43 protein-coding genes and 1 riboswitch are annotated in these 57,671 nt (G+C 60.6%); of the genes, 24 read left to right on the top strand and 19 right to left on the bottom strand.

Annotated elements, in window-relative coordinates:
- Positions 1-38: 38 nt before the first annotated feature.
- The 4 genes from VVD49_RS15505 to VVD49_RS15490 form a co-directional block, all read right to left on the bottom strand.
- Positions 39-509, bottom strand: a complete 471-nt coding sequence (locus tag VVD49_RS15505; RefSeq protein WP_327600112.1) for a hypothetical protein — start codon at positions 507-509, stop codon at positions 39-41.
- Positions 510-923: 414 nt separating this feature from the next.
- Positions 924-2,015: a sensor histidine kinase gene (locus tag VVD49_RS15500; RefSeq protein WP_327600111.1), complete on the bottom strand. Its 1,092-nt coding sequence runs from the start codon at positions 2,013-2,015 to the stop codon at positions 924-926.
- A 22-nt stretch (positions 2,016-2,037) separates the two neighbouring features.
- Complete coding sequence (locus VVD49_RS15495) at positions 2,038-2,811, bottom strand: LytR/AlgR family response regulator transcription factor (protein WP_327600110.1); 774 nt, start codon at positions 2,809-2,811, stop codon at positions 2,038-2,040.
- Positions 2,804-4,093 (bottom strand): sensor histidine kinase, encoded by a 1,290-nt coding sequence (locus VVD49_RS15490; protein ID WP_327600109.1) that lies wholly within the window; start codon positions 4,091-4,093, stop codon positions 2,804-2,806. Before VVD49_RS15490 ends, VVD49_RS15495 begins: the two co-directional genes overlap by 8 nt.
- Before the next feature lie 221 nt (positions 4,094-4,314).
- Here VVD49_RS15490 and VVD49_RS15485 point away from each other — a divergent pair, with 221 nt between their 5' ends.
- Complete coding sequence (locus VVD49_RS15485) at positions 4,315-5,949, top strand: phospholipid carrier-dependent glycosyltransferase (protein ID WP_327600108.1); 1,635 nt, start codon at positions 4,315-4,317, stop codon at positions 5,947-5,949.
- A 1-nt stretch (position 5,950) separates the two neighbouring features.
- Here VVD49_RS15485 and uca read toward each other — a convergent pair whose 3' ends face one another.
- The 6 genes from uca to VVD49_RS15455 form a co-directional block, all read right to left on the bottom strand.
- Entirely contained in the window at positions 5,951-9,631 is a 3,681-nt protein-coding gene (uca, locus tag VVD49_RS15480) for an urea carboxylase (protein WP_327600107.1), read from the bottom strand.
- Positions 9,632-9,863: 232 nt separating this feature from the next.
- The gene (locus VVD49_RS15475) at positions 9,864-10,523 is read right to left on the bottom strand and encodes an urea amidolyase associated protein UAAP2 (protein ID WP_327600106.1); all 660 of its coding nucleotides are present in this window, start codon (positions 10,521-10,523) and stop codon (positions 9,864-9,866) included.
- Positions 10,524-10,532: 9 nt separating this feature from the next.
- Positions 10,533-11,348: an urea amidolyase associated protein UAAP1 gene (locus tag VVD49_RS15470; protein ID WP_327600105.1), complete on the bottom strand. Its 816-nt coding sequence runs from the start codon at positions 11,346-11,348 to the stop codon at positions 10,533-10,535.
- 115 nt (positions 11,349-11,463) lie between these two features.
- Positions 11,464-12,300 (bottom strand): ABC transporter ATP-binding protein, encoded by an 837-nt coding sequence (locus tag VVD49_RS15465; RefSeq protein WP_327600104.1) that lies wholly within the window; start codon positions 12,298-12,300, stop codon positions 11,464-11,466.
- A complete protein-coding gene (locus VVD49_RS15460; protein WP_327600103.1) occupies positions 12,300-13,139 on the bottom strand; it encodes an ABC transporter permease in 840 nt (279 codons plus the stop codon). The genes VVD49_RS15465 and VVD49_RS15460 overlap by 1 nt, the downstream gene beginning before the upstream one ends.
- A 75-nt stretch (positions 13,140-13,214) precedes the next feature.
- On the bottom strand, positions 13,215-14,207 hold the full coding sequence (locus VVD49_RS15455; RefSeq protein WP_327600102.1) for an ABC transporter substrate-binding protein: 993 nt from the start codon (positions 14,205-14,207) through the stop codon (positions 13,215-13,217).
- Between the two features lie 55 nt (positions 14,208-14,262).
- A riboswitch (guanidine-I (ykkC/yxkD leader) is annotated at positions 14,263-14,409 on the bottom strand.
- A 424-nt stretch (positions 14,410-14,833) separates the two neighbouring features.
- Between VVD49_RS15455 and VVD49_RS15450 the strand changes: the two genes are divergently transcribed.
- Together VVD49_RS15450 and VVD49_RS15445 are read left to right on the top strand one after the other, a co-directional pair.
- Positions 14,834-15,769 carry a TorF family putative porin gene (locus tag VVD49_RS15450; RefSeq protein ID WP_327600101.1) on the top strand — a complete coding sequence of 312 codons (936 nt, stop codon included), beginning with the start codon at positions 14,834-14,836 and terminating at the stop codon, positions 15,767-15,769.
- A gap of 108 nt (positions 15,770-15,877) precedes the next feature.
- Positions 15,878-16,828, top strand: coding sequence for an alpha/beta hydrolase (locus tag VVD49_RS15445; protein WP_327600100.1), 951 nt, complete (start codon positions 15,878-15,880; stop codon positions 16,826-16,828).
- Here VVD49_RS15445 and VVD49_RS15440 read toward each other — a convergent pair.
- Positions 16,820-18,226, bottom strand: a complete 1,407-nt coding sequence (locus VVD49_RS15440; protein WP_327600099.1) for an MATE family efflux transporter — start codon at positions 18,224-18,226, stop codon at positions 16,820-16,822. The genes VVD49_RS15445 and VVD49_RS15440 overlap by 9 nt on opposite strands.
- 73 nt (positions 18,227-18,299) lie before the next feature.
- Complete coding sequence (gene cobA / locus VVD49_RS15435) at positions 18,300-19,064, bottom strand: uroporphyrinogen-III C-methyltransferase (RefSeq protein ID WP_327600098.1); 765 nt, start codon at positions 19,062-19,064, stop codon at positions 18,300-18,302.
- A gap of 655 nt (positions 19,065-19,719) precedes the next feature.
- Here cobA and VVD49_RS15430 point away from each other — a divergent pair.
- From VVD49_RS15430 to VVD49_RS15385, 10 genes are all read left to right on the top strand, one after another.
- Positions 19,720-21,105 carry a TIGR03013 family XrtA/PEP-CTERM system glycosyltransferase gene (locus tag VVD49_RS15430; RefSeq protein WP_327600097.1) on the top strand — a complete coding sequence of 462 codons (1,386 nt, stop codon included), beginning with the start codon at positions 19,720-19,722 and terminating at the stop codon, positions 21,103-21,105.
- Positions 21,106-21,258: 153 nt separating this feature from the next.
- A complete protein-coding gene (gene prsK, locus VVD49_RS15425; RefSeq protein WP_327600096.1) occupies positions 21,259-23,331 on the top strand; it encodes an XrtA/PEP-CTERM system histidine kinase PrsK in 2,073 nt (690 codons plus the stop codon).
- 40 nt (positions 23,332-23,371) lie between these two features.
- Positions 23,372-24,760, top strand: a complete 1,389-nt coding sequence (gene prsR, locus VVD49_RS15420) for a PEP-CTERM-box response regulator transcription factor (protein ID WP_327600095.1) — start codon at positions 23,372-23,374, stop codon at positions 24,758-24,760.
- Between the two features lie 111 nt (positions 24,761-24,871).
- Complete coding sequence (gene prsT / locus VVD49_RS15415) at positions 24,872-27,649, top strand: XrtA/PEP-CTERM system TPR-repeat protein PrsT (RefSeq protein ID WP_327600094.1); 2,778 nt, start codon at positions 24,872-24,874, stop codon at positions 27,647-27,649.
- Positions 27,650-27,684: 35 nt separating this feature from the next.
- Positions 27,685-28,695: a transglycosylase SLT domain-containing protein gene (locus VVD49_RS15410; RefSeq protein ID WP_327600093.1), complete on the top strand. Its 1,011-nt coding sequence runs from the start codon at positions 27,685-27,687 to the stop codon at positions 28,693-28,695.
- A 19-nt stretch (positions 28,696-28,714) separates the two neighbouring features.
- Positions 28,715-29,494 carry a S1 family peptidase gene (locus VVD49_RS15405; protein WP_327600092.1) on the top strand — a complete coding sequence of 260 codons (780 nt, stop codon included), beginning with the start codon at positions 28,715-28,717 and terminating at the stop codon, positions 29,492-29,494.
- Positions 29,491-31,017 (top strand): NAD(P)H-hydrate dehydratase, encoded by a 1,527-nt coding sequence (locus tag VVD49_RS15400; RefSeq protein ID WP_327600091.1) that lies wholly within the window; start codon positions 29,491-29,493, stop codon positions 31,015-31,017. The genes VVD49_RS15405 and VVD49_RS15400 overlap by 4 nt, the downstream gene beginning before the upstream one ends.
- Positions 31,018-31,029: 12 nt before the next feature.
- The gene (ampD, locus tag VVD49_RS15395) at positions 31,030-31,608 is read left to right on the top strand and encodes a 1,6-anhydro-N-acetylmuramyl-L-alanine amidase AmpD (RefSeq protein WP_327600090.1); all 579 of its coding nucleotides are present in this window, start codon (positions 31,030-31,032) and stop codon (positions 31,606-31,608) included.
- Positions 31,609-32,133: 525 nt separating this feature from the next.
- Complete coding sequence (locus tag VVD49_RS15390; protein ID WP_327600089.1) at positions 32,134-35,031, top strand: ribonucleoside-diphosphate reductase subunit alpha; 2,898 nt, start codon at positions 32,134-32,136, stop codon at positions 35,029-35,031.
- Positions 35,032-35,475: 444 nt separating this feature from the next.
- Entirely contained in the window at positions 35,476-36,651 is a 1,176-nt protein-coding gene (locus VVD49_RS15385) for a ribonucleotide-diphosphate reductase subunit beta (protein WP_465189062.1), read from the top strand.
- Between the two features lie 254 nt (positions 36,652-36,905).
- Here VVD49_RS15385 and VVD49_RS15380 read toward each other — a convergent pair whose 3' ends face one another.
- Entirely contained in the window at positions 36,906-37,589 is a 684-nt protein-coding gene (locus tag VVD49_RS15380; protein ID WP_327600088.1) for a hypothetical protein, read from the bottom strand.
- A 637-nt stretch (positions 37,590-38,226) separates the two neighbouring features.
- On the opposite strand from VVD49_RS15380, the gene VVD49_RS15375 reads away from it, so the two are divergent.
- The 4 genes from VVD49_RS15375 (at position 38,227) to pbpG (ending at position 44,217) form a co-directional block, all read left to right on the top strand.
- Positions 38,227-39,096, top strand: a complete 870-nt coding sequence (locus tag VVD49_RS15375; RefSeq protein ID WP_327600087.1) for a lytic transglycosylase domain-containing protein — start codon at positions 38,227-38,229, stop codon at positions 39,094-39,096.
- A 336-nt stretch (positions 39,097-39,432) separates the two neighbouring features.
- Complete coding sequence (locus tag VVD49_RS15370; protein ID WP_327600086.1) at positions 39,433-41,727, top strand: NADP-dependent malic enzyme; 2,295 nt, start codon at positions 39,433-39,435, stop codon at positions 41,725-41,727.
- 90 nt (positions 41,728-41,817) lie between these two features.
- Positions 41,818-43,083 (top strand): patatin-like phospholipase family protein, encoded by a 1,266-nt coding sequence (locus tag VVD49_RS15365; RefSeq protein ID WP_327600085.1) that lies wholly within the window; start codon positions 41,818-41,820, stop codon positions 43,081-43,083.
- A gap of 198 nt (positions 43,084-43,281) precedes the next feature.
- Positions 43,282-44,217 carry a D-alanyl-D-alanine endopeptidase gene (pbpG, locus tag VVD49_RS15360; protein WP_327600084.1) on the top strand — a complete coding sequence of 312 codons (936 nt, stop codon included), beginning with the start codon at positions 43,282-43,284 and terminating at the stop codon, positions 44,215-44,217.
- Positions 44,218-44,275: 58 nt separating this feature from the next.
- Here pbpG and VVD49_RS15355 read toward each other — a convergent pair whose 3' ends face one another.
- The 3 genes from VVD49_RS15355 to VVD49_RS15345 form a co-directional block, all read right to left on the bottom strand.
- Entirely contained in the window at positions 44,276-45,019 is a 744-nt protein-coding gene (locus VVD49_RS15355; protein ID WP_327600591.1) for an IclR family transcriptional regulator, read from the bottom strand.
- A 273-nt stretch (positions 45,020-45,292) separates the two neighbouring features.
- Entirely contained in the window at positions 45,293-45,796 is a 504-nt protein-coding gene (locus tag VVD49_RS15350; RefSeq protein ID WP_327600083.1) for a disulfide bond formation protein B, read from the bottom strand.
- 193 nt (positions 45,797-45,989) lie between these two features.
- Positions 45,990-46,502 carry an EF-hand domain-containing protein gene (locus VVD49_RS15345; protein WP_327600082.1) on the bottom strand — a complete coding sequence of 171 codons (513 nt, stop codon included), beginning with the start codon at positions 46,500-46,502 and terminating at the stop codon, positions 45,990-45,992.
- A gap of 259 nt (positions 46,503-46,761) precedes the next feature.
- Here VVD49_RS15345 and VVD49_RS15340 point away from each other — a divergent pair, with 259 nt between their 5' ends.
- From VVD49_RS15340 to VVD49_RS15325, 4 genes are read left to right on the top strand one after another with little or no spacing between them, the layout of a single operon-like run.
- The gene (locus tag VVD49_RS15340) at positions 46,762-47,517 is read left to right on the top strand and encodes an electron transfer flavoprotein subunit beta/FixA family protein (RefSeq protein ID WP_327600081.1); all 756 of its coding nucleotides are present in this window, start codon (positions 46,762-46,764) and stop codon (positions 47,515-47,517) included.
- Between the two features lie 11 nt (positions 47,518-47,528).
- Positions 47,529-48,461 carry an electron transfer flavoprotein subunit alpha/FixB family protein gene (locus tag VVD49_RS15335; RefSeq protein WP_327600080.1) on the top strand — a complete coding sequence of 311 codons (933 nt, stop codon included), beginning with the start codon at positions 47,529-47,531 and terminating at the stop codon, positions 48,459-48,461.
- 45 nt (positions 48,462-48,506) lie between these two features.
- Positions 48,507-48,800: a hypothetical protein gene (locus VVD49_RS15330; protein WP_327600079.1), complete on the top strand. Its 294-nt coding sequence runs from the start codon at positions 48,507-48,509 to the stop codon at positions 48,798-48,800.
- Positions 48,801-48,854: 54 nt separating this feature from the next.
- Entirely contained in the window at positions 48,855-50,651 is a 1,797-nt protein-coding gene (locus VVD49_RS15325; protein ID WP_327600078.1) for an acyl-CoA dehydrogenase, read from the top strand.
- A 27-nt stretch (positions 50,652-50,678) separates the two neighbouring features.
- Here VVD49_RS15325 and VVD49_RS15320 read toward each other — a convergent pair whose 3' ends face one another.
- Positions 50,679-51,311: a 2-dehydro-3-deoxy-6-phosphogalactonate aldolase gene (locus VVD49_RS15320; RefSeq protein WP_327600077.1), complete on the bottom strand. Its 633-nt coding sequence runs from the start codon at positions 51,309-51,311 to the stop codon at positions 50,679-50,681.
- On the bottom strand, positions 51,308-52,237 hold the full coding sequence (locus VVD49_RS15315; protein WP_327600076.1) for a 2-dehydro-3-deoxygalactonokinase: 930 nt from the start codon (positions 52,235-52,237) through the stop codon (positions 51,308-51,310). The genes VVD49_RS15320 and VVD49_RS15315 overlap by 4 nt, the downstream gene beginning before the upstream one ends.
- Positions 52,238-52,449: 212 nt before the next feature.
- On the opposite strand from VVD49_RS15315, the gene VVD49_RS15310 reads away from it, so the two are divergent.
- The 3 genes from VVD49_RS15310 to VVD49_RS15300 all read left to right on the top strand — a co-directional run bounded on the left by VVD49_RS15310 (position 52,450) and on the right by VVD49_RS15300 (position 56,461).
- The gene (locus VVD49_RS15310) at positions 52,450-52,989 is read left to right on the top strand and encodes a DUF2127 domain-containing protein (RefSeq protein WP_327600075.1); all 540 of its coding nucleotides are present in this window, start codon (positions 52,450-52,452) and stop codon (positions 52,987-52,989) included.
- A gap of 194 nt (positions 52,990-53,183) precedes the next feature.
- The gene (locus VVD49_RS15305; RefSeq protein ID WP_327600074.1) at positions 53,184-55,349 is read left to right on the top strand and encodes a WD40/YVTN/BNR-like repeat-containing protein; all 2,166 of its coding nucleotides are present in this window, start codon (positions 53,184-53,186) and stop codon (positions 55,347-55,349) included.
- A 131-nt stretch (positions 55,350-55,480) separates the two neighbouring features.
- On the top strand, positions 55,481-56,461 hold the full coding sequence (locus VVD49_RS15300; RefSeq protein ID WP_327600073.1) for a pectate lyase: 981 nt from the start codon (positions 55,481-55,483) through the stop codon (positions 56,459-56,461).
- A 588-nt stretch (positions 56,462-57,049) separates the two neighbouring features.
- Here the strand turns inward: VVD49_RS15300 and VVD49_RS15295 are convergent.
- A partial coding sequence (locus tag VVD49_RS15295) for a pectate lyase (protein WP_327600072.1) occupies positions 57,050-57,671 on the bottom strand: 622 nt, incomplete at its 5' end.

Genomic DNA, 57,671 nt, shown 5'->3' with positions numbered 1-57,671 from the left:
GCTTTCCTTGCTGCGTCATGCGGCAGGCCAGGGCAGGCTTACTTCGCGCCTGCTGCCTTGATGTCGGCCTGGCCTTTGGCTTCAACAGCCTCGGTCTTCGACGTGGCCTTCACCTTGGCGCCGGCGGCTTCGACGACATCCTTGTCCGCCTTGACCACCGCATTCACCTTGGCCTTGTCAGCCTTGGCATCGGCCTTGGCGGCGGTTTTGTCAGCCTTTGCCTCGGCCTTGGTGGCATCTTCCGGATCTGCCTTGGCAGCCTTCTCGTAAGCCTTGCTCTTGGTCTTGTCAGCGTCGGCATCTGCCTTGTCGATGGTCTTGTTGGCCTTGGTGACGGCCTTGTCTACCTTCTCGTCCGCCTTGGCGTGCTCCTTGGCTTCCTTTTCGGCGGCCTTGGTATTGGCCTTCTCCGCTTTCACTTCAGCCTTGGTGACATCGTCAGCGGCGAAAGTCGTGTGGGCAGTCGTTGCCAGCAGGCCGGCAATCAGGGCAGCAGTGATCTTGTTCATGTTGTCGTTCCTCATATGTCTGTGATTCATGAATATCCCAGGTGCATTGTGGGTGGCTGCGTTCAACGATCAGGTGGCTCGTCACCACTTGTCCGCGCACCCGTCCTGGAGGTTCCGATCGATTTTTCTCGAAGGTGTCGCGTCGTTGCGCCACGTTCTGTGTCGTGTCGTTGAAGACACGCCTGTTTCCTCAGCAGCCGGCGTGCCCGAGGGCGCAGGCCGGGCTTGCAGATGGGCCTCCCGGACCCGTCTGAGGCCGCTGCGACAGGGGTGGGCGGCGCGTCTGCGTTCAGCCCATGCGCTTGTCGTCGCGGGACTGGCAGGCTGGCTGTACGTAAATTTCGCGTGCAGACGTAATGAAGAAAAGCTGTCGCGCGTGCCGGATGGTTTGCCGGGATGCGGCTTCTGCAACGCTCAAGCGCGTGCCTGCAGGCTCGCCACGCTGATGTGTACGCAAGCGCGGGTACCGCGTGGCACCTGTGCCTGGACGTAGAGCGCTGCGTGCCGGCCGAACAGCGCAGCGAGGCGCTCGCGCACGTTTTCCAGCCCGCTGTTGTTGCTGTGAGGCTTGGGTGGCGTGTGATCAAGGCCGACTCCGGTATCGGCAACCTCAATCTGCAGCGTGTCAGCGCTGCGTACGGCCCGCACGACGATGTGCCCGCCGGTGGTCGACGGTTCGATGCCGTGGATGACGGCGTTCTCGACGAGTGGTTGCAACAGCATGGGCGGGAAGGGCAGCCTGGCACAGTCGGCTGCGCACTCGACATGGATGTGCAAGCGGTCGGGCAGCCTGATGGCCATGATCTTCAGATAGGCTTCGAGCAAAGCCAGCTCGGTTGCCAGCAGTGTCGTCGTTTCGCGGTTATGCGACAGCGATGCCTGCAGGTAGTGCTGCAAATGCGCGAGCAAGGCGCGGGCATCTTTTGGCGACTGGCAGATCAATGCGTTGAGATTGGCCAGGGTGTTGAACAGGAAGTGCGGTTCGACCTGGGCCTGCAGGGCGCGCAAGCGCGCAGCCAGTGCCGCCCGTTGTGCGCGCTGGCCGCGCCATTGTTCGTGGGCGACGCGCCAGCGGATGCTGAAATACACCGTGCCGAGGATGGCGGAACTGATCACGGCCAGCGTGATGACGAAGCCGCCATGCTGCTGCAACAGGCTATCGACGTCGCGTCTGAAAAGCCCGTGGACCGCGGAGAGGCCTGCCACCAGGCCGCCCGGCACACCGATCAGAAGATGCCATGGGAATTTCTCGGAGTGTGGTGGCAGCAGGAATTGGCGCACCCAGCGCATGCTGACCGCGCCGAGCAGCATGCACGAGCCGAGGATCTGGAAGCACAGGATGCCGCGCCAGAAATCCTGCCAGGGCAGAAGGATGACCGTGATTGCGAGACCGCCGACAAAATTTACGACGACACTTGCCGGTAGCAGGCCGAGCACATACAGGCCGTATTCCCGCTGCGTGATCGTCGCGTGGCGGGTGCCGCCTGGGGTCTCTATGGAATCCATGCCCGCTATGCCGGAGTCCGTGCTACATCGGCTTGAAGCGATGTGAGAACTGACGACTGACGACGAGCTTGTGGAGGTTGTCGCGCATGTTGAGACGTACGCGTCCCATCTTGTCGCGATCTGCGCTGACGATGGCCTGTGCATTGACGATCAGGCCGCGATGGACTTGCCAGAAATGCTCGGGATCGAGGCTCGCCAGCAGGTCGCGCAGCGCGGTGCGTATCAGTGTCTCTCCCTCCGGTGTGATGACAGAAACATACTTGTCGCGCGCTTCGAAATAGAGCACCTCTTCAACGGGGATGAGGCGTACCGATTGTTCGGTGCCGGCGCGTATGTAGCGCAGCGCCTGTTGCGCGCGCTGGGTGCCCGGCACAAGCTGCCGCAACTGGCAGAGCAGATCGTCGAGCGCCGGCTTCTGATCGCGCGCGAGACGCTCCTTGAGCCGTTCGACGCACAAGGCAAGTCGTTCGCATTCCACGGGTTTGAGCAGGTAGTCCAGCGCGGCAGCATCGAATGCGGCCAGCGCATATTGATCGAAGGCCGTGACGAAGACCATCAACGGGACATGGGCCTCCTTGCAAAGCTCGCGTGCGACGGTAATGCCGTCGCAGCCAGGCATGCGCACGTCGAGAAAGACGATATCGGGTTGCTCCCGGCGTGCGAGATGGAGGGCTTCGTCGCCGCTGGCGGCGACGCCGATGCAGATCGCCTCCGGCCAATGCCGGCGCAAGAGCATTGCCAGCTCGGTGGCGAGCGCCGGTTCGTCTTCAGCGATGAGGTAGCTGTATCTAGGCAAACTGGAATCCTCTCGATCGGTCGATGGGGACGCGCATGACAATCCCGCTTTCCGGAGCGTAGCTGTCCGCGTGCAGCAGGCTTGCGTGGACGCCGAAGAGGGCATGGAGTCGGTTGGCGACCTCCTGCAACGGTGCGTCCTTGCGTGAAAGTGCCGCGCTCAGCCTGCCGGCCGCATCGCGGAGGCGTATTTCGACATGCTTGTCGGCGCGGTTCGCCGCGATCGCAATCCGGGCGCCATCTTCAGCGCGGGCGATCGCCAGTTCGACAAGGGGCTGCAGCAGCATGGGCGGAAAGTCGAGTGTTGTGCAGTCCTCCGCGCAACTCAGGGTGGAGTGCACCTGGCCGTCGCGTCTCGCGCTGGCGATGCCGAGGTAGGCCTCCAGGAGCGCGAACTCCGCTTCCAGCGTGGCGAGCTTGCCGCGGGCTTGCGACAGGGAGGTCCGCAGGTAGCGGTTCAGCAATGTCAGCAGGCCACGCGCATCCTCGGGGGCCTCTTCGATCCGGGCATCGATGGCGCGCAAGGTGCCAAACAGGAAGTCCGGGTCGACCTGCGCCTGCAATGTGCGTAACTGTGCTTCGAGCGACTCCCGCTCGGCTGTCTCGGCGAGGCGGCGATGTTTCAGCAGGCGCATGCGCACATCATGATAGAGCGCCGCAGCCGCGACCAAGGCAAACGACAGGGCCGGTACCGTGAGCGCCATTGGCGAGTATTGCGGCAGAAATTGCATGCCGAGGTCGTGCCACATGAAGTAGCGCCAGATCCAGACGCCGAGCCCGATACCCGGCACCAGTGCAGCAAGATACAAGGCACGCGGTAGATCGATGGCGCGCATCAGGAGTGCCGGTATCACGCCTGCAAGCAGCGCGGCCAGGCCGCTCAGGATTGCCACGCCAATTCGTGCCGAGTCGTTGGCGCCGGTTGCATGTAACCAGAGCATCAACACCAGCAGACCGAATATGGAAAATGCCAGAACAATAATGAAGTGGGCTCTTGGCATTGCGTGTGATGTCTCTGACGGGGCGGAGGCGGGGCCGTGATTCTGGTTATGGTTGTAGGCATGGGCTGAATCGCTTGGCCTCACGCGAGGCGGGTATTTTGCGCGTTCGGGCCGCACGCCGCGCGTGCATTGCAGCAGTCCGGCCGGAGTTTCAGCCCATGCCTTGTTGTCGTGTTGTTTTGTGACCGAGAACATTGCCGGAGTATCCAGAACCGCTAAAAACGCGTTGCCAAACCTGCGGGAGCGTATGCTTCGTCGCCAACGGGCGATCGCAGCCTGCATGGCACGCGCGCTTGCGTCGCGGGCGAGGCGATCCGGCTGCTCTTCGTTCGCGCGGCTGTATTGCAGCTCGCGCCACTTGTTTGCGCTTCGTCGCAGTGTGGGTTGCCAGAATCAGGCTCACTTATGAAAGTGTCTGCCTCAAAGGGTGTGCTTACGTACGTGCCAGTGGAGGGCGCGATAATGCGGCGGCACACCTGCGTCGTGAAACAGAAGAAGAAAAGATGTCCGATACCCTGTCTGTCAGCCCGCGCGAGAACGGGCCCGAAACCTCTCTAGAGAATCCCGCCACCCTTTCCGCATCAGCTTCAGGCCGGGCGCCCAGTGCCCGGCGTGCCAGCTCGTGGCGTACGGGTTGGCTGCTTCTGTCGGCTATTACGGTTTTTTCGCTGCTGATCCATTTCTGGGGTCTGTCGCGTTTTAACGGACTGGTCTTCGACGAGGTCTTCTTCCCGAAGTACGCGCAGAACCACATCGAGAATGCGCCGTATTTTGACGGGCATCCGCCGCTTGGCAAGATGCTGATTGCGGTCGGCATGCGCGCCAGCGTTCTCACCGGCCAGCTGGGTGTAGATGCCAACAACGAGATCGGTACGCCTTACCCGGCATGGGCTTATCGCTGGATCGATGCGCTCGCGGGCGCCCTTCTGCCGCTGGTTTTTGCCGGCATCGTGTGGCAACTGTGCAGGCGCTGGCGCCCCACCTTGCTGGCCGCCTTGCTCGTCTCGCTCGACGGTCTGTTCCTCGTTGAAGCGCGCTACGGCCTGATCAATATCTTCCTGATGTTCTTCGGCCTGCTCGGCCACTATCTCTTCCTTTGCGCGCTGAACACCGGGCGCCCGGTGCGGCACTACGTGCTGATCCTGCTCGCTGGTACGAGCCTCGGTGCTGCGATTGCGGTGAAGTGGAGCGGTGTCGCATTCCTTGCCGTGCCATGGGGGCTGTGGCTGCTCGCATGGCTGCAGAAGCTATGGTTCGGCTGGATACGGCAAAGGCGTCACGCGCACACGCATTCACAGAGCGCGCATCACCACGCCGAGGTCGAGACACACCCACTGCAGAAATCTACCCGCCTCGGCATCTGGACGATGCTGCTGGCTTTGCTGGTCGTGCCACTGGTGGTTTACGTGCTGCAGTGGCAGCCCTACCTGCGGGTGAACAACACCAATTTCATGGACATCCATCGCCAGATGCTGGCCTTCCATGAAGGCGTGAAGGACGGCCCGTCGGAGCACCCGTACTGCTCGCGCTGGTCGACCTGGCCCGTCATGGAGCGTCCGGTCAGCTACCTGTTTACCGCGCGATCGCCGCAGGATCTGAATCCCACGGCGCCGCCCCCTCCCGACGCGCCGCAAGGCATCACGCATGTCGTGCATGCCATGGGTAATCCCGCCCTGTGGTGGTTCGCCGTGCCTGCGGTGCTCGCTGCGACTGCCCTCGCATTGCGTGGCGGTTTTCTCGCCAGTATCGGCCTGGCGCAGAGCCTGCCGCACAGAAGGCGAGGGCGCTTGCGCTTCAGCCTGCCTGCATTGCCACGCAAGCGTAGCCCTCTGAGCGCTACCTCATGGACAGCGATCTATCTCAGCGCGGGCTACGTTGTCAGTCTGTTGCCATGGATCGGCATCACGCGCTGCTCATTCATCTACCACTACATGCCCAGCGTGGCCTTCGGCTTCGTGGCCTGCGCATTCGGCATCGATCGCCTGATGGCCGACGCGAGCCGCGGGGCGCGTGCCGCCGGGCTCTGCGTGCTGCTGCTCATCGTTGCGGCCTTCTTCTACTGGCTACCGCTGTTCCTGGGGCTGGAGATCTCGATGGATGACTGGTACGCGAGGATGTGGTTCAAGTCCTGGATCTGATTCACTCCGTAGCCAGAATCATCACGTCCTGCCCGGCACCCACCGGGCTGCCTTCGCGCGCGAAGATCTTGTAGACCGTGCCCGCGCTGGAGGCCCTGACCGGGAATTCCATCTTCATGGACTCCACGATCATCAGCGTGTCGCCCTCGGCGACCTGCTGGCCTTCCGTGACTTCGATCTTCCACACATTGCCGGGCACATGGGTCTGCAGGAGTTTGCCGCCGGGCGGCAGCTCGACGTGGTCCGGGTCGGCGATGGCGACATCTGCTTCGCCGACGTATTCCGCCTGACCCGCTTCGCGCCAGCGTTCGCGCTCGGCGTCGAACGAAGCTTGCTGCGTGGTCTTGAATGCCGTGATGGATTCGGCTTCGCGCTTGAGGAAGGCGTTGTAGTCGCGCAGCGAGAATTCGCCTTCTTCGACCTTCAAGCGATAGCGGCCGGCCGGGAAGTCGCGGCGGATCTGTACGAGTTCTTCCTCGCTCACCGGGTAGAAGCGGATCTGGTCGAAGAAGCGCAGCAACCAGGGCTTGCCGGGTTCGAATTCGAGCGCGCCGTTACTCGCATCGCGCCAGCGGTTCCACATCTGCAAGGTACGGCCGACGAACTGGTAACCGCCGGGGCCTTCCATGCCATACACGCACATGTAGGCACCGCCGATGCCGACGGCATTCTCCGGCGTCCAGGTGCGCGCCGGGTTGTACTTGGTGGTGACGAGGCGATGGCGCGGGTCGACCGGCGTCGCGACAGGTGCGCCGAGGTAGACGTCGCCAAGACCCATGACGAGATAGCTTGCGTCAAAGACGATGCGCTTCACGTCCTCGATCGAATCGAGACCGTTGATGCGGCGGATGAATTCGATATTGCTCGGGCACCATGGCGCATCCGGGCGCACGGACTGCATGTACTTCTCGATGGCGAGCCGCGTCGCGGCGTCATCCCACGACAGCGGCAGCCACACGGTGCGCGTCGGCACGACCATGTCTTCGATGGCGGGCATGTCGCGTTGTGCGCGCTGTAGCGTGGCGATCAGCGTGTCGCAGGGAATGCGGCGCGAGTCGTAGTGGATCTGCAGCGAGCGGATGCCCGGTGTGAGGTCGATGATGCCGGGCAGGGCGCCCGCATCGCGCATCGCCTGCACGGTGTTCATCAGCGCATGCACGCGGAAGCGCAGGTTGAGATCGAGCACCAGCGGCCCGTATTCGACCAGCAGGTATTTGTCGCCAGCCTGGCGGTAGACCACGCCCAGTTCGGTTTCCGTCGCGGGTGTCGCATGGCGGATGGCGGGCGTTGCGGTGTCGTTCTGCTCGGCAATGACCAGCGGGTCAGGCAGCGGCGCGAGCGTGGCGAGTGCGTGCTCCTGTGCTTTCTCCAGCGCGGTGGCCTGCGCTGGCGAGAGGCGACGGAAGTTCACCGTATCGCCGGGACGCAGCTGCCCCATCTTCCAGCGCTCGGCGGCGACGATGGTGGCCGGGCAGACGAAGCCACCCAGCGAAGGACCGTCCGGGCCGAGGATCACCGGCATGTCGCCGGTGAAGTCCACCGCGCCGATGGCGTAGGCGTTGTCATGGATGTTCGATGGATGCAGGCCGGCCTCGCCACCATCGTGACGCGCCCATTGCGGCTTCGGCCCGATCAGGCGCACGCCAGTGCGGCTGGAGTTGTAGTGCACCTCCCACGCAGTGCTGAAGAACATGTCGATGTCTTCATCGGTGAAGAAGTCCGGCGCGCCGTGCGGGCCGTAGAGCACACCGATGTCCCAGTGATTCGCGAAAGACGGAATCAGTGCGGCGTTGATCGTGTCACGCACTGGCGCAGGCGAGGCCAACACGCTCGGGTCTTCGGTGCATCTCTCGGTGGGCGCATCGGCAATGTGCAGCATGTCGCCGACGCGCAGGGTGCGGCCGGCATGGCCGCCGAACTGGCCGAGCGTGAAGGTGGATTTGCTGCCGAGGTAGTCCGGCACATCCAGGCCTCCGCGCACGGCCAGGTAGGTGCGTGCGCCGCCGCCATCGACCGAGCCGATGTCGAGCACCGAGCCTGCTTTCACGTCATGCGTCTGCCATAGCGCAATGGTTTCGCCATCCAGCTTCAAGACCATGGGTGCGCCGCAGACGGCGATCACTGCGTCGCTGTGGAAGCGCAGGCGTGGGCCGGTGAGCGTGCATTCGAGGCCGGCCGTGCCTTGCGGGTTGCCGACCAGCTTGTTGGCGAGGCGCAAGGCGTACGGATCCATAGGGCCTGAAGGCGGCACGCCGATGTCCCAGTAGCCGGTGCGGCCCGGCCAGTCCTGCACAGTGGTCTGCACACCGGCTTCGAGCACTTCGATGGCCTGCGGTGCGTAGGCGAAGCTGTTGAGGTAGCGCGTGGTCTGCTTGCCCGCGCTGAACACTTCGCCAGCGACAATTGCGCGCAGGTAGTCGAGATTCGTCTCGATACCGGCGAGGCGTGTGCGTGCCAGCGCGTCGGCCATCTTCGCGACGGCCGCTTCGCGCGTGTCGGCAGTGACGATGAGCTTGGCGATCATCGGATCGTAGTAGGGCGGCACTTCGTTGCCGCGCGCGACCCAGGTCTCGATACGTGCATCCTCGGGGAAGCTCACTTCGGTAAGCACGCCGGACGATGGCTGGAAATTTTTCGCCGGATCTTCGGCATAGAGCCGCACCTGGATCGATGCACCCGCGAGCTTCGGCGCGAGGCTCGCCAGCGGGGGCAGGCTGTCCTGTGCCAGCCGCACCATCCATTCCACGAGATCGACACCGCTGATCTGTTCGGTCACGCCGTGTTCTACCTGCAGGCGCGTGTTCACTTCGAGAAAATAGAAGTTGCCGCTGACGGCATCCAGCACGAACTCCACCGTGCCTGCGTTGCGATAGTTGAGTGCCTTGCCGAGACGTACGGCCGTGTCGTGCAGCGATGTGCGTTGCGCATCGGAGAGGCCCGGTGCCGGTGTCTCTTCGATGACTTTCTGGTTGCGGCGTTGCACCGAGCAATCGCGCTCGCCGAGTGCCAGCACTTCGCCCTTGCCGTCACCGAAGAGCTGCACTTCGACGTGGCGTGCGTGCTCGACGTACTTCTCCAGGTAGATGCCGGCGTTCTTGAAGTTGGCGCGCGCAAGGCGGTCGACCGAGGCATAGGCCTCTGCCAGTTCGTCTTCGTTCCACAACAGGCGCATGCCGATACCGCCGCCGCCAGCCGTGCTCTTGAGCATGACCGGGTAGCCAATGCGTGCTGCTTCCTTGCGCGCGTGCTCGGCACCATCGAGAAGGGCGCTGCCGGGCAGTAGTGGCACGCCGCTCTTCTCAGCCAGTTCGCGCGCCGTGTGCTTGAGACCGAAGGCGATCATCTGCTCGGGAGTCGGGCCGATGAAGGCGATGCCTTCGCGTTCGCACTCGGCAGCGAACTCCGCGTTCTCGGAGAGGAAGCCGTAGCCGGGGTGGATTGCGCCCGCGCCGGTCTCTTTCGCCGCGGCGAGAATCTTGTCGCTGCGCAGATAGCTCTCTGCGGCAGCTGCCGGCCCGATGCAGATGGCGACATCGGCCATGCCGACGTGGGCCGAGTCGGCATCCGCTTCGGAGTAGACCGCGACCGAGCGCATGCCGAGTTTCTTCAGCGTGCGGATGATGCGGCAGGCAATGGCACCGCGATTGGCGATGAGGACTGTGTCGAATCGGGTTGCGGACATGCTAGGTCTCACTTCGATGCGCGGGTCGTCCCGCTGTTGTTTCATGCGCTGCAGGTCGTCCTGGAGCGTATTTGTTCATTCACGCGTGCTTGCCCTCTCCCGGCCTACCGGCCACCCTCTCCCGCAAGCGGGCGAGGGAACGGCAAACATTGCGCGGGCCGTACGTTGCAGTTCCCTCTCCCCAGCCGGGGAGAGGGTGGTCCGTCAGGACCGGGAGAGGGTGCTTTTCATCTCACTCCCCATCCCAAACCAGAAACTGCACCGGCGTCGGGTTATACGCATTGCATGGGTTATTGAGCTGCGGGCAGTTCGACACCAGCACCCACACATCCATCTCGGCGCGCAGCTCGACGTACTTGCCCGGCGCGGAAACACCATCGGCAAACTGCAAACCACCGTCTTCCGTTACCGGCACGTTCATGAAGAAATTGACGTTGGGCACGAGGTCGCGCTTGGTGATGCCGACATCGGCGTGCTGGATGGCGAGCAGGTAGTTGTCGCGGCAGCTGTGCATGAATTTCTTCTGCAAGGCGTAGCGCACGGTATTGCTCTCGGCCGCGCAGGCGCCGCCCAGCGTGTCGTGGCGGCCGCATGTGTCAGCGACGATGGTGAGCATCGCGTTGCCGTCGTTGGAGTACAGCACCGAGCCCGTCGTGAGGTAGATGCCTCCTTGGCGCAGCATCGTGTCGGTCGCGCTGTAATGCTCGGACACGTCGTTGCGGTTGTAGAAGATGATGTCGGCGGCCTGGTTGCCTTCGAGGTCGACGATGCGCAGCGTCTGGCCGCGTTTTACCTCTTGCAGCCAAGGCTCGCCGGCAGGTTGGCGATGATTGAGCACGGCGCGGCTTGGGTCGAGCGCGCTTTCCTGGATTCGAATTGCTGTGGCGGTCATGGCAATTTCCTAGAGATAGAGCATGTCGCTGTTGTGGATGGCACGCGCATTCTCGGGGCGGAAGCGGCGGCAGAAGTCGTCAGTCGCCGCAGCGCCGGAACGCCAGGCAACGAGGCCGACTTTCTTCGGTGCGTATTCCGGATTCGGATCGAGCGCGTGCGGCGCGGTGGAGTAGGCGAGCAGCGTGTCCATGTCGAAACGCAGCTCGACGTAGTCACCTGCCTTGCAGTGACTCTCCGCAAAGCGGAAACGACCTTCCTCATCGACGCTGACTTTGCTGAACAGATTTACAGGCGCAACGAGATCGCGCTTGGTGAGACCGTACTTGCCGATCTCGATCAGCAGACCGTCCTTGCCGTTGCGGTACATCGCGTTGCGGTATTGCTCGAAGGCGCGTGTGCCGTACTTCTGCTTGAGCAGCTCGGCATCGAGCAGGGCGCCGAGCGGGTCGTGCCAGCCGAGGCTGTCGGCCGTGATCGACGCGAGCGAGCGGCCCATATCGCTCATCAACACATGACCACGCGTGAAGTGCGCGGTGTGCTGTGCCTTGAGCGAATCGGGCATGTTGTAACGCTCGAGTTTTTCGCGCGCCGAGTAGAGTACGACGCTGGCATTGGCTCCGGCTTCGAGTGCGACGAAACGCAGCGCGCTGCCGCGCGGCATGATGAAGGACCAATGTGCGCCGCCGGGCACGACTTCGGACCACATGACTTTGTCGACAGCGATATTGGCGATCGCGTCGGGCGCGAAGCGCTTCCACGCGGCGGGTGCATCGACAGGATTGTCGATGGCCGGGTTGTCGGGGATGTCGGTGAAGCTTTCCATGGTGAGCTTTCCTTGTGTGCCGTCATCCCGGCGCAGGCCGGGATCCAGTGTGCGGGGCAGCGTCTGGATTCCGGCCTGCGCCGGAATGACGAACCTGGCGTGATGTCGTTGATGTTCAGCCGTGTGCCAGCGCTGACAGCTTTTCCAATTGTTCGAGGTCCGTCTTCATCCCCGACGTCTCGCGAATGCGGTCGAGGATTTCCAGTTTCATCTTCAGGAATTCCGGGCTGTGCTTCATTGACTTGTCGCGCTTCTCCGGCAGCGGCACCTGGAAGACGGTGTCGATGCGCCCGGGGCGCGGCGCCATGAGCACGACGCGATCACCGAGGTAGATCGCTTCCTCGACGTCATGCGTGACGAAGACGATGGTGGCGCGTTCGATCTTGTGGACCGCGCAGGTGAGGTCGTGCATGACTTCGCGCGTCTGTGCATCGAGTGCGCCGAAGGGTTCGTCCATCAACAGGATTTCCGGCCGGCCCATCAGTGCGCGTGCAATTGCCACGCGTTGCTGCATGCCGCCGGATAGTTGATTCGGATAGGAGTGCGCCGACTTGCTGAGACCCATCAGGTTGAGCAGTGCATCGGCGCGGCCGGATGCCGCTTCTACGTCGGCCGAGCTGCGGTCATCGGTATGGGCCTTGAGCTGGCGACAGAAGCGGATGTTCTCGCGCACGGTGAGCCATGGGTACAGGCTGTAGTGCTGGAACACCATGGCGCGGTCGATGCCGGGGCCGTCGATGCTCTGACCACCGATGCTGATGTCACCGGAGCTGAGTGTCTCCAGCCCGCCTATCATGCGTAGCAGCGTCGACTTGCCGCAGCCCGATGCGCCGACGAAGGTGACGAATTCGTTCTGTGCGATATCGAGGTTGGCGTCCTGCAGTGCGACGACCTGTTTGTCGCCTTCGCCAAAGATCTTGTTGCAGTTACGGATGGCGATTTTCGTTGTCATCACTTGTTTCCCTTCAGCCACGGAAATGCACGGCGATGCAGGAAGCGGAACATCTGGTCGATGAAGAGACCGATGGCGCCAATGAGGAGAATGCCGGCGAAGATCTTGTCGGTCTGCAGGAAGCGCTGCGCTTTGAGGATCGCGTAGCCGAGACCCGAATTCGCAGCCACCAGCTCGGCGACGACGAGATAGGTCCAGGCCCAGCCCATGGTCACGCGCAGGGTGTCGACCAGTGCCGGCTTGGCCGAGGGCACGATCACCTTCTCGATCAACTCGAAGCGCGTCGCGCCCATGGTCTGCGCCGCTTCGATCTGCGCCGTCGGCACGCGTCGCACGTCTTCGGCCACCATCAACACCATCTGGAAAAAGGTGCCGATGAAGATGATGGCGATCTTCGAACCTTCATCGATGCCAACCCACAACATCACCAGCGGAATGAAGGCGACCGCGGGCATGTAGCGGATGAAGTCGGTGAGCGGTTCGAGCAGCGCCTGCACCGGGCGGAAAGTGCCGATGGCCAGCCCGATCGGCAGGGCGACGAGTGCCGAGAGCGCCCAGCCGCCGACGACGCGATAGATGCTTATGCCGATGTCGCCAAGCAGGTTGTCATCGGTCCACCAGGTGGCGATGCGATGAAGCACGTCAGGCGGTGCAGGCAGGAACACCTTGTTGACGCCACCGAATTCGGACAGCAGCCACCATGCCGCCAGCGGGACGATGAGGCCGAGTGCGGCGAGCAGCAGGTATTGGCGCTGCGTGATCGGGCCACGCACGCTCCATAGCAGCGAACGTTTGCGCCGGGTCTTCACGGGCGAGGCAGGTGGAACAAAGGCATCCATGGTGCGTCCTTGCGGGCTTGGCTCAATGCAGGTTCAGAGATGTGCGCGCTGGCGAGCGCCAACGCGCACGGCCGGTTATTTTTTGGCGGCTTCCTGGGCGATGGAGGCATCCACGCCCTTGGCGAAGTCCGGCTTGCCTTCGATCAGCTTGTTGTCGGCGAGAAACTTCGCGATGGTCGGGCCGACGGCCTGCAGCGAGGTGGGCGAGGTGCCCAGCGCGTCGAGGTTGGCCTTCTCGTCGAAGAAGCGCGTGCCCGGCAAGAAGATCTTGTAGTCCTCGGGCTTCATGCTGACGACCTTGGACATGATCTTTGCGGCCTCATCCGGCTGCTCGCGGATGAACTTCTCCGTGTCGTACCAGGCCTTCACCATGCCGACGAAATCCTTGCGATGTGCCTTGATGGCTTTCTCCTGCGCGACCAGCAGGTCAGGCACGAGGCCGGGCATGTCCTTCGAGGTGAACAAGGCGTTTCCCTTGCCACTGGCTTGGATCTGATTCACCCAGGGGTTCCACACGACAGCCGCATCGACGCGACCGGCGAGGAAGGCGGCTGCCGCATCACCGGCCGCCAGATTGACGATTTTTACGTCCTTCTGCGTCATGCCGTTCTTGGCGAGTGCGGTTGCCAGCACGAAGTGCGAGATGCTGAACTGCTCCAGCGCGACAGTCTTGCCCTTCAGGTCAGCGAAGTTCTTTATCTTCGGATTGACCATGACCGCGTCATTGCCGGCGGAGTTGTCGTTCACGAGAATGGTCTTGAGCGGCAGGCCTTTGGCGAGCGGGCCGAGCGTGTCGGACCAGGTCTGCGAATTGGCGTCGAGCTGGCCGGAGGAGAGGGCCGAGATGGAGTCCGTGTAGTTGGCGAACCACACCAGTTTCACGTCGGCGCCGTATTTCTTGAAGAAGCCTTTCTGCTCGGCGACGTACCACGCCACCCAGCCCGGCCAGTCGGATAGACCGACCTTGACCTCGGCCATGACGGGCGCGGCGAATGAACAGCTGAGCACGAGCGCAAGCGTGCGGACCCAGGCGGGGCGGAAGAATGAGGGCAGGGATTTCAGAGACATCGAGAGGCTCCAGTCGAATCGGAATAAGGGCGAGAGGGCGCTTGTATAGAAGCGAACCTCCCGGGCTTTTATCCCTCCGTGGAGCCTTGATGCGATGGTGTCAGGCGTAAGCCTTAACCAGAACTTCAAAGCCGGAAACTCTCGGACCAGGCACCGCAATGCGCGTGTTGATGAAGCGGCCGGAACCCTAGTTTCCCTTCAAGAAGCGGACTTGCGTCACGACGTAGCCGCCCCTCTCGACGACGATTCTAGCAGCAAGCGTGCCAATTTTGTCCGGCACACCATGCTCATCGACAAGACTGTGTATCTGCAACGCTGTGCGGCTTCTGATAATGCAAATGGCATTCATGGATGTTGTTTGCGGAGCGGATGTGGCGCATGAGTGCGGCGACATTCTGGTGCGGTGGGCACTGCAATGGGTCACGGCGCAAGACGCGATTGCAGCACGATCGGGAGTGAGGTGGGGTATCACACATCGTCGTGCACCTAATATGCAACGTCTCGCATGGGCTCTCCTGCCGCACGGCAGCAAGCGTTGCAGACGTTCTTCGGCACGGAAATCGCTTTAGCTGCCATCGCGCGTGTTGATGATTTGACCAGATCCTCACTTTCAGGGAGCCCTAGCCATGTCCAGCACCACAATCGCGAAATCCTCGCGTCATACCCGTATTGCCCTCTTTGTTGCAAGCCTGCTGGCCGTTTCCAGCGGAGTATCAGCTGCCGATGCACCCAAGTCCGACTTCACATACACAGGCCACATCGATCTCGTTTCGGCGTACTACCTGCGCGGTGCGACAACGACCTACGGCAACGTCAAACCCGGTCTCGGCAATGAAGGCGCCGACGCGCCTGAGTCAGACAAGCCGGTGTTCCAGTGGGGTGCGGATGTCTCGCACACCAGTGGCTTCTATGCTGGTTACTGGGCATCGTTCATCAACTATTCCTACAAGCGTCTTGGCGAGTCCTACGACTACTACGCGAGTGGGCAGACGCCACCTGCGGATTTCAGTTTCCAGAAGGACAAGTCGATCGAGAATGATTTCTACGGCGGCTACAACGGCGCGATCGGCGACTTCGGCTACACAGTTGGTCTGACAGGCTACGTCTATTACAACGGCAAGCATTCGAATGCGCTGGAAACCAAGCTGGCAGCGTCTTACGCCGGGGTGACGATCAGCGCGCAGACCCTGCTCAACGACACCGTGTGGGGCAACAAGGGCGACACCTATTTCCTGGCCAACTACAGCTATGTGCTGCCTTACAGCATCACAGCGTCAGCGAGCCTCGGTGCGTATTACTACACCAAGGAAGGCAAGTACCTCGGCACGCACGATCCGTTGTCAGGCGCCACCTGCCCGACGGATACGGCCTTCGTGGTGAATGGCTGCTTCTCCGGTGCCGCGCCTGTGCAGGGCGGCTATCGTCATCTCATTCTCGGTGTGTCACAGCCCATTGGCGAGTCGGGCGTCACGTGGGCGCTGCAAGGCATCCTCGGCGGCGTCAATCGTTATGGCATCCGCCAGGGCAACCGGATATTCGGGTCTGTCTCCTACGGTTTCTGACCGTATTGAGGAGGGGCGCGCAAGCGCCCCTTTTTTTCTTCCTGTCTGAAGTGTGTGTGGATGTTCTGGCAGTATTGCGCCGTTCTTCATCGCTCATCCTGCCTCGCAATGCCACTCGATTCCCGCGCGAAAAGTCTGCTTGAGATGCTCAATCGCATCGAAGCGCCACGTCTTGAAGATCAGCCCGTGACGTTTGCGCGCCGTAATTTCGAGAAGCTGATGTTTGCCTATCGCCCAGATGCGCCGGCCATCGACAGCGCGCAGGACATGGAGATCGCCCGCAAGGATTTTGCGGGTGGGCCGCTGCGCGCGCGTCTCTACAAACCGCGGAATGCGACCGAGACTTTGCCTGTGCTGCTATGGCTGCATGGCGGTGGCTGGACGCTCGGCGATCTTGCCTGCTACGACACGTTCTGCCGCAGCCTGTGTGCGGAAGCGCAATGTGCTGTGCTCGCACTCGACTATCGGCTGGCACCGGAAAACCGCTTTCCTGCGGCGCTTGACGACGCACTGTGGGCACTGCGCTGGCTCAAGCGTGAGGCGGCTGGCCTGGGGCTCGACGCGGCGCGCTTGGCGATAGGTGGCGATTCGGCGGGTGGCAATCTGGCTGCCGCAGCGTGCCACATGTTGCGCGAAGAAGATTCGAATGACATTCCGCTGAGCTTCCAGTTGCTGGTCTACCCGGCGACCGATCAGACCAGTCAGCGCGCTTCACATGAGCAGTACGCGGAAGGACATTTTCTCGATCGCGCGTCGATCAGCTGGTTCCAGCACAACTACCTGCCTTCTGAGTCTGACTACTTCGACTGGCGCGCCTCGCCGCTGCTAGCAACGGATTTCGATGGCTTGCCGCCGGCGTTGATCGTTACTGCGGAGTGCGACCCTTTGACGGATGATGGACGCGCCTATGCCGAAAAACTGGCCGAGCACGGCGTGCCCGTTCGCTACAGCGAATACGCGGGCATGATTCACGGCTTCGTGACGATGGGGCGCATCCTGCCGGATGCGGGGCGTGCCATCACCGAGATGGCAGAGGCTTTACGCGAGGCCTTACGCTAAGGCCTGGACTTTCGCAACGGCGCGACGCTTGTTGAGAATGCGCCGCCGTGCCGCGCGTGCCTGCGTCGTCCAGCCGAGGTAGTGCCAGCGCAACCACATTGCAATGCCGCGCACGCATTCATCTGCCAGATAGCCAATCCACAAGCCCGGCAAGCCCCAGCCGAAATGCACGCCCAGCAGCCAGGCGAGGGCCGTGCCGAGCACCACGTTGACCACGACGCTGATCTTCACCGGCCAGCGTGCATCGCCCGTGGCGCGCAGGCCGCCCATGACGATTACATTCGTCGTGCGCCCCAGTCCTGCCACGATCTCGATCAGCAGGATGGTCGCGAGCAGGGCTGAAATATCGGGACGGTTGTTCAGGGCGGCTACGGCATGTGGCGCAATCAACCATGCCAGTACACCACCGATGAAAGTCGCCAACAGGCTGATGCGCAGGGCTCGCAGCAGGACGCTGCCTGCGGCGCGCAGATGGCCGGCGCCGACGTGGTGGCCGACGATGATTTCCGAGCCCGCGCCAAGCGCCACGACCACGATATTGATGATGGCGATGACGTTCATGGCGTAGGCGTGCGTCGCCAACGCGCTCGCCCCCATGCTGCCGGCCATGGCGACAGTGGCGATGAAGCACAGCCGGAATGCGATCTTTTCGCCCGCGCTTGGCAGGCCGATGTGTGCGATGGCTGCAAGAGGTTCGCGCGGCACCAGGAGCGCATCGCGCCAGCGCAGGACAATGCCGAGACGCTGTGACCACATGATCAGCAGCAACACGAAAACCAGCGCACGTGAAGCCAGTAGTCCATAGCCGAGCCCCATGAGTCCTTGGCCGGGAATCGGTCCGACCCCGAACACCAGGGGGAAGCTGACGAGGACATGCAGGATGTTCATGGCCATCACCAGGCGCATCGAATCCTTGGTGAAAGTGAACGCGCGCAGTACCGAGAACATGGTGATGTTGATCGAGTCCAGCGCCAGCGCGCCGCCCACGACGGCGATGAACGGAATCGCCATGTCCATGAGCTCAGGTGGCAACTGCAGCAGATTGAGCAAGGCTCGTGGCCAGATGCCGACAAGCAGGAGGGCCGCAAGACCGACCCATACAGATGCTGCAAAGCCGGCGCGTGCCACGGCACGCGCGCCATCGGAGTCGCCCGCGCCGCGATGCTGTGTAACGACGACACTGGTGCCGATACCCACAACGCGGAACAGACGGTCGAACATCGCGCGCAGCTGGTTCGACAGGCCGAAGATGGCGACGGCGGCGGGGGAGACGTGACCGGCCATCCACAGACCCAGCGTGCCGATCAAGGTCATCAGCGCCGTCTCGACGAAGATCGGCCAGGAGATGGCGAACAGGTCGAGCTTTCCGGACTTCTCCGTCGTGCGGGCGTTTGTCATGGGCCGATGATAACGCGGCGCTTCTCTTCTGTGAATTCCATTGGCATTTTCATGCGAATGGATGGCGCGGCAATCAGTCTCGCTCGAACCAGTTCAATTGATCGCGCAGGCTCACGACGTGGCCGATGATCAGCAGTGCAGGAGGGCGCAAGCCTGCGGCGGTTACGGCTTGTGGCAAGGTGGAGATCGTGGCGGCCACAGTCTGTTGCTGCTGTGTTGTGGCGTGACGCACACACGCTGCAGGCGTGTCCGGGGGCATGCCATGTGCCATCAGGTGGTGGCTGATTTCCGGGAGCGACAGCACACCCATGTAGATCACGACGGTTTGCTGGGCACGAGCCAACGCCGGCCAGTCGAGATCGCTGCTGTCGTCCTTGAGATGACCTGTCACGAAAATCACGGCTTTGGCGTGATCGCGATGAGTCAACGGGATGCCGGCGTACGCAGCTGCGCCGCATGCGGCCGTGACGCCCGGGACCACTTCGAACGGAATACCTGAGGCGGCCAGTTCTTCGCCTTCCTCGCCGCCCCGACCAAAAATATAGGGGTCTCCACCTTTCAGGCGCACGACTCGCTTGCCTGCGCGTGCCAGCGTGACCAACAGGGCGTTGATGCCTTCCTGCGGCAGCGTGTGCTTGCCCGATTGCTTGCCGACATAAATACGTTCGGCATCGGCTCGTGCCAAATCAAGTACGGCGTCGCCGACCAGGTGGTCATAAACCAGTACGTCGGCCTGTTCGATGAGCCGGGCTGCTCTCACAGTCAGAAGCTCGGGATTCCCCGGGCCGCCGCCTACAAGCGCGACGTGGCCGGGCAATAGCGTGATGGGTCCGCTCATGCGTGAAAACCAGAAAATGGGACAGCCCGGCAGTCTAGCGGATTCCGTGTTTCCGGCTTGGGCTGGTGGGTTGATCCGTGATTATTTTGTGCCCAGAAGGACGTCACCTATGGTTTGTAACCTGGGCAGGGATACAATGCAGTTGTTGCGTCGCACTATAAAAATCCAGTGCTGAAGCGTCGCAAATGTTCTCGGTCTCATTGCCAGGAACATGCGCGAAGCGAAAGTGAGGATCGAAGCATGAATGGCATCAGAAAATGCGTGGTGTTGCGTCGCGCAGGCCCTTGTGAGGGGGGCAATGACATTCCAGGCAGCGCTCTGCACCAGAAAATTGCCTCGCAATCGAGGCAAGTGCAGCAGTGGCGCCCAATTGAAGCAATGCGGCAAAGCAGCATTTTTGTGTCGAGAAGCGCGCTGACCGTTCGGTTTCAAACAAAAAAATCATGTCCACAAGGGCAAAATGCCCAGTTGGACACAGCTTCCCGGAGCGTTCGTGAACCACATCACGGCATCATCCGGTGCCATCGAATAAGGTTCTGTCTGCCTCGCGCCAATTACGTTGTCTGTGTTGTGCTGCAACGCCAGACAGACTGCTTGTCGCAAAGAATTTCATCCAGGCGTTTGAACATGGTTGCAAGAAGAACCGGGGATCAGAATGCTTCGTCTGTTTAATCACTATTTCCCTTCCAGTGCGGTCTATCAGGTGTTGATAGATGTGCTGGTCCTCTTTTGCGCGATTCTGCTGGCTGCCTTCTACGTCGGCGGTGAAGTTGCGGCGACGATGTCCAGCGTGGTGCCCTCGGCCTTGGTGTTCGCGGTCGTGATGATGGCCCTCAGCAGCGCCTTGGGTATCTACGGCTCACATCGCGATGCGTCGTTCCGGGATCTGCTGGCGCGTATCGTCCTGACGGTGTTGTTCAGCGTGCCCGTTGCCTGGGGTGTGTTCCGCATGCTGCCATGGGGCGGCGAGCGCTATCAGGCGCTGGATGCGACGGTGATCATGATTCTCGGTGGCGTGCTGTTCGTGCGCGGCGTTTCGCGTCGTTCGGGTGCCGCATCGATGTGGCGTCGTCGCGTGCTGGTCATCGGCACCGGACGTGAAGCCGCCTCGGTCGAGTATTCGCTGACGCATCCCCATCACCCCGGCCTGTCCATCGTTGGCTTTCTGCCCGTGCCGGGCTCTGATGAATCACTTGTCCATCCTTCGCGCGTCTTGCCATCTGGCCGGTCGTTGCTTGAGACGGCGCGCGCGCTCGAAGCCGATGAGATCATCGTTGCCGTTCGCGAGCGTCGTGGCGGCACCTTGCCTTTGTCCGAACTGCTGGATTGCAAGCTGTCCGGCATCAAGGTGCTGGACCTGTCATGCTTTTTCGAACGGGTTCGCGGGCAGGTGCGCCTTGATTCCTTGCGTGCCAGCTGGTTGATCTATGGCGAGGGCTTCCGTCAGGGAACCTTGCGCACGATGATCAAGCGCGTGTTCGACGTGGCGGCAGCACTGGTGCTGCTGGCCCTGACGGCCCCCATCATGTTGCTGGCCGTCATCGCCATCGGGATCGAGGATGGTTTTCCTGTCCTGTACCGTCAGGAGCGTGTGGGCCAGGGCGGGCGCGTCTTCAAGGTGATCAAATTCCGCAGCATGTGGCGGGATGCGGAAAAGGATGGCAAGCCGCGCTGGGCAAGTGCCAACGACAATCGTGTGACACGGGTCGGCCGTATCATGCGCAAGACACGTATCGACGAACTGCCGCAGCTCTTCAATGTGCTGATGGGCAGCATGAGCATGGTAGGCCCCCGTCCGGAGCGTCCATTCTTCGTCGATCAACTGACCAACGAGATTCCTTTCTACGCTGTGCGCCATTCGCTCAAGCCGGGCGTCACCGGGTGGGCGCAGGTTCGCTACCAGTATGGCGCTTCCGTGGATGATGCCGTTCAGAAGCTGCAATACGATCTCTACTATGTGAAGAATCACACCTTGTTCCTCGACATGATGGTGCTTGCCGAGACAGTGCGTGTGGTGGTGACCGGTGAGGGCGCGCAGTAAAGCTTGCGTGCCGCGAACATCGCGCCCCGTTTTCCGAAGCCCCGCCGCCCAAGCGGGGCTTTTTCGTTGTGCCTCTTGCTCCGTCCTGCCTTGGCTGGCGTGTTGATGTGACGGCTGTGGGGAGCCTGTGATTCAGCGTGGAATAATAGGTTGATGGAATCCTCTCTCAACGAAGTTCGCATGTGGTCCAGCGGCATCGCTGCTGTCGTCTTCGGTTGTCTGTCGATCTATCTGCGACTGGGCTGGCGAGGCGGCATGCTGGGTGGCCGCCTGATGGTGGCGATGTTGGTGTCATGTGCGTGGGCGGCGCTGGATGCGTTGGCGCCTCAGGGTTTGCTGTGGGCCTGGCTGTCGCTTGTGCTCGAAGTACTGCGCCCGGCGATGTGGAGCTTCTTCCTTTTAGGCTTGCTTTCGGTGGCGACGCGCACAGAGGCAGGAGAGGGCTCATCGTCCTGGGTGCAACAGGCTGCGCAGGCGGTTTTTGCCGGCGCCTTGATGATGAGCGTGGCTGCCGTGCTGGTCGCCGGGCTTGGTCGCTGGGTGTTCTATGCGCAGCTCCTCATGGTGGTCTGGCTGCTGGTGCTGGTCGAGCAGGTCTATCGCAATTTTCCTGGTGGCTCACGTTGGGGCATCAAGCCAATCATCCTTGGCTTGGGCTGCGTCCTGAGTTTCGACTTCTATCTGTTTGCTGAAGCAGCCTTGCTGGGGCACGTGGATAACGATGTGCTGGCTGTTCGTGGATTTGTCCAGGCGCTGGTGGCACCGCTTGCGGCCATGTCGGCCGTGCGTAGTCGTGACTGGACGTTCCGCATCACAGTCTCGCGGCAACTGGTTTTTCATTCCACCGCGCTGGCGGGGTCCGGTCTCTATCTGTTGTTGATTGCCGCAGCCGGCTACTACATCCGCTGGTTTGGTGGCAGTTGGGGACGAGCCCTGCAGACGGCCATGATTGCGGGGGGGGTGTTCCTCCTTGTCTTCGCTGCCTTTTCGGGTTCTTTCCGGGCGCGCGTACGGGTCTGGCTCAACAAGAATCTGTTTGCCTACCGCTATGACTATCGTGAAGCCTGGCTGAGATTCACAAAAGCGCTAAGCGGGGTTTCTGCAGGGGGGCAAGCAGGTTTGACGCTTGAGCAAAGCGTCATCTGGGCGCTGGCCGAATTGGTGGAAAGCCCGGGAGGCGTCTTGTGGCTGCGCGATGTGGATGATGTCTACAGGCCGCGTGCCAAACTGAATTGCCCGCTTAACGAAGGGGAAGAGCCGGCAGATGCGCCGCTGGCTAGTTTCATGCGCACGCATGGCTGGATCGTAAATCTCGAAGAATGGCGCAGCCGTCCGAGCCTGTATCAGGGCCTGGCTGTTCCACCGTGGCTTTCGGCTGCGAGCGACGCGTGGCTGCTCGTGCCGCTCATCAGCGGCGAGGAAATGGTCGCTTTCGCCGTGTTGGCGACGGCGCGCGCGCCCATTGAAGTGAACTGGGAAGTGCTGGATCTGCTCAAGACCGCAGGTCGTCAGGCGGCAAGTTATCTAGGGCGAGCGCAGGCGACGGCTGCGCTGCTCGAGGCGCAGAAGTTTGACTCCTTCAATCGCATGTCTGCTTTTGTGGTGCATGACCTGAAGAATCTCGTCGCACAGCTTTCGCTGATGCTCAAGAACGCGACGCGCCACAAGGACAATCCTGAGTTCCAGGCCGACATGCTGCTTACTGTAGAAAACGTGGCTGAGCGGATGCGCGGCCTGATGACGCAGCTACAGAACAAGGAGCCGATCGAGCACAAGCGCTGGATCGATGTAGGTGACTTGTGTGCTGCAGTGCTGGCAGAGCGTCGCGCAAGCGGCCCCGCTGTGTCGCTGGATGCGGAGCCTGAACTGGGCGTGTTCGGGCAGGTGGAGCGATTGCAACGGATAATCGGGCATGTCGTGCAGAACGCCACAGAAGCCACGCCGGAGCATGGTAAGGTTTCAATTGCAGTACGGCGCGCCGGTCGCGACGTCATGGTCGAAGTGCGGGACACGGGTTGCGGCATGACGAGCGAGTTTGTGCGCGAGCGCCTGTTTCGCCCATTCCAGACGACCAAGCAGAACGGCATGGGCATCGGCGCTTTCGAAGTGCAGCAATATGTCCGTGAGCTTGGAGGGCGTGTCGAGGTTGAAAGTGAGCCGAACGTGGGGACACGCTTTGCTCTGATCTTTCCCTCAAGCGAGCGCAATGAGACATCGGTCGCCTGATCGGTGTACGAATTTTCAGCCTGATTGTGATGAGAATGTAATGGCAGAAAGCAATCCCGAAAAAGCGCGGGTGCTCCTTATCGTCGAGGATGACCCTGCTTTGCAGAAGCAGATGAAATGGGCTTTCGACAGCTACGAGGCTGTGCTGGCCTCGGACCGCGAATCGGCCATTGCGCAGCTGCGGCGTCATGAGCCGGCCGTAGTGACCATGGACCTCGGTTTGCCGCCGGAACCGGATGGCGTCAGCGAAGGCTTCCGTTTGCTGGAAGAAATCCTGGCCTTGGCGCCAGACACAAAGGTCATCGTGTTGACCGGGCAGCATGATCGCGACAACGCCGTACGGGCTGTCGGATTGGGTGCCTATGATTTCTTCGGCAAACCCTTCGAGCCCGAGCTACTGGTGCTCACCATCGAGCGTGCCTTCCGTCTCTATGATTTGCAGCAGGAAAACAAGCGTCTGCTCACCACGCAAACCGGTAGTGCGCTGGGCGGTTTGATTACGCGCGATGCCGGCATGCTGCGCATCTGCAGGACGATCGAGAAGGTTGCGAACACCAATGCAACGGTCATGTTGCTGGGGCAGAGCGGTACGGGGAAGGAGCTGTTGTCGCGGGGGGTGCATGAAAAATCGAGCCGCAAGGCGGAGCGCTTCATCGCCATCAATTGCGCGGCCATCCCTGAAAACCTGCTTGAGAGCGAGTTGTTTGGCTACGAGCGAGGGGCTTTTACCGGGGCAGTGAAGCAGACGCCAGGCAAGTTCGAGCTGGCGCACAAGGGGACCTTGTTCCTCGACGAAATCGGCGATCTGCCGCAAGCACTTCAAGCCAAGCTGCTGCGCTTTCTGCAGGAACGGAAGGTCGAACGCATTGGCGGCCGCGAGGAAATTCCCGTGGATGTGCGCGTTGTGTGTGCCACCCATCAGGACCTGCGTTTGCGGATAAAGGACGGTAGCTTCCGCGAAGATCTCTTTTACCGGCTGGCTGAAATCATTGTCGACATTCCTGCGCTCAGCGAGCGTCCTGGCGATGCAAGCCTGCTGGCGCATGCCTTCGTCCAGCGCTTCGCGCAGGAGATGAAACGCGGCAGCATGAGTCTGACCGACGACGCGGTTGCGGCCATCGAAGGGCACAACTGGCCGGGCAATGTGCGCGAGCTTGAGAATTGCATCAAGCGCGCAGTGATCATGGCGGACGGCAATCGCATTACCGCAGACGACCTTGGGCTGGATGTGGTCGAAGAGGACTTTGCTGCCCTCAATCTGCGCCACGTACGTGATGAGGCGGAGAAACGCGCAGTCGTCTGCGTGCTGTCACGTGTTAACGGCAATATTGCGCGTGCAGCAGAAGTGCTCGGTGTGAGTCGGCCGACACTTTATGACCTGATGAATCGCTTCGGCATTCGCAAGGACGCAGGCGGCGCCGAACAATAGGCTCCGGCCTGGTTCGCAGGGGGCCGCGGCTATCGTCACGGCCGCTCCTCCCAGGCAAAACAATTCAGGCAGCACAATCCATCAAGAATCCCGAGACAAAGGAATAACGGCATGTTCAAGTTCGACGCGCGCAAACTGGCGACAGCCTGCCTCGTAGGCTCAGTAATCAGTCTGAGTGGGTGTGGCGACAATCCAGACAAACTGGTCTCGTCGGCGCAGACGGCTTTTGACAAGCGTGACTTCAATACCGCGACGATCCAGCTGAAGAACGCTTTGCAGGTCAAGCCGGAGCATGCGGAGGCGCGTTTGCTGTTTGCGCGCGTGCTGATGGCGCAGAACGATTTCGCGGGTGCTGAACGAGAGCTGCGCAAGGCGCAGGACGCCGGCAGCAAGCCGGACGACATCATGCCGTTGTTGGTGACAGCTCTGGTTGCCCAAGGGCAGGCAGACAAGGCGATCGCGGAGTTCGGCAACAAGCAGGCCGTGACGCCGCAAGGCAAGGCGGCACTTGCCGTGGCGCTGGGCAATGCGTATGCCGCTTTGAGTGATTTTGACAACGCAGGAAAGCAGTTTTTCCTTGCCGAGCAGGCGCAGCCCGGTTTGGTTGCGGCAGGTATCGGACAGGCGCGAATCAAGCTCGCCAATGGAGATTCGGCGGCAGCGATGGCCTCGCTCGATGCCATCATCAAGGCTCAACCGAATGCGATAGAAGCCCTGCTGCTGAAAGGCGATGTGCTGGCCGCGCAGAAGAAAACCGAGGAGGCGATTGCCGTTTTCAAGTCAACGGCTGCGGGCGCGCCGGAAGACACCAGGCCGCTGCTGCGTCTGATCCCACTTTACATCCAGGGCGGAAAGCAGGACGAGATTGCTTCTGCCATTGCGGCTTTCCGGAAAATTGCTCCAAACGATATACGTGCTACATATTTCGAAGGGGCGGCGGCTCTCATTGCGGGCAAGTTTGTCGTTGCGCGGGATGCTGCGAACACGGTGTTGCGTGTTGCCCCCGACAACGATCTCGCGCTCGTTCTGGCTGCTTCCGCAAACATCCAGCTGGGTGATGCGTTGACCTCCGAGACCATGCTGCAGAAGGTGATCCAGCGTCGTCCGGAGTGGCCTCTGCCGCGGCGCCTGCTGGCACAGTCTTACCTTGCCGTGCGCGATTCGGCGCACGCGCTGGAGATCATCAAGCCAATGCTGGACAAGGGCGCCAATGACGGCGAGCTACTGAGCATGGCGGGTCAGGCATACATGCTGTCGGGAGATTTTGCCAAGGCCACCGAGTATCTGGCCAAGGCCTCCGCGCTAGCGCCCTCGTCTTCCACGGCCCAGACCCGCCTTGGCATGGCGCGCATGGCTGCAGGCGATGACGTGCGTGCCATGCAGGATCTGGAGGCTGTATCCAGCAGGGATCCTGATAGCATCGTTGCAGACACCGCCATCATTTCGACGCATTTGCGTAAAGGCGACAACGCTAAAGCAATGCAGGCCCTAGCTGCACTCGAAAAGAAGCAACCCAACAACGCGGCAACCTTCAACATCAAGGGTTCTGTGTTGTTGGCAACCAAGGACGTGGCCGGCGCACGCAAAGCGTTCGAGCGCGCACTTGAATTGCAGCCCGGCAATATCGGCGCTATCTCCCAATTGGCGCGGCTGGATGTGGTTGACGGCAAACCACAGGACGCTCGCAAGCGTTTTGACAAGCTCATACAGCAGGAGCCCAAGAATGTCCGTGCCTACGTGCTGCTGGCGCAGCTGCAGGCAGAGACCGGCGCCTCAACGGCTGATGTGCGCGCTACGCTTGAGAAGGGCGTAGGGGCGGATCCAACCAAGAACGAGGCGCGCATTGCGCTGGTCCAGCTTCTGTTGCGTGCTGGCGATACAAAGCAGGCCCTGAACGTTGCCCAGCAGGCGCAAGCGGCTGATCCTGACAACAAGGCGACGGCAAGCTTGCTGGGGCGCGTGCAACTTGCAGCGGGTGAAAAGCAGCAAGCAGTAACGACGTTCCAGAAACTCCAGAGTGCTGAACCTAATAGCCCCGCTGCACTGATTGATCTGGCGGATGCACAGCATGTTGCGGGTGACGAAGCTGCGGCAGAAGCGTCCTTGCGCAAGGCAATCGAGCTCAAGCCCGATTTCGTTGATGCCTATCAGCGCCTGGCCAGCATCCTCGTCAAGAACAAGCGTGGCAGTGAGGCGATTACGCTCGCCCAGGATCTGCAGACCAAACAACCGAAATCGCCGGTTGGCTTCATGCTGGAGGCCGAAATTGCCGCCCAGGACAAGCGCTGGTTGCAGGTAGAGACTGTGCTGCAGCAGGCTTTTCAGCGTGCCAAGACTGCTCAGATCGTCCTCGGTCTGCGCACGGCCTTGCTTCAGCAGGGCAAGACTGCCGAAGCGCAGAAGCTCGTGGCTGACTGGGTCAAGATCAATCCCAAAGACAGCAATGTGCGCATGCAAGTGGCCGAAGATGCTCTGAACGCAGGCAAGTATGCGGAGGCGCTTGAACAGCTGAAGGCTGCCAATGCGGCGACGCCCGGCAATGCTGTCGTTCTGAATAATCTTGCCTGGGCCGCCAACAAACAGTCGGATCCCAAGGCTGTCGAGTATGCCGAACAGGCATTGAAAGCGGCGCCGAAAATGCCGGCGGTGATGGAAACTGCCGGGACCATTTTCTTTGAGCGTGGCCAGCAGCAGCGCGGTCTCGCGCTACTGAAGCAGGCGGTCGAAGTCGGGCCGAAGGCATCAGCCGTGCGCTTGGGATACGCCAAGGCCCTCGCCAAATCCGGCGATAAGAGTGCCGCGCGCAAGGAGGCAACGACTGCGCTGGAGGGCGTGCCTGCCGAGATGGCTTTGCATAAGGAAATCGACGCGTTCATCAAGACGCTTTGATATCCGCGCCGGGCGATGTGAGCGGAATCAGGCTGATGTACTCGGCGCCTTGTAATTCGCTCTATCGTCCGCTGCGCTACGTGAGGTTCGTCTTTGCATTGACGGCGACGTTACAAGCGGCTGCCGTATGGGGGAGCGACGCTCCCGCTGTACCGAGCCTGTCGGACGGTGCACGCGCTGCGCTGGCGCGTAGCTACCTTGACCAGGGCAAAGCCTACGAATATGGCGAGGGCGCTGCTCGTGATCCGGAGCTGGCTGCGCGTTATTACTGTGACGCGGCAAGACTGGGCGACGCCGAGGCCTTGTACAGTCTTGGCTGGCTGTATGCGAGCGGCCGCGGCGTGGTCCGCCACGTGGGTTATGCGGCAACGCTTCTCTCCATGGCAGCGGCGCAGGGACACGTTGCTGCCGGTAACGCGCTGCGGCGTCTGGGCGAGCCTTCCGGCGAACAGCCCGAATGCATGACGAAAGTGGCGACCGCGCGCGAGGTGAGCAAGGCGGCGACAGGCTCCAGCAACGCCACGCCAGCAACGCTCGACGAGCTCGTGAATGCCGACGCCGCTGATCTCGATGCTTATATTGCCGGTCTGCCCGCCAACAAGCAGAAGATTGCCGAACTCATCCGTCTGCTGGCACCGCAGTACGGTATCAATCCGCGCCTCGCGTTGGCGATTGCAGTCTCCGAGTCCAATCTCGATCTGCTGGCGCGCTCCTCGCGTGGCGCCCTTGGTGTGATGCAGCTCATTCCGGATACCGCTGCACGCTTCAAGGTGCGCAATACTTTTGATCCAGGCCAGAACATCCGTGGCGGCCTTTCCTATTTGCGTTGGTTGCTTGCCTACTATCGCGGGGATGTGTTGCTTGCCGTCGCCGCCTACAATGCGGGAGAAGGTGCGGTCGATCGTTTTCGTGGCATTCCGCCCTTCATGGAAACAGCCTTCTACGTGAAAAAGATCTATGCCTTCTACAAGCAGCCACAGCACCCGTTCGACGCGACGCTTACCGAGCCTTCTCCCGTCGTGGCTGCCGGCATCGCAGTGCGTTGAAGCGAAGGTGCTTCGGCTAATGCTTCAAGGCATCCTCCTCGTGCTGGTCGCGTGTGCGTTGCTGGCAGGCAATACAACTGTCAATGCCGCCTTGCCGGATACCCTGCAACGCATCAAGCCTTCAGTCGTTGTGGTGGGCACCTTTCAGCGTACGCGCAGTCCGGCCTTCATGTTTCTGGGGACGGGCTTCGTGGTGGGAGACGGTAGCCTGATCGCTACCAATGCGCATGTGAAGCTGACGCAACCGCTCAATACCGAGCAGCTTGAGACGCTGGTGGTCAGCGTGCCGAGCAAGGGGGGGGCAGGAGAGGTGCGTGAAGTCACGCGTCTGGCCATCGATGAGCGACACGATCTGGCGTTGCTCAAGTTGAAGAGCGGGCCGGGTCTGCCCGCGCTGGGGTTTTCAACGACGGAGGTGCGTGAAGGGCAGGCGGTGGCTTTTACCGGCTTTCCGATAGGCAATGTCCTTGGCCTGTATCCGACTACGCATTCAGGCGTCATTTCGGCTGTGGCACCCACCGGCGTTCCGCGGCCGAACGCCAATCGACTCGATGGTCCGCTGATCCGCCAGCTGGCCGACTCATTTCCTATCTACCAGCTCGACGCAATCGCATATCCCGGGAGCAGCGGTAGCCCTTTGTTCGAGCCGGAGACTGGGCAGGTCATCGGCATCATCAATTCCGGGCTGGTCCGCTCGGCACGCGAGGCCGGGTTGAGTAACCCGACAGGTATTACCTACGCCATCCCGGTCGTGCACCTGCTGAATCTGATGAACGAGCAGCGGGGTGTGACGCGTTGAGCGCCGTCGGGGCTCATTCGCTTGCTGGTGTAATCCTGCGTGCCGCTGAAGTGCGTGAGGTCGAACGTCAATACGCCAATTTGCAGCCTGCTCTGATGGAAAGGGCCGGGCAGGCGGCGGCTGAAAGGGCGCAAGCACTTCTAGTAGACAAGCAAGGCTGCGTGCTGGTGTTGGCGGGGCCCGGTAACAATGGTGGTGATGGTTTCGTAGTCGCGCGTCTACTGCGTGCGGCGGGCTGCGATGTGGTGATGGTGTGCGCTGCCGATGAGACCCGGATGCCCGCAGATGCGCGTGCGGCACGACTGGCATGGCAAGCGGCTGGCGGTCAGACCGTGACGGATTTTCTGGGAGGTCAGTGGGGCCTCGCCATTGATGCGCTGTTCGGCATCGGCCTGACTCGCCCACTCGAAGGGCGTTACGCGGACTGGATTGCGCGCCTCAATGCCTTGAGCTGCCCTGTGCTGTCGCTTGATGTGCCCTCGGGTATCGATAGCGACAGCGGGCGCGTCATGGGCGTTGCCGTGCGTGCGACCCATACTTCCAGTTTCATTGCGCTCAAACCTGGTTTGCTGACGCTGGATGGTCCCGATCATTGTGGTGAGCTTGCGCTACACGCGCTGGATCTGCCGCCGTCGTCGGCGGAAGGGCGAGTGCTGGAGCGCGCGCATTTCGCCCAGGGCTTGCGGCCGCGTGCGGCAAATTCTCACAAGGGCAGTTATGGGCAGGCCGGCGTGATCGGCGGCGCTGCGGGCATGCTTGGCGCCGCTTTACTTGCAGCACGTGCCTGCCTGTATGGCGGAGCTGGTCGTGTCTATGTGGGCTTGCTCGATCTCCAGGCCCCCACTGTGGACGGCATGCAGCCCGAGTTGATGTTGCGTCCTCCGGGAGATCTGCATCTGCTGTGCAATGCGCTCGCGTTGGGACCCGGCATGGGGCAGTCGGAAGTCGCCGGACAGCAGTTGCGGCGTGCGCTCGGTTTTTCCGGCCCCTTGGTGCTGGATGCGGATGCACTCAACCTGGTGGCCTCGACACCGACGCTGCAAACCATGCTGACCCAGCGCGAATCGCCCACTTTGCTGACACCTCATCCGGCGGAAGCTGCGCGTCTGATGCAATGCGCGTTGGCCGAAGTGCAGTCCGATCGCGTGACGATGTGCTGCGCACTGGCGCGCCGCTATCGCGCCCATGTCTTGCTCAAGGGTGCGGGTAGCATCGTCGCCTTTCCGGATGGGCGCTGGTTCATTAATCTCACCGGCAATGCGGGGCTCGCCAGCGCGGGCAGCGGCGATGTGCTGACTGGTCTGCTCACCGCCTTGCTTGCTCAAGGCTGGAGTGCCGAAGCCGCTTTGTTGGGTGCGGTGCATCTGCATGGCGCAGCGGCTGATGAGCTGGTGAGCCATGGCGTCGGGCCGGTAGGCTTGACTGCCGGCGAACTGGCCCCCGCTGCCCGCCGTTTGCTCAACCAATGGGTCGCCGCCGAGCAAGCTCGCAGCCGCGGGACTTCTTTTTCGTCTCACGACTGACTCTGTATCGCCATGCCAGCCTTGCAATGGATTGCTCCTCTCGATGACGACGGCCGTATTCCGGGTGCGCATTTCGTCGCCTCTCCCAATCACGACGAGCGACCGGAAGGGGGCGGCGTTGACCTGGTCGTCATCCACGCCATCAGCCTGCCGCCCGATCAATTTGGCGGTCCGGGCGTCGAGCAGCTATTCACCAATCGGCTGGACCCGGACGAGCATCCGTATTACGCAAGCATCGTGCAGCTGCGCGTGTCCGCCCACTTCTTCATTCGTCGTGATGGCAGCCTCATGCAGTTCGTGCCGACCGCCCGACGCGCCTGGCACGCTGGCGTGTCGAGCTGGCAAGGGCGCGAACGCTGCAATGATTTCTCCATTGGTATCGAGCTCGAAGGCAGTGACACGCTGCCATTCCGCGCCGAGCAGTACGATTGCCTCAGTCGCCTGCTGCTACGCATCCGCGAACGCCATCCGCTGGCCGATATCTGCGGGCACAGCGACATCGCGCCCGGCCGCAAGACGGACCCGGGGCCATTCTTCGAGTGGCCCCGCTTGCGTGCGCTGCTTGCAGCGCAGGGCGCCGCCTCTGGTTGAGCTGCCTGGCATGAATGGCCGGGGTGTTTCATGAAGCCGCGGCCTTCCGGATGAGGGCTCCCGGAGGATCACTTTGCGCTGGTTCCAGCGTTTGTTTTCTCTGTCGTCTCTGGCCCGAATTCCGGGTGAAAACTCTGCCGCACTGGCGTCGCCGGCAAGGTGAGAGTCCGTATTGACGCGCGCTGAATCTGACGCTCGCTGGCGTCATTCCTTGCTCTGCGCAATCGTCCCTGGCCAGGTTCACATCTTGGCGCATTGCACAACGCCAAAACAATAAAAATCCTGCTTGTCAGTTACCAGAGCCACCACTAGAATTAGTCGCAAGTGGTCACTTCGCTACTACATCTAGTAGGTTTCCAGCTCGGCAGATTTCACGAACAAGAGTGACTGCTGGAGAGGGAGGGCAAGCGAAGACCAAGATTTCAAGCCAGTTTGCAAGCGTTTTCAAGTTATCCAGTCACCCAGATTCTGTTGCCAGCTTCGTGAGGGGTTGAAGCAACGGAAGCATCATCAAGGAGAGAGTTCATGCAGCTTGCGATCGACGCGCAACAGCCGTCCTTTGTCGCCACGAGCGGCGTCATCCCTACCAGCCAGTCTTCGGCGACGGATTACGCGGACTACAAGATCATCCGTCGCAATGGTGCGGTGGTGCATTTTGAGCCGGCCAAGATTGCTGTGGCGATGACCAAGGCGTTCCTGGCCGTCGAAGGCTCGCATGGTGCGGTATCTGCACGTGTGCGGGATGTCGTCGGGCAGTTGACCGATGGCGTCGTCAACGCACTGGTGCGTCGTCAACCGAATGGCGGCACGTTCCATATTGAAGACATCCAGGATCAGGTCGAACTCGCGTTGATGCGTTCAGGCGAGCACGATGTGGCGCGTGCCTATGTTCTCTATCGCGAGAAGCGTTCGGCCGAGCGCGCTGCGGATGTTGCCCAGCACGCCCAGACAGCCGCCGAGCCTGCATTGCACGTGGTCGAGAACGGTGTTCGTCGTCCGCTGGACATTGCCGCACTGAAGCGTCTCGTTGAGTCCGCGTGCGTTAACCTCGGCGATCACGTCAGTGCCGAGCCTATCCTTGATGCCGCGCTGCGCAATCTGTACGACGGCGTGCCTGGTGAAGAAGTCCGGAAGGCGTTGATCCTCGCGGCTCGCACGCTGATCGAGAAGGACCCTGACTATAACTATGTAACGGCTCGCCTGCAGCTCCATGAGATCCGCCTCGAAGTGCTGGGTGAAGAGGTGCAGCAAGACGATATGCAAACGCGTTACGCGGAATACTTCCCGCGTTACATCAAGGTTGGTATCGGCGCTGAACTGCTGGATCGCAAACTGGGTGAGTACGACCTGGCTCGCCTTGGCGCCGCCATTGATGCATCGCGCGACCTGAAGTTTGGCTACCTTGGCCTGCAAACCCTGTACGACCGCTACTTCCTGCACATTGAAGAGCGTCGCATCGAACTGCCACAAGTGTTCTTCATGCGCGTTGCCATGGGCCTGGCGCTCGGTGAGGTCGATCGCGAGACGCGTGCCATCGAGTTCTATAACGTGCTGTCGACCTTCGACTTCATGAGCTCGACGCCGACCTTGTTCAATGCCGGCACGTTGCACTCGCAACTGTCGTCCTGCTACCTGACAACGGTCGATGACAGCCTGGAAGACATCTATGGCGCGATCAAGGAAAACGCCATGCTCCAGAAGTTCGCTGGCGGTCTCGGCAACGACTGGACGCCGGTGCGCGCACTGGGTGCCCGTATCAAGGGCACCAATGGCAAGAGCCAGGGTGTCATTCCTTTCCTCAAGGTGGTGAACGACACGGCCGTCGCCGTGAATCAAGGTGGCAAGCGCAAGGGCGCGGTCTGCGCGTACCTCGAAACCTGGCACCTCGACATCGAGGAGTTCCTTGAGCTGCGCAAGAACACCGGTGACGAGCGTCGTCGCACCCACGACATGAACACGGCCAACTGGATTCCCGACCTGTTCATGAAGCGTGTGATGGATGCCGGTGAGTGGACCCTGTTCTCGCCTTCCGACGTGCCTGATCTGCACGACAAGTGGGGCAAGGCTTTCGAAGAGGCTTACGTCGCCTACGAACGCAAGGCCGATGCAGGCGAGCTGAAGCTGTTCCGTCGCCTGCCTGCCTTGCAGATGTGGCGCAAGATGCTGTCGATGCTGTTCGAGACGGGTCACCCATGGATCACCTTCAAGGATCCTTGCAATATCCGTTCGCCACAACAGCACGTTGGTGTGGTGCACAGCTCCAATCTCTGCACGGAGATCACGCTCAATACTTCCGACAGCGAAATCGCCGTCTGCAACCTGGGCTCGGTCAACCTGCTGGCGCACCTGAAGGACAGCGGCAAGGGTGGCAAGGAGCTGGATCACGACAAGCTCAAGCGCACGATCCGCACTGGCATGCGCATGCTCGACAACGTGGTGGATATCAATTTCTACGCCGTTGGCAAAGCGCGCAATTCCAACCTGAAGCATCGCCCGGTTGGCATGGGCATCATGGGCTTCCAGGACTGCCTGCATGCGCTGCGCGTGCCGTACGCATCGCAAGAGGCAATCGAGTTCGCCGACCGTTCGATGGAGACCGTGTGCTACTACGCATACTGGGCCTCGACCGATCTGGCCGAAGAGCGCGGTCGTTACTCCAGCTTCAAGGGCTCGCTGTGGGACCGTGGCATCCTGCCGCTCGACTCGCTCAAGCTGCTCGAAGAGCAACGTGGTGGCTTCGTCGAAGTGGATCGCTCCGCGACGCTCGATTGGGAAAGCCTGCGTCAGCGCATCCACAAGGTCGGCATGCGCAACTCCAACTGCGTCGCCATCGCGCCGACTGCAACCATCTCCAACATCGTGGGTGTGGATGCGTGTATCGAGCCGACCTTCCAGAACCTGTTCGTGAAGTCGAACCTCTCCGGTGAGTTCACCGTCACCAACGAAAGCCTGGTGCGTGATCTGAAGGCGCTCGGTCTGTGGGACGAAGTGATGGTTGCCGACCTGAAGTACTTCGACGGATCGCTGGCCAAGATCGATCGCATTCCTGAAGAGCTGCGTCGTCTGTATGCGACCGCGTTCGAGATCGAACCGAAGTGGATTGTCGAAGCCGCTGCACGTCGCGCCAAGTGGATCGACCAGGCGCAGTCGCTCAACATCTACATGGCCGGTGTGTCGGGTCGCAAGCTCGATGAGACCTACAAGCTCGCTTGGCTGCGTGGCTTGAAGACAACCTACTACCTGCGTGCGATGGGTGCGACAGCGGCAGAGAAGTCGACGGGACGCGGTGGTGAGCTGAATGCTGTGCCGGTGAGTGGTGGCATCAGCGCGGCAAGTGCCGGCAGCATCAACACTGCGAGCGAAGAAGTTGTCGAAGCGAAGTTCTGCTCGATCGACAATCCTGAGTGCGAGTCTTGCCAGTAAGTTGCTGATGAAGGGTCTGCTTTTCGGGCGGCGATGAGCTGCTTCGGAAAGTGACGATAAGCGTCACATGAATCCTCTCTGCGATGTCTTGCGCGAATGCAAAACACATCGCAGGGGAGGGTGGCGCAGTGATTTTTTTGCTCGCAAGGAAACGCTTCGCGAGTGTGATGGAGTGGTCGACGACAAAGATGTGCTCGCAACGTGTGCGCGCAGTCGATCAAAAAGTGTTGTGTATCGAACAACTGTTGCCTTGCAGGCTGTTGCGCTGCAATGGTTTGCAGAGTGGTTTGCGTAGATGCTTGTCTGGCGCGGCTTTGCGGGCAGTTGGTGAAAATGACAAATGAGTTGATCGCGTGGAGAGCCGCGCCAGTACTGGCGATCGGCGGTCAACTCGAAGTAGAAAATGTTTGCATTCAAATGCAAAATCATCTAAAGGATAATGGCATGCTGAACTTTGAAAACGATATTGATGTTGTGAGCACGAACTCATCGCAGGCAAGACTGCAGACGCAGTCGTCCCTGTCGCAGGGAGCGCATTCCCTGGCGAGTGCTGCATCGGTTTCGTCGACACATGCCAGCGACCTTGAGGATGGTGACGAATTTCGTCGCATCAACATCGCTGACAAGCGAATCATCAATGGTGCGACTGACGTCAACCAGCTCGTGCCGTTCAAGTACAAGTGGGCTTGGGAGAAGTACCTCTCCACGTGTGCCAACCACTGGATGCCGCAAGAGATCAACATGTCGCGCGACATCGCGCTGTGGAAAGATCCGAATGGTTTGACTGACGATGAGCGTCGCCTTGTGAAGCGCAACCTCGGCTTCTTCGTCACGGCCGACTCTCTGGCTGCGAACAACATCGTGCTCGGAACCTATCGGCATATCACCGCGCCTGAGTGCCGTCAGTTCCTCCTGCGCCAGGCTTTCGAAGAGGCCATCCACACGCATGCCTACCAATACATCGTCGAGTCGCTCGGTCTGGATGAGGGCGAGATCTTCAATGCGTACCACGAGGTCGCCAGCATTCGTGCCAAGGATGAGTTCCTCATCCCGTTCATCGACATCCTGACCAATCCGCACTTCAAGACCGGCACGCACGAGACCGATCAGCAACTGCTGCGCTCGCTGATCGTCTTCGCCTGCATCATGGAAGGCCTGTTCTTCTATGTTGGCTTCGTGCAGATCCTGGCGCTGGGTCGCCAGAACAAGATGATGGGCGCTGCCGAGCAGTACCAGTACATCCTGCGTGACGAGTCGACCCACTGCAATTTCGGTATCGACCTGATCAACACCATCAAGCTTGAAAACCCGCATCTCTGGACGCCGGAGTTCCGCGAGGAAATCCGCGACCTGATGCAGCAAGGTGTCGAGCTTGAGTACCGCTATGCCGAAGACACCATGCCGCGCGGCGTGCTGGGTCTGAATGCTTCCATGTTCAAGGAATATCTCCGCTTCATCGCAAACCGTCGTTGCCAGCAGATCGGCATCGATGCGATTTACCCAGGAGCCGAGAATCCTTTCCCATGGATGAGCGAGATGCTGGACCTCAAGAAGGAACGCAATTTCTTCGAGACCCGCGTCATCGAATATCAAACAGGTGGAGCACTGAGTTGGGATTGATCTCCTGCTTGCAGAATCCTTTTCGACTTTCGAGCGCCCTTCGGGGTGCTCACGTTCACCCACCGCATTGCGGTGGTCAATGTGAGCAGTCCTCAAGTATTGGCAGCGCGTCCCGTTTCTCGCAAGAGAAGCAGGGCGCGCTGCTTTCGTTTTTGTTGGACGGTTTTTCCAGCGCCGTACGGTAGTACGGCAACGCACTTCCAGCTTGCCAGGCTGGCGGTGCTTTCCTCGTGTTGGGCTTGAAACCCCAGCGACTAGCAAAGGAGGTGTGTGATGGCAACAGCAAAGTCCAGTACCAAGAAGGCGGCTGCGAAACCTGCAGTCAAGAAGGCAGCCCCCAAGGCAGCTGCAAAGCCAGCAGCCAAGAAGGTTGCTGCAAAGCCTGCAGTGAAGAAGGCGGCGCCTAAGGCAGCAGCAAAGCCGGCAGCCAAAAAAGTTGCGGCCAAGCCAGCAGCCAAGAAGGTCGTTGCCAAGAAGCCAGCAGCCAAGCCTGCAGTGAAGAAGGCAGCGCCTAAGGCAGCTGCAAAGCCAGCAGCCAAGAAGGTTGCGGCCAAGCCAGCAGCCAAGAAGGTTGTTGCCAAGAAGCCGGCAGCCAAGCCTGCAGTGAAGAAGGCAGCGCCTAAGGCGGCAGCGAAACCGGCAGCCAAGAAGGTTGTTGCCAAGAAGCCAGCAGCCAAGCCTGCTGTGAAGAAGGCCGCACCTAAGGCTGCAGCAAAGCCGGCTGCCAAGAAGCCAGCAGCCAAGAAGGCCGCTGCTAAGCCTGCAGCGAAAAAGGCACCTGCGAAAGCTGCTGCCAAACCTGCTGCGAAGAAGCCAGCTGCCAAGCCTGCTGTAAAGAAGGTTGCTCCTGTCAAAGCCGCTGCCAAGCCTGCAGTGAAGAAGTCTTCGGCACCGAAGGCTGCTCCCAAGACGGCGGCGCCGAAAAAGGCTGCTGCCAAGAAGGCCGCTGCGCCAAAGTCGGAACCTGCGCCTGCTGCCGCTGCGCCTGCAGCGCCTGCTGCCGCAGCACCGGCAGCTGCCGCAGAAGTAAAGCCAACGCCTTCGACGGCGGCAACTCCAGGTCTCAAGTCGTCGCTGAACCCGACGGCTGCCTGGCCATTCCCATCTGGCTCCCGTCCTTCCTGATCGGAGTTGTTGGTGAATCAAAAGGGGCGCGCGAGCGCCCCTTTTTCTTTGTATCAGCCATCGCGTGCAGCTTTAGCCAGGGGCGACGAACGGTCGCATGGCGCGTGATATCCAGCACGAAATCGGAGTATGACAAATGCAAAGTCCCCGTGGGGCGGGGGTTTGGTGGTGGATTGACAAAGTTCAATCAAATCAATAGAATGGCCCCATCCTGACGTGGCCGAAAAGCTGGAAAAGCGTTTTTGGAGATGTCAAATAAATCAGGTTTTCTGCCCTTGTGGGCGCAATCCTGAGCCACGAATCTTGCCGTCTGTCTGTCATCAAAGTGACGCCTGGCAAGACTTCAACCAGAGATTCACTGTTTGCCGGAGTGGTATTCGCGGGCAGTAGGAGATCGGTAAAACAAGACGGAACCTGCCTGCTGCAGGGGCATCCGTCGAGAGTCTGTCCATGTCCTTGGGGCCAATTGCGAGACGATTGGCTTCGGCCGCGCACGAAGTGTTTGTGCGCCAAAGCCGTCCGACGTGGCAACGTGTGGAGGTCAAGATGTCTGATGTGAAGTTTCTTAAGCGGTTCGCAGGGCACGCCGCCAGTTTTTTCCTGAATTTTGCGCACGGCAGTCTGCTCGTTGCCGGTGTTCTGGTGGTGAGTCTGGTCGCTTATCAATATGCCGCACATGGCGTTGATGGGCTTAATCCGCGCGTTGCCTTCCATCCTGCCGAAGCTGAGGTGCTGGCCGTTGCTGATGGTGTTGCTGACGCCTCACCAGTGGAGCAGGGCAAGCTGAGTCCTGAATACACGCGCTTGGTGCAATACCTTGCCAAACGCTACAAAGTGTCGGCAACGGGCCTGGAGCAGTTGGTATGGACCTCCATTCACGAAGGCCGTGCAACCAAGGTGGATCCGGTGCTGATTCTGGCTGTGACTTCCGTTGAGTCCGGCTTCAACCCTCTGGCTGAGAGCGTTTTCGGTGCGCAGGGTCTGATGCAGATCATCCCGCGTTTCCATCAAGACAAGATTGATTCCTCACTGGGCGCAGTTGCCCTGCTGGAGCCGACCGAGAACATCCGCGTCGGTGCGCGCATCTTGCGCGAGTACATGCGTAACAATGGTGCGCTCGAAGCGGCCTTGCAGCAGTACGGTGGCGTTTCTGATGCGTCCGATATGACCTACGCTGCAAAGGTCCTGAACGAAGTTGAGCGCTTTCGTCAGATCATGAAGTTCGGCAGCGTGCGTGCAGAAGTTGCTGCGAACACATCAGGCGTGGTGCCGGTCGTGGCAACTACCAAGGATGTCGAGTCGACCGGAAACCCTGGTTGATTGATCTGGCGTGGCAGTGCTTCCACGGCTTGTAGCCCGGCACTGCAGTGATTTTCTGCATAAGGTGGTTGCCTTGAGCGCTTCTCCCTGATTGGTGGCAAGGTCTCTTCGTCGGCGTTGGCCGATTCAATCATCTCCCTCCTTCTCTTTTTCCCGTCAGTTTCCCGTGCAGGTGGTGCTGCAGATTTCCACGATTTCTTGTGGTTTTCCCGGGGACAGTCTTCCAGTGCCGAGTCGTAGAATGTAGCTCACCGGAAAGCGCTGCGCTTTCCGGTGCGGCTCTTGCATGCTTGTGACATGCATGCAGCCGGTGGCTGAATTTCAAGAGGTGGGTTCATGGATGAAAGAATTCGCGCCGAGGCGCTGGAGTACCACCGTCAAGGGCGGCCGGGAAAGATATCGGTTACGCCAACCAAGCTTCTCAGTAATCAGCGCGATCTCTCGCTGGCTTACTCTCCGGGTGTGGCAGCGGCGTGTGATGCCATCGTCGATGATCCAGCACAGGCGAGCGAACTCACGGCACGAGCCAATCTGATTGGCGTTGTTACCAACGGCACGGCGGTGCTGGGGCTTGGCCCGATTGGTCCACTGGCTGCAAAGCCGGTGATGGAAGGTAAGGCCGTTCTCTTCAAGAAATTTGCCGGTATCGATGTGTTCGATATCGAGATCGATGAGCGCGATCCCGATAAATTGATCGACATCATCGCTTCACTGGAGCCGACTTTCGGCGGTATCAATCTGGAAGACATCAAGGCGCCCGAGTGCTTCTACATCGAAAGCAAGCTGCGCGAGCGCATGAAGATTCCGGTCTTCCATGATGACCAGCATGGCACGGCGATCGTCGTCGGCGCGGCGATACTCAATGGCTTGAAATTGATGGGCAAGCCTCTCGATCAGGTCAAGGTGGTGACCTCGGGCGCGGGGGCGGCGGCGCTGGCCTGTCTCGATCTCTTGGTGATGCTGGGCATCCCGGTCAAGAACATCTGGGTGACCGACATCAAGGGTGTCGTCTATGAAGGACGCATCGAGGAGATGGAGCCCATCAAGGCACGCTACGCGAAGGAAACTTCGGCGCGCACGCTAGGGGAGGTGATCGACAACGCTGACGTGTTCCTCGGCTTGTCGGCGGCGGGCGTTTTGAAGCCGGACATGGTTGCGCGCATGGCGCCGCATCCGCTCATCTTCGCGCTCGCCAATCCCGTGCCGGAGATCCTTCCCGGCGAAGCCAAAGCCGTGCGCTCGGACGCGATCATCGCCACTGGGCGCTCCGACTACCCGAACCAGGTCAACAACGTCCTGTGTTTTCCGTTCATTTTCCGCGGTGCGCTCGACGTCGGAGCGACGACGATCAATGACGCGATGAAGCTCGCCGCAGTGCGTGCGATCGCCGAGCTCGCGCAGGTGGAAGCCTCGGACATCGTCGCGGCCGCTTATGGCGAACAGCCGTGTTCGTTCGGCCCTGAGTACATCATTCCCAAGCCTTTCGATCCTCGTCTCATCGTCAAGATCGCACCGGCGGTGGCCTGTGCAGCGATGGAGTCGGGCGTGGCGACGCGGCCGATCCAGGACTGGGATGCCTACACGCAGCAGCTGAACAATTTCGTATGGCAGTCCGGCCTGATCATGAAGCCGGTGTTCTCTGCGGCCAAGCGTGCGCCCAAACGCATCATCTTTGCAGAAGGTGAATCCGAGCGCGTGTTGCGGGCCGTGCAGGCCGTCGTAGACGAGGGCTTGGCGCGCCCGATCCTGATTGGCCGTCCTGACGTAGTCTCGATGTATATCGAACGATTTGGCCTGCGCATGCGGCCGGAGATCGATTTCGAGTTGGTGAACCAGGACTCGGATCCGCGTTACCGTGAGCTGTGGACGCACTATCACGGCTTGATGGAGCGTCGAGGGGTGTCAGTGGAATACGCCAAGCGCGAGGTTCGCCGTCGCACGACCCTGATCGGGGCCTTGTTGCTCAAGTTTGGTTACGCAGATGGCATGATCTGCGGCACCTACGGGATGCATGATCAGCATCTTTCGCTGGTCAATACCGTGCTCGGGCGTCGCGAAGGCGTCCACAACTTCTACGCCATGAACTTGCTGGTGCTGCCGGGGCGAACCATCTTTCTGTGCGATACGTATGTTAACTACGATCCGAATGCCGAGCAGATATTCGAGATGACGTGCCTGGCTGTCGAGGAGGTGCGCCGCTTTGGCATGATGCCAAAGGTGGCGCTGCTGTCGCACTCGAGCTTTGGCACCGATGATTCACCCACCTCGACCAAGATGCGTGACGCCTTCCAGCTCTTGCAGTCGCGTCGCCCTGATATTGAGGTCGAAGGGGAGATGCACGGCGACGCAGCGTTGGACGCAAAAATCAGAATGCAAATCTTCCCGAATGCGCACATGCGGGAAGATGCGAATCTGCTGGTCTTTCCGACCCTGGATGCAGCCAATATCGCTTTCAATCTGCTCAAGACCGCCTCGGGTGAGGGCATGACGGTCGGGCCGATCCTGCTGGGTACAGCGAAGCCCGTGCATATCCTGACGCCTACTGCGACGGTACGCCGCATCGTCAACATGGCTGCTTTGACGGTTGTCGAAGCCGGGCGGGACTTGGGGCAGGCCAACGAATCAAGGTGAGCGCCTGTCGGTTGTAACGCAACCGACAGTCTTCCTGAGTCAAGCGCGGGCGACGACATGCCGTAAGCTCATTTCAGGAGGGTGGGCGTCATGGGCGAGGGCTTTGCAGACCATAGAGCAGCAAGCGTCACGATAGATGGGCTCGTAGAGAGATCGACTGGCAAAGTCGGTCTTGTGCTGACCGGAGGAGGGGCGCGTGCTGCATATCAGGTTGGTGTGTTGAGTGCCGTACGTACGATCTGGGGACGGCGCCAAGGCAATCCTTTCCAGATCGTTTGCGGCACTTCGGCGGGAGCCGTAAATGCAGCGGCGCTGGCTTGCTATGCCGACAACTTCGGCGAGTCCGTGCGGCGCCTTGCGTGGATCTGGCGCAACTTCACGGTCAGCCAGGTGTATCGCTCCGACACATTGGCTGTGATGCAATCTGTAGTGAGCTGGGCGGGAGCCCTGCTCATGGGGTGGCTGTTTCACCGCAGCCCACGCTCTCTGCTGGACAACACTCCGCTGCGCGAGCTCTTGCAGCATCACCTCGACTTCAACCGCATCGATGACGCGATCAAGGCGGGCCATCTGTACGCGGTCAGCGTCACCTGCTCGGGTTATTCGACGGGCGAGAGCCTGACTTTCTACGAGGCAAATGCCGAGGTGAGTCCGTGGCGTCGCGCCCAGCGGGTTGGCCTCAAGCACCGCATTACCGTGGATCACTTGATGGCTTCGAGCGCCATCCCCTTTGTTTTTCCGGCCGTGAAAATCAACCGCGAGTATTTTGGCGACGGATCGATGCGCCAACTGGCTCCTGTCAGCCCCGCTGTGCATCTCGGGGCAGAACGCGTACTGGTGATCGGAAATGGCCGCCGGGAAGGCGAGACCCGCCGCACGCGATCTGATCGCTACCCTTCACCCGCCCAGATTGCCGGTCATACCATGTCGAGTATTTTTCTGGATGGTCTGGCCGTAGACATTGAGAGGCTGCAACGTATCAACGATACTTGGGGGCGAATCCCGCCCGAGGTACGTGAGAAGGCAGGGGTGTCGCTGAAGCCCATTGAAGCTCTGGTAATTTCGCCCAGTGAGCGCCTGGATTTCATTGCAGCGAAGCATGTTCGTGCCCTGCCTTGGGCGTTGCGCACCGTGCTACGCGGAACGGGGGCCTACGGCCGCGCAGGCTCCGCAATACTCAGTTATCTGCTTTTCGAGAAGCCCTACACGCGCGAATTGATGGAGCTGGGCTATCGCGATGCGATGAAAAGGCGTGCTGAAATTGCGCACTTTCTGCGCATTGACGAGTCAGAGGACGGCGTAGGCTTCGGGCAGCAGGCAGACATATTCGAGCATGTCTGGACAGAAGCGGAGTAAATGCATCAACTTTCGTTTCTATGTGTCTAATTTTCATAGCTATTGCTACAATTTAAAGAAGCAGTTGTTTTACTGGAGTTGCAGATGATTTCGAATCGCTTGTTTTTCGCGCTGATGGGGGCTGTCCTGACGCTTTCTCTGGTCTGTTCTGCAGACGCGAGTGCGGCTAGTCAGCAAAATCGTGCGCGTGCCAAAACGATGAAAGCGACGAAGGCGACAAGGAGCAGCGCTGCTGCACCGCGCGTCAACAAGGTTGTGTTCTCCAGAACTACCAGAACGAAGAATGCGGTCACAACGACACGCAAGACGGTTTACCTGCCGCGTGCAGTTCCGGATTTTGATCGTGAGGGCAATCCTCTCCTGAAGTCCTCCGCGTTTATCGTGCAGGACATGGATTCAGGCCAGGTCCTCCTGGAAAAAAATGCTTCGCTGGCCCAGCCGATAGCCTCCATCAGCAAGTTGATGACCGCGATGGTGGTGCTGGACGCGAATCTCGATTTGACCGAGATGTTGCAGATTACGGATGACGACGTGGATCGCCTCAAAGGCACGAGCTCGCATCTACCCGTCGGCACGCGCCTGACGCGTGAAGACATGCTGCGTCTGGCATTGATGGCTTCGGAAAATCGCGCTGCTTCGGCGCTGAGCCGTTTTTACCCGGGTGGTCACTCAGCCTTCATCCAGGCTATGAATGACAAGGCCAAGGCGCTGGGTTTGAGTGAAACGCGTTTTTACGACAGCATCGGCTTGAATCGCAATAACGTTGCGTCTGCACGCGACCTCGTAGCAATGACCACCGCAGCTTCGCACTATCCCCTGATTCGCGAGTTCAGTACCACTGCCGAATATTCTGTGCCGGTGAGCGGCCGCGAGCGCGCCTTCCACAATACCAACGCCTTGGTGCGCAACTCGGATTGGCAGATCAACCTGTCCAAGACGGGCTACATCAACGAGTCTGGTAAATGCCTTGTGATGCAAGTCGTGCTGGCCAACAAGCGCATGGCAATCATCTTGCTGGACTCGTCGGGGCGTTTTACCCGCGTGGCAGACGCTATCCGCATCCGCAAGTGGGTTGAGACTGCCGTCGCACCGGCTCGCATCGCCAGCGTATCCACGCTCAGCAAGCTTAACTGACGGCTGACAGGACCTGCCGCGCCGCAATGGCGCGGGAGACAAGAAGGGCTCAGGACGATCAGCGCTTGTTGCCTATCTTGCCGTCGCCGCTGTAGCCAAGTGCGCGCGAAATCTCCATTGCAGTATTTCGTACCAATGGTGCCCAGTCGGGGTTGAACCGTTCTGTCGGCGTGGAGAGCGACAAGCCGGCGACCAGCTCGCCGTCGTCATCGCGAATGCCCGCAGCGATGCAGCGCACACCTACTTCCACTTCTTCCATGTCGTAAGACACTTGTTGGCGGCGCACGCGTGCAAGGTCCTGTTCGAGTGCCTGGAGCGTCGTCAGCGAGGCTTGCGTATTGCCGGGCAAGCCCGTGCGGTCGGCGTACTCCCGGTTGAGCTCAGGGCCATCTTCCGCAAGGAATAACTTGCCGGTCGCGGTGGTGTGCAACGGCGCGCGTGCTCCCACGATATGTACGATGCGCACGGCCGAGCGGCCACTTGAGGTGCGCTCTATATAGACGATTTCGTCGCCGCTACGCATCCCCAGATTGACGCTTTCGCCCGTGGCAGCGTGCAGGCGCAGCATCGAGGGCATGGCAGTCTCGCGCAGCGAGATGCGATTCTTGACGAGATTGCCGAGCTCCAGCAGACGGATGCCGAGACGGTATGCCCCGCCATCGGTGCGCTCGACAAATCCACTCGCGCCGAGTGCGCCAAGGATGCGGTGTGCAGTGGAGGGGTGAAGGGCGGTGTCCTGAGCCAGTTGCTTGAGCCCTGGCGGCTCCCGGTGGTGCGCAAGTGCGTCAAGCAGGCTCATCATCCGGTCAATGACCTGGATCGAGCCGCGTGCCTCCTTGCCATCATCCTTCCCGATGTCTTGTTTGACCGGTGCGACGGCTGCAGAAGTGCTTTTCTTGACGTTTGCCATGCGGCAATCTTACTGCATAAGATTCGATTGCGTCTTGTGAAATGAACCGCTTGTCAGGCCAGGTTGGGGGCCATATGGGCAAGGACTGGAAGTAAAAAGAGCCGCCGGAAAATGTATTTCCCGGCGGCTCTTTTCAGACTTCTGACTGGCTGCGTGATCGCTGTATCAGGCAGTGCGGCGACGCAAGATCAGCCAGATATTGATGGCAATGACCAGTACGAAACACACCAGCGCCCATTCGGCCATCGACAGACCGAACAGACTCCAGTCGACCTTCGAGCAATCGCCCTCTCCATGGAAGAGTTTTGGCAAAGCGTCCGACAAGGGGAAGTGGCTGATCATGTAGTTCAGGTCCGGGCCGCAGGTGCTGACTTCCGGTGGGTTGTGCTGCAGCCAGCTCTGGCGGATCGACACGCTGCCACCTGCAATGGCGGTGATGACAATCAGACCGCTCCAGAGTTTGAGTGCAATGCCACGTGGATTGAACAGTCCTCCCAGCAAGGCAAACAGCGCGATGCCGACGAATGCGTAACGTTGCAGGATACACAGCGGGCAGGGCTCGAGGCCTTGATAGTGCTGCAGGTAAAGGCCGTACCCGAGGAGGCTGGTGCAGAAGGCAAAGAGGGCCAGGAAGATCAGGCGCGGTGAGAGCTGGTTGAGCGCATTCATGTTTGTTTTCTATATGGAACGCTGTTGGAGGTGGTGACTGGAAGCCCATTTCTGAACATGGGCATGCGCTCGGACAGGGCGCGTTCGCAGAAGGTTCATTCTATCCGAGTCGCCAGATTGCCAAGGTTGCGCTACAACAAACGAAAACAGGCGCACCTGTGCTGGGTGCGCCTGTTCTGGTGTGGTGACAGATTTACTTGGCAGGAGGTGGTGCATCACCGCGTGGTGGGCGTTGAGCGCGCATCTTGTCGTGGAAGGCCTTCATTTCATCGGCGCTGAGTTTGCCGTCCTTGTTGGCATCGGCAGCATCGAAGTCCTGCAGCATCTTTTGCTGATGCTGGACCATCTCGTCACGGGTAATGACGCGATCATGATTGGCGTCGACCGCACCGAATGGGCCGTGAGGGCCGTGGCCACGACGACCGCCGTGCTCGCGGCGCATCCTGTCGCCGGCGGCTTTCAGCTCGTCCTGGGAAAGGAAGCCGTCCTTGTTGGTGTCGATCTCATCGAAGTGCTCGGTCAGAGGCTGGATCGTGGCCGCTTCGGTTTTCGAGATCTTGCCGTCCTTGTTGGCGTCGGCAGCCTTGATGCGTTCTTCCATGCGCTGGCGCATCGGACGCTCGCCAGCGGGCGCGGATTGCTGCGCGAGTACGACGCTGCTCGCTGTGATGGCGAGTGTGACGAGGAGAATGTTCCGGGTCTTCATGGTGTGTCTTCCTTGTGGTGAGAGCCAGGTGATGGCGCGATCAAATCTTAGGTCTCGGCCCCGTTAATGGGTGTTTCACACTGGCAAGCTTGTGTATCAACTTGTAAGGCTGTGTTGGTTTTGACCTGGATCAGCAAAGGCTTCAGCCATTGGCTGATCGCGCAATAACAAGTGGTTATGCCTGCGAGGCGTGCCCAGCGCGCGCTGCAATGCGATACTTCATCCTTTATGAAGCTAACCAAGCTGTGGGAGAAAGACAGTGAAAGTTCTGGTGCCGGTCAAGCGTGTGGTGGACTACAACGTGAAGATACGGGTCAAGGCCGATCAAAGCGGCGTCGATCTGGCCAACGTCAAGATGTCCATGAATCCCTTCGATGAAATTGCCGTGGAAGAGGCTGTGCGCATGCGTGAAGCCGGCGTGGCAACCGAGGTGATTGCAGTGAGTTGTGGCGCAGCGAACAGCCAGGAAACGCTGCGCGCGGCGATGGCCATTGGTGCGGATCGCGCCATCCTTGTCGAGACGGACGCCAGCGTGGAGTTGCAGCCCTTGGCCGTGGCCAAGCTGCTTAAGGCCGTCACCTTGAAGGAAGCGCCGCAGCTTGTGGTCCTCGGCAAGCAGGCCATCGATGATGACGCCAACCAGACAGGGCAGATGCTCGCCGCCATGCTGGGCTGGCCGCAGGCGACCTTCGCCTCGAAGCTTGCGCCGGGTGATGGCAAGCTCACCGTGACGCGTGAAATCGATGGCGGTCTGGAAACGCTGGAGGTGAGCCTGCCTGCCATCGTGACGACCGATCTGCGTTTGAACGAGCCGCGCTATGCAACCTTGCCGAACATCATGAAGGCCAAGAAGAAACCGCTCGACACCGTGACGCCTGAGTCGCTCGGTGTGGACATCACGCCGCGCCTGAAGACGCTGAAGGTGAGCGAACCGCCTGCGCGCGTGGCTGGCGTGAAGGTCGCGAGTGTCGAAGAGCTGGTCAGCAAGCTGCGCAATGAAGCCAAAGTGATTTAAGGAAAAAGAACATGAGCATTCTGGTCATTGCAGAACACGACAATAAACAGATCAAGTCCACCACGCTCAACGCGCTGGGGGCTGCTGCAAAAATAGGTGGTGAGATTCACGTACTGGTCATTGGCGGCAACTGCGCCGACGCGGCCCAGGCTGCCGGCAAGATTGCGGGTGTGGCCAAGGTGCGTGTCATCGATGCGGCGCACTACGCCGATCACACCGCCGAGAACATCGCCATCGCGGCAGCCCAGCTGGGTGGTAGCTATAGCCACGTGCTGCTGCCTGCGTCGAGTTTCGGCAAGAACCTTGGTCCGCGTCTCGCTGCGTTGCTGGACGTCGCCCAGGTGTCGGACATCGTAGGCGTGGAGTCGGCTGATACGTTTGTGCGCCCCATTTACGCAGGCAGTGCGCTGGCAACCGTGCAGTCGGCTGATCCGGTGAAGGTCATCACCGTGCGCGTGTCGGCATTCGATGCCGTCGCGGCAGAAGGCGGTAGCGCAGTCATCGAGACGGCTCCGGCGGGGCCCGATCTGGGCGTGACAAAACTCATTGGCCGTGAGCTGACCGTGTCGGCACGGCCCGCTTTGGGCTCCGCCCGTGCCGTGGTTTCCGGTGGCCGCGCGCTCGGGAGTTTCGAAAGTTTCCACTCGGTTCTCGAGCCACTGGCCGACAAGCTGGGCGCTGCGATCGGCGCCTCGCGTGCTGCCGTGGATGCCGGTTTCGCGCCGAATGAAAGCCAGGTCGGCCAGACCGGGCAGGTCGTGGCACCAGATCTCTACATTGCCATTGGCATTTCCGGCGCCATCCAGCATCTGGCCGGCATGAAAGAATCGAAGGTCATCGTAGCGATCAACAAGGACCCCGATGCCGCGATTTTCGGCGTAGCCGACTATGGAATCGTTGGGGATTTGTTTGAACTGGTGCCGCAACTGACTGCGTCACTCTAAGTCTGGAGCAAGGGCCGCAAATGCGGCCCTTGTCACGTGGAGCGCATGACAATCTTTGTTCTTACAACCGATGACAACGTGTTGCATGTCTTCGCAAGTGAGGCTGCAGCCCTGACGTCGGATGCCGTTAAGGCCAATATGGGCCGTGACGATGCCTTGTTCTTTGCCGATGACGGCAGTGGCTTGCGTCACGACCGTGTTGCCGGTGCAGACTACCTTCGACCATGGGCTTCCTGCAGTTCGTGTTCGTTGCCGCAGGTGCTGCATCTGGTCTCCGCTGTCGTGGGCGCGTCGCCGCTTGATTCGCTCGAGGCCGTGGCGAGATATACGATGAGATAGCCGGTATTGCCCAGCGGTGGACAACTCACAAGCAAGTCAAAAAAGGAGACAGGCATGAGCGAGTACGTGGCCCCGATCAAGGACATGCAATTCGTCCTGCGCGAGCTTGCCGGGTTAGACGAGGTCGCTGCATTACCCGGCTGCGACGACGTGTCGCCCGATCTGGTGGAGGCCATCCTCGAAGAGGCTGCGAAGTTTGCCGGTGGTGTGTTATCGCCACTCAACGCGACGGGTGACCGTGAAGGCTCACGTCTCGATGGCAATGCAGTGACCACGCCGAAGGGCTGGAAAGACGCCTATCGCCAGTTCGCAGAGTCGGGTTGGACGGCCGTTGCAGCCGAGCCCGAGCATGGCGGACAAGGCTTGCCGACTTTGCTCTCCACTACATTGAATGAAATGTGGAAGGCCTCGAACATGGCCTTCTCGCTATGCCCGATGCTTACCAACGGTGCCATCGAAGCGATCCGCTCGCGCGGGTCCGACGCGCTGAAGGCAATCTTTCTCGACAAGATGGTGGCGGGTGAATGGACCGGCACCATGAACCTCACCGAGCCGCAGGCTGGCTCCGATCTCGCCGCCGTGCGTGCACGCGCCGAGCCGCAGGCTGACGGTACGTACCGTGTTTTCGGCCAGAAGATCTTCATCACCTACGGCGAGCATGACCTCACGCCCAACATCGTGCACCTCGTGCTCGCACGCTTGCCGGAAGCACCGGAAGGCGTGAAAGGCATCTCGTTGTTTGTGGTGCCCAAGTTTCTCGTCAATGCCGATGGCTCGCTCGGTGCGCGCAACGACGTGCGTTGTGTGTCGCTCGAACACAAGCTCGGCATCCATGCGAGCCCCACCTGTGTGATGGCCTACGGTGACGAGGGCGGCGCGGTCGGTTATCTCGTCGGGCAACCGCATCATGGTCTCGCCATCATGTTCATCATGATGAATGCGGCGCGCTTTGCTGTGGGCCTTGAGGGGGTGGCATTGGCGGAACGCGCCTGGCAGCGCGCCTTGCAGTTCTCGCGCGAACGCATTCAAGGCTACGACCCTGCGGAGAAGGCGGGCGCGCGCGTGCCCATCATCCGACACCCCGATGTGCAGCGCATGCTGATGCTCATGAAGTCGCAGACGGAGGCGATGCGCGCGCTGGCTTACGTCGTCGCGGGCGCCACCGACAAGGCCGAGCGCCACCCAGATGAGCTCACGCGGACGCGGGCGCAGGGCTTCGTCGACCTGATGATTCCCATTGTGAAAGGCTGGAGCACCGAGACAAGCATCGAGGTCACCTCACTCGGCGTGCAGGTTCACGGTGGCATGGGTTACATCGAGGAGACGGGTGCAGCGCAGTACTTGCGCGACGCGCGCATCACTACGATCTACGAAGGTACGACGGCGATCCAGGCGAACGATTTCATCGGCCGCAAGATCGCGCGTGACAAGGGTGCGGCCATCGGTCTTGTGCTCGCCGAAATGCGCGAAGTGGCAGCCCATTGCACGGTGATCGGCGGCGAGAATTTCGGGCGTGTTGGTGCATCACTCAACGCCGGCGCCAACGCACTGGCCAGTAGTGTCGTATGGCTGTTGCGCACTTTTCCCGAACTGCCGGGAGAAGCGCATGCCTCGGCCGTGCCACTGATGCGCCTGGCTGGCATCGTGTTCGGTGGCTGGCAACTCGCGCGCGCCGCATTGGCGGCGCATCGGCGTATTGGCGCAGGCGATGCCGACAAACACTTCCTTGAAGCGAAGATCATCACCGCACGGTTTTACGCAGACCATGTGCTGTCACAGGCCGATGGCCTGGCACATTGCGTGATCAATGGCGCCTCCGTCACGCTGGCGAGTGGCCTGCTAGACGAGTGAGCAGGCGGCCCGTGCTGTCGCGCGCCCTCAGCGCGACAGTGCCCGCCACGCGGCCGCAAATTCCTTGGCACGCGCCGCGATGATGTCGAGCGACAGGCCAGGCGCGTACAGTGCGCCACCAATGCCGAAACCATTTGCTCCTGCGTCGTGATAGATCGCCAGGCGATCCGGGGTGATACCGCCGACCGGAAATAGCGCGACCTCGGCGGGCAATACCGCACGCCAGGCTTTGAGCGCGGCAGGTGGGATGGCCTCCGCCGGGAAAGCTTTCAGCCCGTGAGCGCCGGCGCGAAGAGCGCTGAATGCTTCGCTTGGCGTAGCTACGCCGGGCAGCGACCACAATCCCATCGCAACGCTGGCCTTGATGACATCCGGGTTGCAGTCCGGCGATACGATGAGCTGCCCACCGGCCAATGCCACGGCCTCGACATGCTCAACCGAGAGTACGGTGCCTGCACCGACGATGGCTGACGGTAAAGTGCGACGCAGGATTGCGATGCATTCGAGTGCGCCAGGGCGATTGAGCGGCACTTCCAGCATCGTGAAGCCCGCTGCAAAGAGCGCTTTCCCGACGGGCTCTGCCTCGGCGGGCGTGAGACCGCGCAAGATGGGAATCAGCGGCAGCGCGGGGAGCGGTATGTTGGTACGTTGCGTGCTCATGATCCAGAGCTCCAGAGATGTTGTATGGCTGCGAGGAAGCTCGCTTCGGGCGCGAAGCCGCGTACGCTTGCGCCTATGCTTTCGGCGACATGTGCATACAGGTGTGCGAGGTGAGCTTCGCCGACGATGCGTACCTCGCCATCGGTGGCTGCTGTCGCAGCGGACCGTATCCACGCCCGCACGTGTGGATCGTGCCATTCGGCGCCGATGAGCAGCCCGGACAACCACGATTGACTGCTGGCGGCGCCTTGCGCACCGAGCAGGACGGACGCGCGCAGGCCAAACAGCCGATGGCTGAGGCCGCCCCCCGCAGCTGCCGCCGCGCCTGCGCGGAAGGCGGCCATGTCCTCACTTGCATTGTCTGCACCGAGCAAGCTTGCGAGCGAGCTGTGCTTGCCGAGCAGCGCGAACAACTCACCTGTCATGAAGCTGCGGAAGCGTGTGACGCAGCCGTTCTCGACGATCACCCATTTGCTGTGGGTGCCGGGCAATACGTAGATGCCGTCGCCGCCCCCGAGCAACATGCTGCCGAGGATCTGGATCTCCTCGCCGCGCATGACGTCGGGCTCGTCGTACTGACAGACACCGGGCACGATGCAGATGCGGCGTGAGCTTAGTGAGGCAAAGCGATCATCGCGAGGTACTTCGATGAGTTGTGTACCCAGCGCATCGAGCCGGGCAGGGCAGGGGACGTAAGGTGCCTCGACCCAGCCGCTGCGGCTGCCGATCATGCCGGACATCAGCACGGGCGCATCCGCAGGCAGTTCGGGCCAGCGTGCAAGCAAGGCGTCGAGCGAGGCAGCGAAGTCGCCGCCGCAGGTCAGCACGCCTTCGGCATCGTGATGGCGGTCTACTACTACGCCATCGCGCAAAAGCGAGGCGCGGCGATTGGAGCTTCCCCAGTCAATAGCAACAAGTGAGGTCATGGATAGCCCGGGTTGGAAACCATGGAGAAAGAGGCGGAAGGAGACGATGCCACAAAAACCTGACAGCGACCTGAACTCACCTCAAGTGTCCGCTGAGGCTTCGTCGCGAACGGTATCGGGGGCCTGATCGGTCCATGCGCAATTCCGGCGCTTCGCAAGCGCAGGTCGATGCACAATGAGCAGCGTTCCCACCGGTGATCGACAATTTACGCATGAGCCAGAACGAGCCGAGCCCGATTGCTTCAAGCCCGCACCCTGTTGCAGCACGACGCACGCTGCGCGCCATCGCGGTTTTCGAAGCCATCAAGGGCTTTGCGGCGCTGATCGCGATCATCGGCGTAGTCGATCTCATGCACCACGATGTGCGGCATCTCGCAGAGGCGTTGATCGGGCGTTTCAGGTTGAGCCCCGATGGGCGCTATTCGTCGATCATTCTTCACTACGCCGACATGCTGCCCGGTGCAAACGTACAGGCCTTGATGTGGCTGGCGGCAGGCTACATCCTGCTGCGCTTCATGGAGGCCTACGGGCTGTGGCGTGACAAGGCATGGGCTGAATGGCTGGGAGCCTTGTCTGGCGGGCTCTACGTGCCGCTGGAAATTCATCATTTCATGCAGAGGGCATCGCTCGTCAATGGCCTTGTGCTGCTTGCAAATGTGATCGTCGTGGCGTTTCTTGCCATGCAATTGCGGCGTCGGCACAGGCTTGTGCAGCGCGGCTTCGGCGCGCGGCGGCCGTCTGATCTGCCGTAATTGGCAAAACCGCATATCGTTGATTTTAAAACTGAATTATTGATGCTGAGGTGCTGCTTTGCACCACATAACAGCTGCAACGAGCGGCCTGCAACAGCCTACAATTGACTCCGCAAAAACCGACGCAGGACGATCCGCGACATCAAGTGGCGGACGATCCCCACAGCACTGCTGGCGTCTACAAGAGGAGACACATGATGTGCATCACTTCCGCCGTGCCACGCATTCTTTGCGTGACGCTTGCTCTTTCATTGCTCGCATTGTCTGCATGCAAGCCTTCGTCATCAGGCGGGTCTGCCGACGCTGCTTCCGGCCGTGTTGCGGCACCGGCCTATACCGCGACAGTCATCAATCCGCGCCTTGAGAAAGGGATGGTTGAGCCGGTTACCGGCACCCTATTCGTATGGGGAGAAGATGGCGCCATCCTGCGCTCCGAAGACGGGCGCAAATGGAACTTCACGCTTACGCCGATCGACTCGCCTATCAAGCAGCTTGCCGCGAATGACGATGGCAAGACGCTTGTTGCGGTGAGCTCGAGCGGGCAGATACTGCGGTCGGAAGATAACGGCCGCAGCTGGTCCGGTCGTCGAGGGCCCGTCGCAACCGACCTGCGCAGCGTGATCTATCACGCACCCAGCAAGAGCTGGTTGATCGTCGGGACCGCAGGTACCGTATTGCGATCCGAAGATGCCAAGAACTGGCAGGTGGTGCAGGTGGATACACCGGCCGAGCTGATCAGCCTGTTCGTGGATACGTCCAGTGGCAATCTGTTCGCGGGCGGGCTGGAGGGCGCATTGCTGCGCTCGAGTGATGGTGGCAAGACCTGGCAAGCGACCAAGCCGGCTATGAACGGGCCGGTAATTTCGTTCTTCAGCCACGGCAAGACCTTGCTGGCCGCGAGCACGGAAGGGCGCCTGCTTCGGTCCAGCGATGAGGGCAAGAACTGGCAGCTGACGCGCACAAAGTCCAAGGGCTACGTCGTTGCAGGAGTTTTCGAGCCGACGAGCAAGACCTGGTTCATGCCTACGCACAATGGCGATCTCCTCCGTTCCAGAAACGAGGGGCGTAGCTGGCAAGTCGATTCCGGCGACGGCAATACCTACCTCGCCGATGCCGTCTATGACGAGAGCCAGAGCATGCTGGTGATCGTTGGCCATCATGGATTGGCGCTACGCACACCAGATGGCGGCCAGGTATGGGGGCGCACCAAGGCCGAAGGCATGGATGGCGTGGAGGCGGCGTTCTTCGACCCCAAGAGGCGGCTGATGGTTGGCTTCGGACACGGTGGCAATCTGGCCATTTCCGAGGACTTGGGCGTGCAATGGACTGTACTGTCGGCGAATATGGCCGAACGCTTCCGGACCGTCACTACCGCGGCTGACAAGAAGACGGTGCTTGCGCTCGGCCGCGTCGGCAGCGTTGTGCGCTCGCCAGACAATGGGGTCAGCTGGGAGGCCGTCAAGGTGAATTATGCGCAGGAGATGGCACCGACCAACTACCTGACGTTGATCCGTCACCCGGAGAGCAAGGCGCTGCTTGCGGCTGGCGGGCCGGGCACGATCATGCGTTCGGCCGATGATGGAAAAACCTGGACGACTGTCTTCGATACGCCATGGGAGCAAGCCGCTGAGTTCACCAAGCTGATTCTCGATGAGAGGAGCAAGGCCGTGCTCGCCGTTGAAAAGAGCGGCACGCTTCAGCGCTCTACGGATGGAGGCTTGACCTGGACGCAGGTTGGCGTGAAGACCAATGACATGTTCCGTACGGGTCTTTACAGCGCCAGGCACAACGTCATTCTGATTGCGGGCAAGTCGGGGATGACGTTTCGCAGCGAAGATGGCGGCCTTAATTGGGGGTCGCAGGATTTCGGTTTGGCGGAAATGCCCGATATCTGGGAGACCTTTGTAGACGACTCGAGTGGCGTCATCCTGCTGCTAGGGGCGAAGGGCGTCCTGCTGCGATCCGAGGATGGTGGGAAGAAATGGGCAAGCATTCCGACCGGCCCAAGCGGCACTTTGCTGTCCGCCGTGATCGAGCCAAAGGAGGGCGCATGGCTCCTGGCAGGGGTTGGCGGCAGCTTGCTGCGCTCTACGGACAAGGGCAAGACCTGGACGGCGATGCCCAGTGACACCAACGTGAACCTGCGCAAGCTCCTCATCGAGCCGGGCACGCAGAACATCGTGGTCGTCGGTACGAAGGGCGTGTTGCTGCGTTCAGAGGACGCGGGCAAGACCTGGCTGACGCTGCCGAGCCATACGCAGGAAAACTTCCTGACCGGCATGTTTGATCCCGAGAGCCGCAACCTGATTGCGGTCGGTGAACGCATCGTCGTGCTCAAACCGGATGCGGCCAAGCCTTAGCCCGACGGCTGCTCCGCATGTGGCTAACCAGGAACGATGCGACCTGACACGGGTCGAATGATCGCAATGCCCAGCCCGCGATACAGCGGGCTTTTTACAAAAGACGGAGTCTAAGGAGACAGACGATGCGAATGATCACGAAATTATGGATCAGCATGGCGGCAGCCTTGTTGTGCATGAGCGCACAAGCGGCAACCGATGCCAACGGCAACATGGTTCCCACGGGCAGGTTCTGTGCAAATCTCGGAGATTTTTGCAGCTTCAACGGCAAGATGGTCGTGCATATTGCTGGCTGCAAGAGCACCGACAAATACAACGGAGGCTGTGCGTCAGGGCCCGGCGTCATTGCTACCAATGGCATACGCTGTACCCTCGCCAACTTCGGCATGAAGGCGCCGTTGCCCGATGTGGGTCCGAACGCCTGCTACCTGGAAACGCTTGCAGAGGCGAGCGTTGTCGAGAACAAGTCCTCCGCGAAGAGCTCACGTGCGACCGGCATTACGGGCGCCAGATGTGCATCGAACGGCAGCGTGACAGTTGATGCCACCATCGTCGTAAATAAGACTACATACGACGGCGAATGCAAGACTTTCAGTCCAGGGCCTGGGCTGAGGAAGAGCGGAAGCGAAACGACGGACAAGCCCATGTTCCGCCTCGAGAGTGGTGCGACGTTGAAGAATGTCATGTTCGGCGAGAATTCGCCTTATGACGAAGCCATTCATGTGTTCAACGGCGCGACGCTCGACAATATCCGTTGGGGCAAGCTTCAGGAAAAGGCTGTGACGATCAAGAGCGCAGGTGACGTCGTGGCGAGCAGCATCTCTGCAACGAATGGCAATGGCTTGTTCCAGGTGGATGCGCCTACCACGCTGAAGTTATCAAACTGCACAATGAGCAAGATGAGCAAGGTCGTCAGCCAGAGCAAAGGTGCTCGCTTCAATATCACCGTTTTTGCGGACCGCTGCGAGCTGGCGAACGTATCCGAAGCGGTATTCGTATCAGACAGCGCAGGTAGCGTAGCGAAACTTACGAATAGCTATTTGCGGAAGACGGATGTCTTGTGCAAGGGGTCATGGGCAACTTGCCCTGATGTCGGCAATTTCTATGACTGATCGCTACGACGCATGGGAGTAACAGCGCCACTACACTCGCCCTTTCTTGCCTGCGCAATGGACTGAATGGCGCAGATGCTTGATCAAGACGCATGCTCCCCACGAGCATGCGTTTTTTATTTGGGCGGGTGTGTCTCCGGCTGCCCCTCATTCGAGGTCGTTTCCAGCAAGCTTGTGTTGCGATGGTGGGCGCAACTCTACGCTTCCCCTACGCCAGAAGTTGCATGGACGAACAGTGCGCTGCCGGCGTGAGTTGATTCACGTGGACCGTGCACACACGGGTGCTGCGGCACCAATGAAAGGGCAATGACGTACGTGGCTCACCCGAGTCGTCCAGATGTCACGTCATTCCCGGGAAAGCGGGAATCCAGTGTCGTTGCTTTTGGCCGCTGGATGAGTCGCTGGGTTCCGGCCCCACCGCAGGTCGGCCTGCCCTGAGCTTGTCGAAGCGGGCGATGGCATTCAGGGACCTTGTACGTGTGAAGTAGGAAGTAGGTAGTTCCCATAAAAAAAAGCGCACAGCCAGGACTGTGCGCTTTCAACAGAAGACCAAAACCAGCCTTACGCGAGGTAAGGCTGGTGTACTGCTTAGCTGCCGCTGTTGCCCGAACCCGTGCAGCTGGCCCACTTGCCGATGCACAGGGAACCTGCGCTCTTCAGCACGCTGTTGGTCAGCTTGGCGACGGAGGAGGAGCTATCCGAACGGAACACGCCTTCCTTCAGGTTGGACAGCTTGCACTTGTCGGCCGTGACGGTGATCTTGAAGGTGGTGTCACCGTTTTGACGGATGAACTTGGCTGCACCATCAACCACGCAGTTCGAGATGTTGGTCGTCGAAGCAGCGTTGATCTGACCGAACTTGTCTTCGCCCGAGTAGCCGGAGATGCCGCTCAGGTTTGCCGTGCCGGAGGACTTCACGGTGAAAGCGTCTTCACCGATGTTGCTCCACTTGAAGTTCTGGAGGCTACCGCCGCCGTAGAAGTGGACACCGTCAACACCGTTGTTGCCCAGAATTGCATTCTTCAGCGTGCCGCCGCTGATCTTGAATGCTGGATCCTGGTTTTCATCCTGGTCGCCTGAGCCCATCGAGGAAGATGGGTTGAAGGTCTTGCAACCACCGTCATAGGTGCCGGTCACTTGCACGGTCGAGGAAATCGACTGGCTGCCGCTGGACGAGCAGGTAGCGCCAGTGATGCTGCCCGATGGTGTC

The sequence above is a fragment of the Uliginosibacterium silvisoli genome (assembly GCF_036017035.1).
In the GTDB taxonomy this organism is placed as follows: Bacteria; Pseudomonadota; Gammaproteobacteria; order Burkholderiales; family Rhodocyclaceae; genus Viridibacterium; species Viridibacterium silvisoli.
Note: the sequence above shows the minus strand (reverse complement) of the source record. Positions and strands in the feature narration are given on the sequence as shown.

Bases quoted from the DNA above. Each gene is read 5' to 3' on its own strand.
- VVD49_RS15475 (WP_327600106.1), bottom strand. From the start codon at position 10,523: ATGACCGCCACAGCAATTCGAATCCAGGAAAGCGCGCTCGACCCAAGC.
- VVD49_RS15470 (WP_327600105.1), bottom strand. From the start codon at position 11,348: ATGGAAAGCTTCACCGACATCCCCGACAACCCGGCCATCGACAATCCT.
- cobA (WP_327600098.1), bottom strand. From the start codon at position 19,064: ATGAGCGGACCCATCACGCTATTGCCCGGCCACGTCGCGCTTGTAGGC.
- VVD49_RS15500 (WP_327600111.1), bottom strand. From the start codon at position 2,015: ATGGATTCCATAGAGACCCCAGGCGGCACCCGCCACGCGACGATCACG.
- VVD49_RS15310 (WP_327600075.1), top strand. From the start codon at position 52,450: ATGAGCCAGAACGAGCCGAGCCCGATTGCTTCAAGCCCGCACCCTGTT.
- VVD49_RS15445 (WP_327600100.1), top strand. From the start codon at position 15,878: ATGCCACTCGATTCCCGCGCGAAAAGTCTGCTTGAGATGCTCAATCGC.
- ampD (WP_327600090.1), top strand. From the start codon at position 31,030: ATGCCAGCCTTGCAATGGATTGCTCCTCTCGATGACGACGGCCGTATT.
- prsR (WP_327600095.1), top strand. From the start codon at position 23,372: ATGGCAGAAAGCAATCCCGAAAAAGCGCGGGTGCTCCTTATCGTCGAG.
- VVD49_RS15505 (WP_327600112.1), bottom strand. From the start codon at position 509: ATGAACAAGATCACTGCTGCCCTGATTGCCGGCCTGCTGGCAACGACT.
- VVD49_RS15460 (WP_327600103.1), bottom strand. From the start codon at position 13,139: ATGGATGCCTTTGTTCCACCTGCCTCGCCCGTGAAGACCCGGCGCAAA.
- VVD49_RS15370 (WP_327600086.1), top strand. From the start codon at position 39,433: ATGGATGAAAGAATTCGCGCCGAGGCGCTGGAGTACCACCGTCAAGGG.
- VVD49_RS15365 (WP_327600085.1), top strand. From the start codon at position 41,818: ATGGGCGAGGGCTTTGCAGACCATAGAGCAGCAAGCGTCACGATAGAT.
- VVD49_RS15335 (WP_327600080.1), top strand. From the start codon at position 47,529: ATGAGCATTCTGGTCATTGCAGAACACGACAATAAACAGATCAAGTCC.
- VVD49_RS15390 (WP_327600089.1), top strand. From the start codon at position 32,134: ATGCAGCTTGCGATCGACGCGCAACAGCCGTCCTTTGTCGCCACGAGC.
- VVD49_RS15300 (WP_327600073.1), top strand. From the start codon at position 55,481: ATGATCACGAAATTATGGATCAGCATGGCGGCAGCCTTGTTGTGCATG.
- VVD49_RS15330 (WP_327600079.1), top strand. From the start codon at position 48,507: ATGACAATCTTTGTTCTTACAACCGATGACAACGTGTTGCATGTCTTC.
- prsT (WP_327600094.1), top strand. From the start codon at position 24,872: ATGTTCAAGTTCGACGCGCGCAAACTGGCGACAGCCTGCCTCGTAGGC.
- pbpG (WP_327600084.1), top strand. From the start codon at position 43,282: ATGAAAGCGACGAAGGCGACAAGGAGCAGCGCTGCTGCACCGCGCGTC.
- VVD49_RS15440 (WP_327600099.1), bottom strand. From the start codon at position 18,226: ATGACAAACGCCCGCACGACGGAGAAGTCCGGAAAGCTCGACCTGTTC.
- VVD49_RS15490 (WP_327600109.1), bottom strand. From the start codon at position 4,093: ATGCAGGCTGCGATCGCCCGTTGGCGACGAAGCATACGCTCCCGCAGG.
- VVD49_RS15485 (WP_327600108.1), top strand. From the start codon at position 4,315: ATGTCCGATACCCTGTCTGTCAGCCCGCGCGAGAACGGGCCCGAAACC.
- VVD49_RS15325 (WP_327600078.1), top strand. From the start codon at position 48,855: ATGAGCGAGTACGTGGCCCCGATCAAGGACATGCAATTCGTCCTGCGC.
- uca (WP_327600107.1), bottom strand. From the start codon at position 9,631: ATGTCCGCAACCCGATTCGACACAGTCCTCATCGCCAATCGCGGTGCC.
- VVD49_RS15455 (WP_327600102.1), bottom strand. From the start codon at position 14,207: ATGTCTCTGAAATCCCTGCCCTCATTCTTCCGCCCCGCCTGGGTCCGC.
- VVD49_RS15350 (WP_327600083.1), bottom strand. From the start codon at position 45,796: ATGAATGCGCTCAACCAGCTCTCACCGCGCCTGATCTTCCTGGCCCTC.
- VVD49_RS15355 (WP_327600591.1), bottom strand. From the start codon at position 45,019: ATGATGAGCCTGCTTGACGCACTTGCGCACCACCGGGAGCCGCCAGGG.
- VVD49_RS15450 (WP_327600101.1), top strand. From the start codon at position 14,834: ATGTCCAGCACCACAATCGCGAAATCCTCGCGTCATACCCGTATTGCC.
- VVD49_RS15315 (WP_327600076.1), bottom strand. From the start codon at position 52,237: ATGACCTCACTTGTTGCTATTGACTGGGGAAGCTCCAATCGCCGCGCC.
- VVD49_RS15385 (WP_465189062.1), top strand. From the start codon at position 35,476: ATGCTGAACTTTGAAAACGATATTGATGTTGTGAGCACGAACTCATCG.
- VVD49_RS15375 (WP_327600087.1), top strand. From the start codon at position 38,227: ATGTCCTTGGGGCCAATTGCGAGACGATTGGCTTCGGCCGCGCACGAA.
- VVD49_RS15320 (WP_327600077.1), bottom strand. From the start codon at position 51,311: ATGAGCACGCAACGTACCAACATACCGCTCCCCGCGCTGCCGCTGATT.
- VVD49_RS15405 (WP_327600092.1), top strand. From the start codon at position 28,715: ATGCTTCAAGGCATCCTCCTCGTGCTGGTCGCGTGTGCGTTGCTGGCA.
- VVD49_RS15345 (WP_327600082.1), bottom strand. From the start codon at position 46,502: ATGAAGACCCGGAACATTCTCCTCGTCACACTCGCCATCACAGCGAGC.
- VVD49_RS15305 (WP_327600074.1), top strand. From the start codon at position 53,184: ATGATGTGCATCACTTCCGCCGTGCCACGCATTCTTTGCGTGACGCTT.
- VVD49_RS15430 (WP_327600097.1), top strand. From the start codon at position 19,720: ATGCTTCGTCTGTTTAATCACTATTTCCCTTCCAGTGCGGTCTATCAG.
- prsK (WP_327600096.1), top strand. From the start codon at position 21,259: ATGGAATCCTCTCTCAACGAAGTTCGCATGTGGTCCAGCGGCATCGCT.
- VVD49_RS15410 (WP_327600093.1), top strand. From the start codon at position 27,685: ATGTACTCGGCGCCTTGTAATTCGCTCTATCGTCCGCTGCGCTACGTG.
- VVD49_RS15465 (WP_327600104.1), bottom strand. From the start codon at position 12,300: ATGACAACGAAAATCGCCATCCGTAACTGCAACAAGATCTTTGGCGAA.